General features: G+C 72.4%; 53 protein-coding genes and 3 tRNA genes (1 of these 56 only partly in view). 24 read left to right on the top strand and 32 right to left on the bottom strand.

Going from position 1 to position 56466, the window contains the following annotated elements:
* Positions 1-13: 13 nt before the first annotated feature.
* From IE109_RS06680 to IE109_RS06655, 6 genes are all read left to right on the top strand, one after another.
* Complete coding sequence (locus tag IE109_RS06680) at positions 14-1639, top strand: protein kinase domain-containing protein (RefSeq protein ID WP_189549809.1); 1626 nt, start codon at positions 14-16, stop codon at positions 1637-1639.
* Between the two features lie 408 nt (positions 1640-2047).
* The gene (locus IE109_RS33020; protein WP_229890642.1) at positions 2048-2668 is read left to right on the top strand and encodes a hypothetical protein; all 621 of its coding nucleotides are present in this window, start codon (positions 2048-2050) and stop codon (positions 2666-2668) included.
* Positions 2669-2753: 85 nt separating this feature from the next.
* Positions 2754-3461, top strand: coding sequence for a PadR family transcriptional regulator (locus tag IE109_RS06670; protein WP_229890640.1), 708 nt, complete (start codon positions 2754-2756; stop codon positions 3459-3461).
* A gap of 250 nt (positions 3462-3711) precedes the next feature.
* Entirely contained in the window at positions 3712-4461 is a 750-nt protein-coding gene (locus IE109_RS06665) for an ABC transporter ATP-binding protein (RefSeq protein ID WP_189549808.1), read from the top strand.
* A complete protein-coding gene (locus IE109_RS06660; protein ID WP_189549807.1) occupies positions 4458-7322 on the top strand; it encodes an FtsX-like permease family protein in 2865 nt (954 codons plus the stop codon). Before IE109_RS06665 ends, IE109_RS06660 begins: the two co-directional genes overlap by 4 nt.
* A 99-nt stretch (positions 7323-7421) precedes the next feature.
* A complete protein-coding gene (locus IE109_RS06655) occupies positions 7422-7964 on the top strand; it encodes a bacterial proteasome activator family protein (protein ID WP_189549806.1) in 543 nt (180 codons plus the stop codon).
* 158 nt (positions 7965-8122) lie between these two features.
* Here IE109_RS06655 and IE109_RS06650 read toward each other — a convergent pair whose 3' ends face one another.
* The 7 genes from IE109_RS06650 to pdhA all read right to left on the bottom strand — a co-directional run bounded on the left by IE109_RS06650 (position 8123) and on the right by pdhA (position 16295).
* Positions 8123-9109, bottom strand: a complete 987-nt coding sequence (locus IE109_RS06650; protein WP_189549805.1) for an NAD(P)H-quinone oxidoreductase — start codon at positions 9107-9109, stop codon at positions 8123-8125.
* A 10-nt stretch (positions 9110-9119) separates the two neighbouring features.
* Positions 9120-10229 (bottom strand): potassium channel family protein, encoded by a 1110-nt coding sequence (locus IE109_RS06645; RefSeq protein ID WP_189549804.1) that lies wholly within the window; start codon positions 10227-10229, stop codon positions 9120-9122.
* Positions 10199-11512: a molybdopterin molybdotransferase MoeA gene (locus IE109_RS06640; RefSeq protein ID WP_189549803.1), complete on the bottom strand. Its 1314-nt coding sequence runs from the start codon at positions 11510-11512 to the stop codon at positions 10199-10201. Before IE109_RS06640 ends, IE109_RS06645 begins: the two co-directional genes overlap by 31 nt.
* The gene (locus IE109_RS06635; RefSeq protein WP_189549802.1) at positions 11509-12498 is read right to left on the bottom strand and encodes an NTP transferase domain-containing protein; all 990 of its coding nucleotides are present in this window, start codon (positions 12496-12498) and stop codon (positions 11509-11511) included. Before IE109_RS06635 ends, IE109_RS06640 begins: the two co-directional genes overlap by 4 nt.
* Positions 12499-12709: 211 nt before the next feature.
* Positions 12710-14137, bottom strand: a complete 1428-nt coding sequence (locus IE109_RS06630; RefSeq protein WP_189550105.1) for a dihydrolipoamide acetyltransferase family protein — start codon at positions 14135-14137, stop codon at positions 12710-12712.
* On the bottom strand, positions 14137-15162 hold the full coding sequence (locus IE109_RS06625) for an alpha-ketoacid dehydrogenase subunit beta (protein WP_189549801.1): 1026 nt from the start codon (positions 15160-15162) through the stop codon (positions 14137-14139). Before IE109_RS06625 ends, IE109_RS06630 begins: the two co-directional genes overlap by 1 nt.
* Positions 15162-16295: a pyruvate dehydrogenase (acetyl-transferring) E1 component subunit alpha gene (gene pdhA, locus IE109_RS06620; protein WP_189549800.1), complete on the bottom strand. Its 1134-nt coding sequence runs from the start codon at positions 16293-16295 to the stop codon at positions 15162-15164. Before pdhA ends, IE109_RS06625 begins: the two co-directional genes overlap by 1 nt.
* Positions 16296-16478: 183 nt before the next feature.
* Between pdhA and IE109_RS06615 the strand changes: the two genes are divergently transcribed.
* Complete coding sequence (locus IE109_RS06615) at positions 16479-17006, top strand: Lrp/AsnC family transcriptional regulator (protein ID WP_373297645.1); 528 nt, start codon at positions 16479-16481, stop codon at positions 17004-17006.
* A 163-nt stretch (positions 17007-17169) separates the two neighbouring features.
* On the opposite strand, the gene IE109_RS06610 is transcribed toward IE109_RS06615, so the two are convergent.
* Positions 17170-17763 (bottom strand): TetR/AcrR family transcriptional regulator, encoded by a 594-nt coding sequence (locus tag IE109_RS06610; protein WP_189549799.1) that lies wholly within the window; start codon positions 17761-17763, stop codon positions 17170-17172.
* Between the two features lie 16 nt (positions 17764-17779).
* On the bottom strand, positions 17780-19291 hold the full coding sequence (locus tag IE109_RS06605; RefSeq protein WP_229890638.1) for a 3-hydroxyacyl-CoA dehydrogenase: 1512 nt from the start codon (positions 19289-19291) through the stop codon (positions 17780-17782).
* Positions 19292-19414: 123 nt separating this feature from the next.
* On the opposite strand from IE109_RS06605, the gene paaN reads away from it, so the two are divergent.
* A complete protein-coding gene (gene paaN / locus IE109_RS06600; protein WP_189549798.1) occupies positions 19415-21109 on the top strand; it encodes a phenylacetic acid degradation protein PaaN in 1695 nt (564 codons plus the stop codon).
* A gap of 43 nt (positions 21110-21152) precedes the next feature.
* On the opposite strand, the gene IE109_RS06595 is transcribed toward paaN, so the two are convergent.
* From IE109_RS06595 to IE109_RS06585, 3 genes are read right to left on the bottom strand one after another with little or no spacing between them, the layout of a single operon-like run.
* Positions 21153-21809 carry a TrmH family RNA methyltransferase gene (locus IE109_RS06595; RefSeq protein ID WP_189549797.1) on the bottom strand — a complete coding sequence of 219 codons (657 nt, stop codon included), beginning with the start codon at positions 21807-21809 and terminating at the stop codon, positions 21153-21155.
* Positions 21806-23074, bottom strand: a complete 1269-nt coding sequence (locus tag IE109_RS06590) for an HTTM domain-containing protein (protein ID WP_229890636.1) — start codon at positions 23072-23074, stop codon at positions 21806-21808. Before IE109_RS06590 ends, IE109_RS06595 begins: the two co-directional genes overlap by 4 nt.
* Positions 23071-23742 carry a DUF5819 family protein gene (locus tag IE109_RS06585; protein ID WP_373297644.1) on the bottom strand — a complete coding sequence of 224 codons (672 nt, stop codon included), beginning with the start codon at positions 23740-23742 and terminating at the stop codon, positions 23071-23073. The genes IE109_RS06590 and IE109_RS06585 overlap by 4 nt, the downstream gene beginning before the upstream one ends.
* Before the next feature lie 622 nt (positions 23743-24364).
* Here IE109_RS06585 and paaA point away from each other — a divergent pair.
* The 5 genes from paaA to IE109_RS06560 are packed head-to-tail and all read left to right on the top strand — an operon-like array spanning position 24365 to position 27907.
* Positions 24365-25318 carry a 1,2-phenylacetyl-CoA epoxidase subunit PaaA gene (paaA, locus tag IE109_RS06580; RefSeq protein WP_189549796.1) on the top strand — a complete coding sequence of 318 codons (954 nt, stop codon included), beginning with the start codon at positions 24365-24367 and terminating at the stop codon, positions 25316-25318.
* A complete protein-coding gene (gene paaB / locus IE109_RS06575) occupies positions 25315-25602 on the top strand; it encodes a 1,2-phenylacetyl-CoA epoxidase subunit PaaB (protein WP_189549795.1) in 288 nt (95 codons plus the stop codon). Before paaA ends, paaB begins: the two co-directional genes overlap by 4 nt.
* Positions 25599-26333, top strand: a complete 735-nt coding sequence (gene paaC / locus IE109_RS06570; RefSeq protein WP_189549794.1) for a 1,2-phenylacetyl-CoA epoxidase subunit PaaC — start codon at positions 25599-25601, stop codon at positions 26331-26333. Before paaB ends, paaC begins: the two co-directional genes overlap by 4 nt.
* Before the next feature lie 14 nt (positions 26334-26347).
* Complete coding sequence (gene paaD, locus IE109_RS06565) at positions 26348-26845, top strand: 1,2-phenylacetyl-CoA epoxidase subunit PaaD (RefSeq protein ID WP_189550100.1); 498 nt, start codon at positions 26348-26350, stop codon at positions 26843-26845.
* On the top strand, positions 26846-27907 hold the full coding sequence (locus IE109_RS06560; protein ID WP_189549793.1) for a 2Fe-2S iron-sulfur cluster-binding protein: 1062 nt from the start codon (positions 26846-26848) through the stop codon (positions 27905-27907).
* Positions 27908-28076: 169 nt separating this feature from the next.
* On the opposite strand, the gene IE109_RS06555 is transcribed toward IE109_RS06560, so the two are convergent.
* The 3 genes from IE109_RS06555 to IE109_RS06545 all read right to left on the bottom strand — a co-directional run bounded on the left by IE109_RS06555 (position 28077) and on the right by IE109_RS06545 (position 30845).
* Positions 28077-28421, bottom strand: a complete 345-nt coding sequence (locus tag IE109_RS06555) for a rhodanese-like domain-containing protein (RefSeq protein WP_189549792.1) — start codon at positions 28419-28421, stop codon at positions 28077-28079.
* A gap of 105 nt (positions 28422-28526) precedes the next feature.
* Positions 28527-29339 (bottom strand): hypothetical protein, encoded by an 813-nt coding sequence (locus IE109_RS06550; protein WP_189550099.1) that lies wholly within the window; start codon positions 29337-29339, stop codon positions 28527-28529.
* 54 nt (positions 29340-29393) lie between these two features.
* Positions 29394-30845: a DUF2252 domain-containing protein gene (locus IE109_RS06545; protein ID WP_189549791.1), complete on the bottom strand. Its 1452-nt coding sequence runs from the start codon at positions 30843-30845 to the stop codon at positions 29394-29396.
* Between the two features lie 271 nt (positions 30846-31116).
* Between IE109_RS06545 and IE109_RS06540 the strand changes: the two genes are divergently transcribed.
* Positions 31117-31542: a MarR family winged helix-turn-helix transcriptional regulator gene (locus tag IE109_RS06540; protein WP_189549790.1), complete on the top strand. Its 426-nt coding sequence runs from the start codon at positions 31117-31119 to the stop codon at positions 31540-31542.
* A 98-nt stretch (positions 31543-31640) separates the two neighbouring features.
* Here the strand turns inward: IE109_RS06540 and IE109_RS06535 are convergent.
* Positions 31641-31727, bottom strand: a tRNA-Leu gene (locus IE109_RS06535).
* A gap of 1148 nt (positions 31728-32875) precedes the next feature.
* Between IE109_RS06535 and IE109_RS06530 the strand changes: the two genes are divergently transcribed.
* From IE109_RS06530 to pknB, 6 genes are all read left to right on the top strand, one after another.
* Positions 32876-33742 carry an FHA domain-containing protein gene (locus IE109_RS06530; protein WP_189549789.1) on the top strand — a complete coding sequence of 289 codons (867 nt, stop codon included), beginning with the start codon at positions 32876-32878 and terminating at the stop codon, positions 33740-33742.
* A gap of 10 nt (positions 33743-33752) precedes the next feature.
* Positions 33753-34265, top strand: coding sequence for an FHA domain-containing protein FhaB/FipA (locus tag IE109_RS06525; protein ID WP_084900752.1), 513 nt, complete (start codon positions 33753-33755; stop codon positions 34263-34265).
* A gap of 138 nt (positions 34266-34403) precedes the next feature.
* Positions 34404-35903 (top strand): Stp1/IreP family PP2C-type Ser/Thr phosphatase, encoded by a 1500-nt coding sequence (locus IE109_RS06520; protein ID WP_189549788.1) that lies wholly within the window; start codon positions 34404-34406, stop codon positions 35901-35903.
* Positions 35904-35930: 27 nt separating this feature from the next.
* Positions 35931-37328: an FtsW/RodA/SpoVE family cell cycle protein gene (locus tag IE109_RS06515; protein ID WP_189549787.1), complete on the top strand. Its 1398-nt coding sequence runs from the start codon at positions 35931-35933 to the stop codon at positions 37326-37328.
* Positions 37325-38791: a peptidoglycan D,D-transpeptidase FtsI family protein gene (locus IE109_RS06510; RefSeq protein WP_189549786.1), complete on the top strand. Its 1467-nt coding sequence runs from the start codon at positions 37325-37327 to the stop codon at positions 38789-38791. Before IE109_RS06515 ends, IE109_RS06510 begins: the two co-directional genes overlap by 4 nt.
* Positions 38792-38955: 164 nt before the next feature.
* Positions 38956-41013 carry a Stk1 family PASTA domain-containing Ser/Thr kinase gene (gene pknB / locus IE109_RS06505; protein ID WP_189549785.1) on the top strand — a complete coding sequence of 686 codons (2058 nt, stop codon included), beginning with the start codon at positions 38956-38958 and terminating at the stop codon, positions 41011-41013.
* A 110-nt stretch (positions 41014-41123) separates the two neighbouring features.
* Here the strand turns inward: pknB and IE109_RS06500 are convergent, their stop codons facing one another.
* The 5 genes from IE109_RS06500 to IE109_RS06480 form a co-directional block, all read right to left on the bottom strand.
* Positions 41124-41801, bottom strand: coding sequence for a class E sortase (locus IE109_RS06500; RefSeq protein WP_189549784.1), 678 nt, complete (start codon positions 41799-41801; stop codon positions 41124-41126).
* Between the two features lie 37 nt (positions 41802-41838).
* Complete coding sequence (locus IE109_RS06495) at positions 41839-42954, bottom strand: class E sortase (RefSeq protein ID WP_373297642.1); 1116 nt, start codon at positions 42952-42954, stop codon at positions 41839-41841.
* A 5-nt stretch (positions 42955-42959) separates the two neighbouring features.
* Entirely contained in the window at positions 42960-43601 is a 642-nt protein-coding gene (locus IE109_RS06490) for an aminodeoxychorismate/anthranilate synthase component II (protein WP_189549782.1), read from the bottom strand.
* On the bottom strand, positions 43598-43759 hold the full coding sequence (locus tag IE109_RS06485) for a hypothetical protein (RefSeq protein WP_189549781.1): 162 nt from the start codon (positions 43757-43759) through the stop codon (positions 43598-43600). The genes IE109_RS06490 and IE109_RS06485 overlap by 4 nt, the downstream gene beginning before the upstream one ends.
* A gap of 100 nt (positions 43760-43859) precedes the next feature.
* Entirely contained in the window at positions 43860-44627 is a 768-nt protein-coding gene (locus tag IE109_RS06480) for a DUF881 domain-containing protein (RefSeq protein ID WP_189549780.1), read from the bottom strand.
* A gap of 147 nt (positions 44628-44774) precedes the next feature.
* Between IE109_RS06480 and crgA the strand changes: the two genes are divergently transcribed.
* Positions 44775-45032 (top strand): cell division protein CrgA, encoded by a 258-nt coding sequence (gene crgA, locus IE109_RS06475; protein WP_189549779.1) that lies wholly within the window; start codon positions 44775-44777, stop codon positions 45030-45032.
* Between the two features lie 255 nt (positions 45033-45287).
* Here crgA and IE109_RS06470 read toward each other — a convergent pair whose 3' ends face one another.
* Complete coding sequence (locus tag IE109_RS06470) at positions 45288-46151, bottom strand: rhomboid family intramembrane serine protease (protein WP_189549778.1); 864 nt, start codon at positions 46149-46151, stop codon at positions 45288-45290.
* A 218-nt stretch (positions 46152-46369) separates the two neighbouring features.
* Entirely contained in the window at positions 46370-46903 is a 534-nt protein-coding gene (locus IE109_RS06465) for a peptidylprolyl isomerase (protein WP_189549777.1), read from the bottom strand.
* A 267-nt stretch (positions 46904-47170) separates the two neighbouring features.
* Between IE109_RS06465 and IE109_RS06460 the strand changes: the two genes are divergently transcribed.
* Complete coding sequence (locus IE109_RS06460) at positions 47171-47887, top strand: DUF5324 family protein (RefSeq protein WP_189549776.1); 717 nt, start codon at positions 47171-47173, stop codon at positions 47885-47887.
* Here IE109_RS06460 and IE109_RS06455 read toward each other — a convergent pair.
* The 4 genes from IE109_RS06455 to IE109_RS06440 form a co-directional block, all read right to left on the bottom strand.
* Positions 47884-48345 carry a DUF6344 domain-containing protein gene (locus tag IE109_RS06455; RefSeq protein WP_189549775.1) on the bottom strand — a complete coding sequence of 154 codons (462 nt, stop codon included), beginning with the start codon at positions 48343-48345 and terminating at the stop codon, positions 47884-47886. The genes IE109_RS06460 and IE109_RS06455 overlap by 4 nt on opposite strands.
* 120 nt (positions 48346-48465) lie before the next feature.
* A complete protein-coding gene (locus tag IE109_RS06450) occupies positions 48466-49230 on the bottom strand; it encodes a bestrophin-like domain (protein WP_189549774.1) in 765 nt (254 codons plus the stop codon).
* 28 nt (positions 49231-49258) lie between these two features.
* Complete coding sequence (locus IE109_RS06445; RefSeq protein WP_189549773.1) at positions 49259-50920, bottom strand: hypothetical protein; 1662 nt, start codon at positions 50918-50920, stop codon at positions 49259-49261.
* Between the two features lie 263 nt (positions 50921-51183).
* Positions 51184-51256, bottom strand: a tRNA-Ala gene (locus tag IE109_RS06440).
* Between the two features lie 151 nt (positions 51257-51407).
* Here IE109_RS06440 and IE109_RS06435 point away from each other — a divergent pair.
* Both IE109_RS06435 and IE109_RS06430 read left to right on the top strand, forming a co-directional pair.
* On the top strand, positions 51408-51956 hold the full coding sequence (locus IE109_RS06435; RefSeq protein ID WP_189549772.1) for a helix-turn-helix domain-containing protein: 549 nt from the start codon (positions 51408-51410) through the stop codon (positions 51954-51956).
* Between the two features lie 44 nt (positions 51957-52000).
* A complete protein-coding gene (locus IE109_RS06430) occupies positions 52001-53347 on the top strand; it encodes a serine/threonine-protein kinase (protein ID WP_189549771.1) in 1347 nt (448 codons plus the stop codon).
* Positions 53348-53388: 41 nt separating this feature from the next.
* Here the strand turns inward: IE109_RS06430 and IE109_RS06425 are convergent, their stop codons facing one another.
* The 5 genes from IE109_RS06425 to gyrA all read right to left on the bottom strand — a co-directional run.
* On the bottom strand, positions 53389-54816 hold the full coding sequence (locus tag IE109_RS06425; RefSeq protein WP_229890632.1) for a hypothetical protein: 1428 nt from the start codon (positions 54814-54816) through the stop codon (positions 53389-53391).
* Positions 54817-55159: 343 nt separating this feature from the next.
* Positions 55160-55294 carry a DLW-39 family protein gene (locus IE109_RS06420; protein WP_003958712.1) on the bottom strand — a complete coding sequence of 45 codons (135 nt, stop codon included), beginning with the start codon at positions 55292-55294 and terminating at the stop codon, positions 55160-55162.
* A 208-nt stretch (positions 55295-55502) separates the two neighbouring features.
* A tRNA-Ile gene (locus IE109_RS06415) sits at positions 55503-55576 on the bottom strand.
* Positions 55577-55647: 71 nt separating this feature from the next.
* The gene (locus tag IE109_RS06410; RefSeq protein WP_189549770.1) at positions 55648-56262 is read right to left on the bottom strand and encodes a DUF3566 domain-containing protein; all 615 of its coding nucleotides are present in this window, start codon (positions 56260-56262) and stop codon (positions 55648-55650) included.
* 3 nt (positions 56263-56265) lie between these two features.
* Positions 56266-56466: the 3' end of a DNA gyrase subunit A gene (gyrA, locus tag IE109_RS06405; protein WP_189549769.1), read on the bottom strand. The gene runs 2511 nt beyond the window's last position; the window shows 201 of its 2712 coding nt (coding positions 2512-2712); its start codon lies off the right edge, out of view; it ends in the stop codon at positions 56266-56268.

Here is a 56466-nt window from a genome sequence, read left to right as displayed (position 1 = left end):
GGGGGAGCAAGACATGAGCCAGGACGGCGCACAGGGCCGCTATGCGGGCGGCTCGGTGGCGGGTGGCCGGTACCAGCTTCGCGACCTGCTCGGCGAAGGCGGCATGGCGTCCGTGTACCTGGCGTACGACAGTGCGCTGGACCGGCAGGTCGCCATCAAGACGCTCCACACGGAGCTGGGGCGGGAGCAGTCGTTCCGCGAGCGCTTCCGCCGCGAGGCGCAGGCCGTCGCCAAGCTGCAGCACACCAACATCGTGTCGGTCTTCGACACCGGCGAGGACGACCTCGGCGGCTCGCTGATGCCGTACATCGTCATGGAGTACGTGGAGGGCCAGCCCCTCGGGTCGGTGCTCCAGGCCGACATCCAGGCCCATGGCGCGATGCCGGCCGACAAGGCGCTCAAGGTCACCGCCGACGTGCTGGCGGCGCTGGAGACCAGTCACGAGATGGGCCTGGTCCACCGCGACATCAAGCCGGGCAACGTGATGATGACCAAGCGCGGCGTGGTCAAGGTCATGGACTTCGGCATCGCGCGCGCCATGCAGTCGGGCGTCACCTCGATGACGCAGACCGGCATGGTCGTCGGCACACCGCAGTACCTGTCGCCGGAGCAGGCGCTGGGGCGGGGGGTGGACGCGCGTTCCGACCTGTACTCGGTCGGCATCATGCTGTTCCAGCTGCTGACCGGGCGCATCCCGTTCGACGCGGACTCGCCGCTGGCCATCGCGTACGCCCATGTGCAGGAGGAGCCGGCCGCGCCGTCCTCCATCAACCGGTCGATCACCCCGGCGATGGACGCGCTGGTGGCGCGCGCGCTGAAGAAGAACCCGAACGAGCGCTTCCCGAGCGCCGCCGCCATGCGCGACGAGTGCCTGCGGCTGCTGTCGGCGGGCCAGGGCCAGACCGGCGCGCCGGTCATCGTGCAGGGCGCGCCGCACGCGAACAGCGGCTCGGGGGTCGGCTCGGCGGTCTTCCCGCCGGTCGACAACACCACCCCGGCGCCCGGTCCGCAGAGCGTCCAGACGCCGTACCAGCCCTACGGGACGCCGGCGCCCACGCCGTCGTACGGCTACCCGCAGCAGCCCCAGCCGCAGTCGGCGGCGCTGTACCAGACGCCCGCCCCGCCGGCGTACGCGTCTCCCGCGCACACCACGCACACCGCGTCCGGCTCCCCGGTGCCGTCCGGCGGCGGCCGGAGCAACATGCCGGTCATCGTGGGCGCGATCGCGGTCGCCCTGCTCGCGATCGGCGGCCTGATCGCGGCCCTGTCCATGCGGGAAGACGAGAAGGACCCGGGTACGCAGGCGGGCGGCGGCGCCAGCCAGTCCGCCGAGGAACCGCAGGCGGGCCACAAGCCCCCCGAGCGGCACCGGACGATGGAAACCACCAAGTGCACGGACGCCCCGGAGGACACCGACGACCCGGCGAAGGTCCGCGCGCCGAGCTTCACCTACAAGGACGTCATCTCGGTGAAGAGCTGCATCCAGGCGGCCGGCTGGAAGTACACGATCAAGGAGACGGACGACCCCCAGTTCGCCGAGGACCAGGTGATCTCGCAGTTCCCGACCGAGGGCACCGCCGTGGTCCCCGGCAACCAGACCTTCGAGCTGACGGTGGCCACGGGCGACCCGGGCCAGTGACCTCACCGCCCCGCGTCCGGTGAGCACGTCCGGCGCGGGACACGGTGAGCGGGGGCGGGACGGTGAGCGGGGTGCTCGGTGCGTGGTGTTCCGTGTCCGGTGCTCGGTGCCTGGTGTTCCGTGTCCGGTGCTCGGTCCGTGGTGTTCCGTGTCCGGTGCTCGGTCCGTGGTGTTCCGTGTCCGGTGCTCGGTCCGTGGTGTTCCGTGTCCGGTGCTCGGTGCGTTGCTCGCCTCGTGATGCTCGGTCCGCGGTGTAACTCCTGTGGGTGGCTGTGGGGTCGCCCGGGATGCCGGGGTGCTTGCTCCATGTGACGCTGAGTGCGTTGTGGGGCCCGTGGCGGCTCCTGGCGGCTCGGCACGGGAGGGGGTCACCCGGTGGCTCCAAGACTCGACTCACGGTGTGCGACGGTGGTCGCGGCTCTGCTGCTGGCCGCGTCCCCGGTATGGGGCGCGCCGTCCGCGTACGCGGAGCAGACCGAGCCCGCCGTGGAGCCCGACGTGGGGATCGTCCTGCCGGGTGACGCGCCGTCGGGCACGCCCTCGCCCGTCGCCGCCCCGTCCGTGTCGCCTTCGGCCACCGGGGCGGGCGACGGCATCGTGGCCGGCACCGCTCCCGGTTCCGTCGCCGGCCCGACGCGGAACGCCCCCGCCTCTCCCTCGTTTGCCGGGCGGCCCGTTGGGGAGGGCCGGCAGCGTCCGGGACGGCCGGCCTCGCCGTCCATGAGCCCCTCCGACGACGACGTGTCGCCGGGTCCGGCGTCCGGTTCGGCCGAGCCCGCGCGTACCAGGACGGCAACAGCGCCGGACCTGCCCATGGGGGAGGAACCGGAGGCCGAAGCGGTACCCGAGACGGAGTCCTCCGCGCCGGCCGACCCGCCGCACTCGCCACCCGCCGCCGCCTACGAGCCGGCCGCCCAGACCGCGGACACCCTCGCTGACCGGCAGATTCCGGTGCTGACGCTGGGCATCGGGCTCGCCATGATGGGCCTCGGGCTCGGCTTCCTCGGGCTGCGCATCAGACGCCGCTGACCCGGGGCGTCCTCCTCAGGACGGACCCCGCACCTCCCTCTCAGGTCCCTTGTCGGCATCGGCATACCCGGTATACATACTGAGTATGTCCATCAGGCACGGGCTCCTCGCCCTTCTCGAACGCGGTCCGCGTTACGGTTCGCAGCTCCGTACGGAGTTCGAATCCCGCACGGGCTCGACCTGGCCCCTCAACGTTGGGCAGGTCTACACGACGCTCAGCCGCCTCGAGCGTGACGGCCTGGTCGAACAGGACGGCGAGGACGAGGCGGGGCACGCGCTCTACACGATCACTCACGCGGGCCGGACGGAACTCAGGGTCTGGTTCGAGAGGCCGGTCGACCGCACCAGCCCGGCCCGTGACGAGCTGGCCATCAAGCTGGCCATGGCGGTCGGCGCGCCGGGGGTGGACATCCGGGACGTCATCCAGTCGCAGCGCCGCCACACCGTCAAGGCGATGCAGGACTACACCCGGCTCAAGGCGCAGGCCCTCACCGCCCTGGAGAGCGGGGCGGAGCGGGAGCGGGACGACGTGGCGTGGCTGCTCGTCCTGGAACAGCTGATCTTCCAGACGGAGGCGGAGGCGCGGTGGCTCGACCACTGCGAGGCCCGCCTGATCAGACTGTCCGCCACCGCCCAGCAGCCCGGTGCCGTCGTCGCCTCGCCGGCCGCGCCCCGGCGCGTTCCCGAGCCGGGCGGGGCGGCGTCACTGCCGGGGGGCGTCCGTCCCGGGGGCCTCCCGCCCGGGGGCGTGACCGGCCCCCGGAGGCCGGCGCCGCCGCACCGGCGGCGCTGACCGGCACCGCCCGGCGGGACCGCCCCGCCCGGGCATCCTCACCGCCGCCGCGTGCGGCACCACGGCGGGGCGGCCACCCGGCCGGACCCCGCGTGGCGTGCCGCTCCTCCCGTCGGTTCCGCACCTCTCGTACATCCGCACACGCCGTACATCCGCACACCCCGTGCATCCCGCACGCCGTACATCCCGTACGCATCCGCTCCGTACGCCGCGCCGCCGCGCGTTCGTACGCCAAGGGGGAACCCTCTCCATGTCATCGTCATCACGCTCGCCCCAGCAGCCCGTGCTGCAACTCCAGCAACTGACCCGTGTCCACGGTTCCGGCGCCACCGAGGTCCACGCCCTGCGGGGAATCGACCTCGACGTCTTCCCCGGTGAACTCGTCGCCGTCATGGGCCCGTCCGGCTCCGGGAAGTCGACGCTGCTCACCATCGCCGGCGGCCTGGACGTCCCCAGCTCCGGGCGGGTGATCGTGGAGAACACGGACATCACCACCGCCGACCGCAAGACGCTCGCCGCCCTGCGCCGCCGCAGCATCGGGTACGTCTTCCAGGACTACAACCTCATCCCGGCGCTCACCGCCGCCGAGAACATCGCCCTGCCGCGCGAACTCGACGGCACCTCCGCCCGCAAGGCGCGCCGCGAGGCGATCACCGCGCTGGAGGAGATGAGCCTCGGCCATCTGGCCGACCGGTTCCCCGACGAGATGTCCGGCGGCCAGCAGCAGCGCGTCGCGATAGCCCGGGCGCTGGTCGGCGACCGGCGGCTCGTCCTCGCCGACGAGCCGACCGGCGCCCTGGACTCCGAGACCGGTGAGTCGGTGCTCGCCCTGCTGCGGGCCCGCTGCGACGGCGGCGCCGCGGGCGTCCTGGTCACCCATGAGCCCCGGTTCGCCGCCTGGGCCGACCGGGTGGTCTTCCTGCGGGACGGCGCGGTCGTCGACCAGACCGTCCGCAGCGACGCCGACTCCCTGCTCACGGGCCGGACGGCCGAGCGGTGAACAACTGGTTCTCTTCCTGGCGCGCCGCGGTGCGCATCGCCCGCCGTGACGCCTGGCGCTACAAGGGCCGCAGCTTCCTCGTCCTGGCGATGATCGCCCTGCCGATCCTCGGGGTCAGCGCCGCCGACCTGACGCTGCGCACATCGGAGCTGTCCACCGGGGAGCAGCTGACCCGGTCGCTCGGGGCCGCCGACGCCCGGATCGTCGACCCCGACTACGGCGGGGTACCGATCCTCCAGCACCCGGTGGAGGAGAACTCCATGCCGGTGGGCGACTACGAGAACAAGCCGTGGCCCAAGGGCCGGACGGACGTCTCCGCGTCCTTCCCCCCGGGCTCCACGGCCCTGACCGACTCCAGCGGCGCGGGGAAGGTCCGCACCGCCCACGGGATCCTCCAGACGGAGATCCGCGAGCTCAAGGCCGCCGACCCGATGGCCCGGGGCATCATGGCCCTCCAGGACGGCCGGTTCCCGGAGAAGGCCGACGAGGTCGCCGCGACCACGCACTTCCTGGCGTCCAGCGGGCTCGGTATCGGTTCGACGGTGGCCGCGCGGGGACTCGACCGCGAGTACCGGATCGTCGGCTCCTACGAGCTGCCCGACGACCTCAAGGCCGACCAGCTCAACGCGCTGCCCGGCGCGTTCCTGGACCCGCTCGGCAAGGCCCTGGAGGCGGCCGGGATGCCCGGCGCGGGCCGGAGCACCACGCACCTGCTGGCGCTGCCCCGCTCGGCGGACGCCGAAGGTTTCACGTGGAACATGGTGAAGGCGGCCAACGCCAAGGGCGTCATGGTCATCTCGCGGGCGGTCGTCCTCGACCCGCCGGCCGACTCCGACGTACCGCTGTTCCAGCAGGAGGGCTGGGGCGCCTACGAGGACAGCGCGGCCGCCCAGGCCGCCGCGCTCGCCGCCGCCGGAACCGTCGTCGGCCTCGCCATGCTGGAGATCTGCCTGCTCGCCGGCCCCGCCTTCGCCGTCGGCGCCCGCCGCTCGCGGCGCCAGCTGGGACTGGTCGGTGCCAACGGCGGCGACCGCCGGCACATCAGGGCGATCGTCCTGGCCGGTGGCCTGGTCATCGGTGTCGCCGCGGCCGTCGTGGGCACGGTGCTCGGGCTGCTCCTGGCCTTCGCGCTCCAGCCGGTGCTGGAGGACTACATGGGCAAGCGCTTCGGCGCCTTCGACGTCCGGCCGCTGGAACTGATCGGCATCGGCCTGCTCGCCGTGCTGACCGGCCTCCTGGCCGCCGTGGTCCCGGCCGTCACCGCGTCCCGCCAGACGGTGCTGGCCTCGCTCACGGGTCGTCGTGGGGTACGCCGCAGCAGCCGCGTCCTGCCCGTCGTCGGTCTGGTCGCCGTACTGCTGGGCGCCGTGATCGCCCTGTACGGGTCGGTCTACTCGGACCGGTTCATCATCGTGGCGGGCGGCAGCGCCCTCGCCGAGCTGGGTGTCGTCGCGATGACGCCCGCCCTGGTGGGCCTGTTCGGGCGCACCGGCCGCTGGCTGCCGCTCTCGCCGCGCCTGGCGCTCCGGGACGCCGTGCGCAACCGGGGGCGTACGGCTCCCGCGGTCGCCGCGGTGCTGGCCGCCGTCGCGGGCACGGTCGCCGTGGCCACGTACCAGGCGAGCGACGACGCCCAGCAGCGGGCGGCGTACGAGGCGCGGCTGCCGCACGGCGCGGTCTCCGTCATGGTCGGGGAAGGCGGTGGCCGGGACGTCCCCGCCGTGCGCGACGCGGTGCAGAGGAACCTGCCCGTCGACGTGCGGGCCGATGTGGACCGGATCGTGGTCGGCAAGGCCAGCTGCGGGATGTACGACGACAACAAGGGCTGCGGCCGTCACGAGGTCGTCATCCCGGTGGCCAACCGGTGCCCGCTGTGGGTGTACACGCCCGACGGCTCGGATCCGGCCGACAAGTACACCAAGGCCGAGCGCCGCAAGCTGGCCCAGGACTGGCGCTGCTCGGAGACGCCGAGCATGCCGTCCACCGAGAGCGGCCTGGTCGTCGCCGACGCCGGGCTGCTGAAGGTGCTGGCGATCCAGGACCCGGCGGCCGAGAAGGCACTGGCCGAGGGCAAGGTCGTGTCGTTCTCCCGTCCGATGGTCGACGCCGGGGGCAAGCTGGGCATCAGGCTGATCACCGATCCGGCCAAGGCCGACGAGGCCGTGGCCAAGGGCCAGGAGGCACCGGGCAGGGTCACGTCGTTCGACGCGTACCAGGTCGCCCCGGGCACCGAGTCGTACGGCGTGGCGGGCATCGTGCCGCCTGCCACCGCCAAGGCGGCGGGCATCACGACCGTCCCGTTCGGGGCGTACTTCTCGACCGACCGGATGCCGAGCACGGAGCAGCGCCAGAAGCTCGACGACGAACTCTCCAAGACGGGCGCCGGGGCCGAGCTGCACGTGGAAGAGGGGTTCGTCAGTGAGACCAGCATCGTGCTGCTGTCGCTGACCGTCTTCGCCGGGCTGATCACCATCGGCGCGGCCGGTATCGCCACCGGTCTGGCCCAGGCCGACGCGGAGGCCGACCTGAAGACGCTGGCGGCCGTCGGTGCTCCGCCGCGCGTGCGGCGGACGCTCAGCGGCTTCCAGTGCGGGGTGGTCGCCGTGATGGGCGTGCTGCTCGGGTCGGCGGCCGGCGTCCTGCCGGCGATCGGGCTGCGGCTGACCGAACGGCGCCAGCAGATGAACTGGTACGAACAGGCGTTGGACCTCGGCGGCATGATGGACATGCCGCACGTGCCGATCATCATTCCGTGGGGGACGCTGGCCGCCCTGCTGGTCGCCGTCCCGCTGGGTGCCGCGCTCCTCGCCGCCCTGGTCACGCGCTCGCGCGGGGCCGTGGCCCGCCGCGCGGCGACGTGACGGACGCCGTCCGGGCGGTTGTGCCCCCGTACGAGGGTGGATCACCCTCGTACGGGGGCACACCGTGTGATGACGCACCCGTGCGAGAGAATGGCTGGCATGGAGATGCCGAGGAATGAACGGTCGCACGAGAACCCGCAGATCCTGGTCGTAGGACAGGACGGATTGGCGCTCGGCGGCGGTGACGGTGACGACGAGTCGCGCGAGGTCCCGGTGACGGAAATGGTCGAACAGCCCGCGAAGGTCATGCGCATCGGCAGCATGATCAAGCAGCTTCTGGAAGAAGTCCGAGCGGCACCTCTCGACGAGGCCAGCCGGGTCCGCCTGAAGGAGATCCACGCCAGTTCGGTGAAGGAGCTGGAGGACGGTCTGGCCCCCGAGCTGGTGGCGGAACTCGAGCGTCTCTCGCTGCCGTTCACGGACGAGGCGATCCCCTCCGAGGCGGAACTGCGCATCGCTCAGGCCCAGTTGGTGGGCTGGCTGGAGGGCCTGTTCCACGGCATCCAGACGGCGCTGTTCGCCCAGCAGATGGCGGCCCGCGCCCAGCTGGAGCAGATGCGCCGGGCGCTGCCGCCGGGCGCCCCGACCGATGACGACGACAACGGCGGCCACGGCGCCATTCGTTCCGGCCCGTACCTGTAACCGTCCGTAGCGGTCGGCCGGACGGTGACCGCCGGTCGTACGCACCTGTAGCCGCCGGCCGTACCTCAGGCCGACCTCCCGGGGCCCGGCGCACCGCGTGTGCGCCGGGCCCCGGGCGTCGTCGGGCCGCCGCCGGCGACGGAGCGACCGGGCCGTCGTCAGGCGGACGGCGTGACCAGCAGCACCTTGCCCACGTGGCTGCTCGCCTCCACCGTGCGGTGGGCCTCCGGCGCTTCCGCCATGGGGCAGATGCGGTCGACCACCGGGCGGACGGTCCCCGCTCCGACCAGCGGCCACACGTGCTCGCGGACCGCCGCGATGATGGCGGCCTTCTCCTCCAGAGGCCGCTTGCGCAGCGAGGTCGCCGTCACCGCCGCACGCTTGTCCAGCAGGGCGCCGAGGTCGAGTTCGGCCTTCCGGCCGCCCTGGAGGCCGATCACCGCGAGACGCCCGTTCACGGCGAGCGCCTTCACGTTCCGCTCCAGGTACTTGGCGCCCATGATGTCCAGGATGACGTCCGCGCCGGCCCCGTCCGTCGCCTTGTGGATCTCCTCGACGAAGTCCTGCTCGCGGTAGTCGATCAGGATGTCGGCGCCCAGCTCGGCGCAGCGCGCCAGCTTCTCCGGGCCGCCCGCGGTCACCGCGACCCGTGCGCCCACCGCCTTGGCGAGCTGAATGGCCATCGTGCCGATGCCGCTCGCGCCTCCGTGCACCAGCAGCGTCTCACCGGGCCGCAGGTGCGCCACCATGAAGACGTTCGACCAGACGGTGGCCGTGACCTCGGGCAGCGCCGCCGCCGTCACCAGATCCACGCCCTCCGGTACGGGCAGCACCTGCCCCGCCGGGACGGCGACCTTCTCGGCGTAGCCGCCGCCAGCCAGGAGGGCGCACACCTCGTCGCCGACGGACCATCCGGCCACTCCGGGGCCGATGGCCGCGATACGGCCGGAGCATTCGAGGCCCGGGTACGGAGAGGCGCCGGGCGGAGGGTTGTAGAAGCCCTGCCGTTGCAGGAGGTCGGCACGGTTGACCGCGCCGGCCACCACCTCGACGAGGACTTCGCCCTCACCGGGCACGGGATCGGGCACCTCGGCCCACACGAGAGCCTCGGGACCACCGGGTTCGGGAATCGTGATCGCATGCATGGGCGCGAGGCTACTCCTGAGGCGTCCTCGACGGCGGACCGCTCCGGGCCCGTACGATCGTGATCAGCCGGTCCGTCAGCTGTAGCGGACTCGCCGCCGGGTCGTCGTAACCGAGCAGCCGGTGGCCCCGCAGGACACTGATCACCAGGTCGTCCGTCTCCCGCACGCTCTTGCCCACCTCGGCCTTTATGACCGGCCGTTCGACCAGGTCGAGGCCGCTGCCCTGCTGGATGAGGTCCTCCATGACCGTGCCCGCGCTGGGGCTCAGCACGGACAGGCCCAGCAGCCGGCCGGCCGCGCTGGCGCTGGTGATCACGGCGTCCGCGCCGGACTGGCGCAGCAGCGGCGCGTTCTCCTCCTCCCGGACCGCCGCGACGATCTTGGCGCCGCGGTTGAGCTGGCGGGCGGTGAGGGTGACCAGCACGGCGGTGTCGTCGCGCTGGGTCGCGATGACGATCTGCCGGGCGCGCTGCACCTCGGCGCGCAGCAGCACATCGCTGCGGGTGGCGTCGCCGATCACGCCGGTGAATCCGTCCGCGTTGGCCGTCTCGACGACCTTGCTGCTCGGGTCGACGATGACGATCTGTTCCTTCTTCAGGCCGGTGGCGCACAGCGTCTGGATCGCCGACCGGCCCTTGGTGCCGAAGCCGATGATGACGGTGTGGTCGCGCAAGGTGGACCTCCAGCGGTTGAGCCGCCACTCCTCACGGGTCCGTTGGGTGAGGACCTCGAGAGTGGTACCGACCAGGATGATCAGGAACAGCACACGCAGCGGCGTCACCAGCAGCACGTTCACCAGGCGGGCGCTGTCGCTGTGCGGGACGATGTCGCCGTAACCCGTGGTCGACAGGGTCACGGTGGCGTAGTAGACGGCGTCGAGCATGTCGACGGTCTCGTCGGCGTTGTCGTGGTAACCGCCACGATCGATGTAGACGATCAGGACGGTCATGAGGAGGACGCACAGAGCCATCAGCAGGCGTGCGCCGACCTGCCGCAGGGGCCGCTGGAGGATGGGGTTCGGCAGCCTGATCTGACCGCCGACGAGGTGTTCCTCCGCGCCGCGGGCCATCGCGTCCTGGCCGGGAAGTTTCACGTGAAACACCTCTCGGTGGCCGCCCATGGCAGGGCGAGGATCTCCAGTACGTCACCGGCGCCGGCCCCGCCCGGCGGGACGACCGCGAGCCCGTCCGCCGCCGCGATCCCGCGCAGCATCGCCGGCCCGTTGTAGTGCAGCGGCACGACGAGCGCGGGCTCCGGCGCCGTCGCCCGTCCCTGGGCGCCGCGTCCGGTGGCGCGGCCGACCGGCACGAGCCGGGTGTCGTGGGGGTGGCCCTGCACCTCGTCACGGAGGGCCGCCCGGTTCGCCTCGGGGGCCCGGCGGCCCGCGAGGCCGCGGAGCAGCGGCTCGGCGAGTGTGAGCAGGCCCGAGACGGCCGCGAGCGGGTTGCCGGGCAGCCCCACCAGGTACTGGGACGGGGCGAGCCGGGCGAGCAGCATCGGATGGCCCGGGCGGACCTTCACCCCGTCGACCAGCAGCTCGGCGCCCGCCTCGCGGAGGACGGGGTGCACATGGTCGACGGGCCCCGCGGCGGTGCCTCCCGTGGTGATCACCACGTCCGCGCCGGACCCGCTCACCGCCGCGTACAGCGCTTCGGCATCGTCCCCGATCCGCCGGGTCACGGTCACGTCCGCGCCGAGCGCGCGCAGCCAGGGGGCGAGCATGGGGCCGAGGGCGTCGCGGATAAGCCCTTCGTGCGGGAGGCCGGCCGTGAGCAGTTCGTCGCCGAGTACGAGGACGGCGACGCGTGGGCGTTCGACGACGGGCAGCTCGTCGTACCCGGCGGCGGCGGCCAGGCCGAGGACGGCCGGGGTGACGGGCGTCGAGGCGGGCAGCAGCTGGTCGCCGGAGCGGCACTCCTGACCGCGTGGCCGGATGTCCTGCCCGTGTGTCACGGCACGCTGGGCATGCAGGTGGCCGACGGCGTCCGCACGGGAGTGCTCGCTGCGGATGACGGCGGTGGCGCCGGGCGGCACGCGGGCGCCGGTGGCGATCCGTACCGCCTCGCCGTCGGGCAGCGGCGGCGTCCGCCCGTGCCCGGCCAGGACGGAGTCGCCTTCACGGACGCGCCAGGGCCCCGGGCCGGCGACGGCCCACCCGTCCATGGCCGAGGTGTCGAACGACGGCAGGTCGGTGAGCGCGGTCAGCGGCTGGGCGAGGACGCCGCCCAGTGCCCGGTCGAGTGCGACCTGTCGTGTCCGGTGGGGGCCGGCGGCGCCGAGGCGGGCGGCGACGGAACGGGCCTCGGCCCAGGGCGTCGCGCGGTGCCGCTCCGGTTTCCGGGCCTGCCGCGGCCCGAGCAGGGCGAGCGCCTCGTCGACACCGTCGACTTCCGGGTCGTTCATCTCCGGCCGGTCCCGCCGCCGGTGTCGCCGTCGCCGGGGCCGTCACCGGGGCCATTGCCGGGGCCGGGGCCGGTGCCGTTGCCGGGGCCGGTGTCGCCGTCGCCGGGGACGTCGCTGCCGGCTGCCCGGCCGGTGGCGCCGTCGGCCTCGGCCGCCCAGCGGCCGGCGAGCGCCGACGCCCTGCGCGCGGCGTCGGCCACCGCCTGCGAGACGGCTTCGGGGCCGTTCCCGGCCGCCGTGGCGGCCGCGTAACCGACCAGGAAGGTGGTGAGCGGCGCGGCGGGCCGGGCGACGCCGTGCGCGGCGTCCCGGGCGAGGTCGAGCAGGACGCCGGTGTCGACGTCCAGGTCGATGCCGAGCTCGTCCTTGACTGCGGTGATCCATTCGTCCAGCACGTTCCCATGCTCCCTGATCGCGGCCCGTGCCGTGGCGATGTCCTCCCAGGTGTCGCAGTCGAAGGAGGCGAGGGGCGCGGAGGGGATCCGCAGGAGCCGCAGCTCCCGCACCAGCAGCCGCAGCGGCAGTCCGGTCAGATTCCCGTGTTCCGTGGCGAGGAGGGCGAGTTCGCGGCGCAGCGGCTCGGTGCGGTACGCGGCGACGAGCGGCTGGTCCCGCCCGTCGGGGTCCACGGACAGGACGCCCTCCGCGTCCCCGTCCGCCAGCGCGCCGGCCAACTGCCGTACGCCACCGTCCTGGAGGAAGGGCAGGTCGCCGCTCAGGACGACGACGGTGTCGGCCTCGACGTGCCGCACACCCGCCGCCAGCGCGGCGAGCGGCCCGCTGCCCGGCGGCTCTTCCCGCGCCCACACCACGGGGCGCACGGTGGCGCGACGCCCGCCCACGACAACGGTGCGCCCGGCCCCGCGGCAGGCCCCCAGCACACGGTCGAGCAGGGTCCTCCCGCCGACACTCACGCCCGGCTTGTCCACGCCGCCGAGCCGCCTGGCGGCACCCCCGGCGAGCACGACGACGTCAAATGGGGTCACGGCACCAGTATCCCCAGTGCCGCTCCTCCACCGGCCGCCGGGGCCGCCGGGCCCGCCGGACCGGGGACGGGCGGCCCCCGGGTCGGGAACGGACGGCCCCCGCGCCCTCAGGCGGTCACCGTGTCACCAGGTCACGAGGCGACGAGGTCAGGACGTCACGCGGTCGGGACGTCACCGGACCGCGCGGCCACGGGTGGCGAGGTCGCGGGTGTCACAGCGTGCGCAGCAGCACCGCCGGCTGCTCCACGCAGTCCGCCACGTAGCGCAGGAAGCCGCCCGCCGTACCCCCGTCGCACACCCGGTGGTCGAAGGTGAGGGACAGCTGGACGACCTGCCGGACCGCGAGCCGGTCCTCGTGCACCCAGGGCTTGGGGACGATCCGGCCGACACCCAGCATCGCCGCCTCCGGGTGGTTGATGATCGGCGTCGAGCCGTCGACCCCGAACACGCCGTAGTTGTTCAGCGTGAACGTGCCACCCGTGAGGTCGGCGGGCGTGAGCGTCCCGGCCCTGCCGGCCTCCGTGAGGCGGGTGAACTCCGCCGTCAGGGACTCCGCCGTGCGGTGATGCGCGTCCCTGACGACGGGCACCACCAGCCCCCGGTCGGTCTGCGCCGCGAAACCCAGGTGCACCTCGGGCAGGCGCACGATCTCCCGCGCGGCCATGTCGACCCTGGAGTTCAGCTCGGGATACCGGGCGAGCGCGGCGACGCAGATCCGCGCGAGGAGCGCCAGCAAGGAGATCTTCGGCCCCCCGGCGGCGTTCATCGCGGTACGCGCGGCCATCAGCTCGGTGGCGTCGGCGTCGACCCAGCACGTGGCGTCCGGGATCTCGGTCCGGCTGCGGGACAGCTTGTCGGCGACCGCGCCGCGAACACCGCGCAGCGGCACCCGCTCGCCGGATCCCGCAGGCACCGCGTCGGCGGGCGCGGTCGCGGTCACGGGAACGTCCTGGGCCGCCGGAGCGGCCACGGCACGCTCCACGTCCGCCCGCAGGATCAGGCCGTCGGGCCCGGAGCCGCGCAGCAGACGCAGGTCGACGCCCTTCTCCCGGGCCAGTCTCCGCACGAGCGGGGAGATCACCGGAACCGGCCCGTCGTACGGCGCGGGGGGCTCCGGCGCCACCGCCGGTGCCGCGGCGACCGTCTCCGGGGCCGCCGGCGCGGGAGCCGGCGCCGGCGGTCCCGCCGGGCCGGTCGTGTCCCGCCGGACGCGGCGCCTCCGTGCCGCCGGGGCGGCGGTGCCGTACCCGACGAGCACATTGCCCGAGCCCTCCGCGGCCGAGCCCTCCGCGTGGGAGGAGCCGGACCCGCCCGACGACGCCGACCCGTTGAGCGACCCGGCCCCGCCGGTCCCGGCCCCGTCGAGCGACGCCGTCGCGGTGGCGGACGAGGTCGCGCCCACCGCCACCGTCAGCAGGGGCGAGCCCACGGGCAGTTCCGTGCCCTCCTCGCCGAACCGCGCGGTGACCACGCCCCCGTAGGGGCACGGCACCTCGACCATCGCCTTGGCCGTCTCGACCTCGACGACCGGCTGGTCGATGGCGACGACGTCCCCGACGTCCACCAGCCAGCGCACGATCTCCGCCTCGGTGAGGCCCTCACCGAGGTCCGGCAGCTTGAACTCCAGCACCTGGGCCATCAGCTCTGTGCCTCCCACTGCAGTCGCGCCACGGCGTCCAGGATCCGGTCCACGCCCGGCAGGTGGTGCCGCTCCAGCATCGGCGGCGGGTACGGGATGTCGAAGCCGGCCACCCGCAGCACCGGCGCCTCCAGGTGGTGGAAGCACCGCTCCGTGACCCGGGCGGCGATCTCCCCGCCCGGCCCGCCGAAACCGGTCGACTCGTGGACGACGACCGCCCGCCCGGTGCGCCGCACCGACGCGCAGACCGTCTCGTCGTCGAACGGCACCAGCGACCGCAGGTCCACGACCTCCAGGTCCCAGCCCTCCGCCCGCGCGGCCTCGGCGGCCTCCATGCACACCGGCAGGGACGGCCCGTACGTGACGAGGGTGGCGCTGCGGCCCGTCCGCCGGACCACCGCGCGTCCTATCGGCTCGACCGGGTCGGGCGCGTCCGGCGACCACTGGGCCTTCGACCAGTACAGCCGTTTCGGCTCCAGGAAGACCACGGGGTCGTCGGAGGCGATCGCCGCGCGGAGCAGACCGTAGGCGTCGGCGACCGTCGCGGGCGTGACGACATGGAGCCCCGGAGTCGCCATGTAGTACGCCTCGGACGAGTCGCTGTGGTGCTCGACGCCGCCGATCCCGCCCCCGTACGGAACGCGTACGACGATCGGCAGCGGCATGGCGCCGCGGGTCCGGTTCCGCATCTTCGCCACGTGGCTGAGCAACTGCTCGAACGCCGGGTAGGCGAAGGCGTCGAACTGCATCTCGACGACCGGGCGCAGCCCGTACATCGCCATGCCGACGGCCGTGCCGAGGATGCCCGCCTCGGCGAGCGGGGTGTCCGTGCAGCGGTCCTCGCCGAACTCCTTGGCGAGCCCGTCGGTGACCCGGAAGACGCCGCCGAGCGTGCCGACGTCCTCTCCCATGACGTGGACGGACGGGTCCTCGGCCATCGCGTCGCGCATGGCGCGCTGGAGCGCCTGGGCCATGGTGGCGGGCTTGGTGGCGGGCTTCGCCGCCGCGTTGGCCACGGTCGTCATCACGCATCACCCTCGGCGTCGAGCTCGGCGCGCAGCTGGGCCGCCTGCTCCCGCAGTTGTGCTGTCTGCTCGGCGTACACGTGCGCGAACAGGTCCATCGGGTCCAGCTCGGCGTCGGCGTTCATCCGCTCCCGCAGCCGAGCCGCCATCGTCTCGGCGTCCTCGGCGGCCTGCCGTACGCCGTCCTCGTCGAGCAGACCGCGCTCGGTCAGCTCGTGCTCCAGCAGCCGGATCGGGTCGTGGGCCCGCCAGGTCTCGACCTCGCCGTCGCCCCGGTACCGGGTGGCGTCGTCGGCGTTGGTGTGGGCGTCGATGCGGTACGTCACCGCCTCCACGAGGGTCGGCCCGCCACCGCGCCGGGCCCGGGCGACCGCCTCGGAGAGCACCTGGTGCACGGCGGGGGCGTCGTTGCCGTCGACGAGCCGACCCGGCATCCCGTACCCCACGGCCTTGTGGGCGAGGGACGGGGCCGCGGTCTGCTTGGCCAGCGGGACGGAGATCGCGAAGCCGTTGTTCTGCACGAGGAAGACGACCGGGGCCTGCCAGACCGCCGCGAAGTTCAGCGCCTCGTGGAAGTCGCCCTCACTGGTGCCGCCGTCGCCGACCATGGCGAGCGCGACCACGTCGTCGCCCTTCAGGCGCGCCGCGTGCGCCAGGCCCACGGCGTGCGGCAGCTGGGTGGCGAGCGGTGTGCACAGCGGCGCGACGCGGTGCTCGTGCGGGTCGTACCCGGTGTGCCAGTCGCCCCGCAGCAGGGTAAGGGCCTGCACGGGGTCGAGGCCGCGCGCGACGGCGGCGAGGGTGTCGCGGTACGACGGGAAGAGCCAGTCCCGGTCCTCCAGCACCAGGGCGGCGGCGACCTCGCACGCCTCCTGGCCGGTGCTCGACGGGTAGACCGCGAGCCTGCCCTGCTTGGTGAGGGCCGTCGCCTGCGTGTTGTACCGGCGGCCGCGCACCAGCTCGGCGTAGAGCCGGCGCAGCAGCTCGGGCGCGAAGCCGGCCGCGGCGTCCGTGCCCAGCACCCGGTACGGCTCGGGGTCCGGGAGCAGCGGTGCGGGGTCGGTGCGCGGCTTCCACGCCGGGGGCGGGGTGGGCCGGTAAGGGGCGGCACCAGGCAGCTCTTGGACCGTCATGACAGCACCTCCTCGTGCGGGAGCGGGCATAAGACCCGGAGACGGCGTCGACTGTGACGCGCCTCACCTACCGATTGTTCGGTCGTGGCGGCATTTTGGCTACAGGCGCCTTCGGTCTGTGGACAAACGGTTCTCCACAGCCTGGGATAGAGGCAGGTCGTCCATGCGGGAGAGGCGGGGGACATGGCAGCTGAACAAATGGCCGACGGCAGGGACCAGGGGCCGCCGGGCGACGAGTACCAGGCGCCGCCACGGCCGCTCGACGCGATCGACCGCGACATCCTCCGCATCCTCCAGGCGGACGGCCGCGCCTCGATACGGTCCGTGGCCGACCGCGTCCACGTGTCCCGCGCCAACGCCTACGCGCGGATCAACCGGCTGATCGAGGACGGGGTGATCCGGGGCTTCAGCGCCCGGGTGAACCACGAGCGGGCGGGCCAGGGCGCCTCCGCGTACATCACGCTCAAGATCGTGCAGAACTCCTGGCGCACGGTTCGCGAGCAGCTCAAGGCGCTGCCGGGCGCGGCGCACATCGCCCTGGTGAGCGGCGACTTCGACGTGCTGCTGCTGGTCCACACGCCGGACAACCGCACGCTGCGCGAACTGGTCCTGACCAGGCTCCAGGCGATCCCGGAGGTGCTCTCCACCCGTACGCTGCTGGTCTTCGAGGAGACGGACCTCGGCCGGCGGCCCCTGACGGACGACCTCTGACGGGCGGACGCCGGCGGACGCCGACGGACGCACTCCGGCCGGCGAACGACCGGCCCGGACGAACGACCGGCGGACAGCGACCGGCGCGGAAGGAACGACCGGCGGACGGGACCTCGCGGGCACCCGCCCGCCGGACGGGGACGACGGAGCCCCGCAGCGGCGCTCAGTGGCTCGTGCGCAGCCCGTCGAAGGCCAGGTGGACGACGGTCTCGACGACCTGCCGGCGCTCGGCGTCGCCGCCCGGCTGCGGCCGGTACCACTCGACCAGCGAGTTGATCATGCCGAAGAGCAGCCGGGTGGCCAGCCGTATGTCCACGTCGGCGCGCAGGTCGCCGTCCGCGGCGGCGGCCTTGAGCAGGTCGGCGACCCGGTGGTCGAACTCGCGGCGGCGTTCCAGGGCCCACCGCTCGGTCGTGGTGTTCCCGCGTACGCGCAGCAGGAGGGTGACGTACGGCAGTTCGTCCATCAGCACCTCGACGGTGCGCCGGGTCACGTACTCGACCCGTTCGATGGCCCTCCCGCGCGTGGCGCCCGGTTCGTCGAGGACCGCGAAGAGGCCGTCGAGGGCACGGCTGACGGCCCGCCGCAGCAGCTCCTCCTTGCCCGCCACGTGGTGGTAGATCGACGACTTGGAGATACCGGCCGCTTTGGACAGGTGCTCCATGGACGTGCCGTCGTAGCCGCGTTCGTTGAAGACGCGGACGGCGACGGAGAGCAGCGTCTCGGGGGTGTACGTGTCGCGCTTGACGGTGCTCATCGGCTCTCCTCGCACTTCATCGCGCCCTCTCCTCGTACTCGCGGCGGACGACGCCGAGACAGGGGGCGTAGCGGCCGGTGGGGTAGCGCGTGTGGAGGGCGCCGAGCAGCTGGGACACCTTCTCGTAGCCGAGCAGGGCGGCCCACTCGAAGGGACCGGCCGGGTAGTTCACGCCGAGGCGCATGGCGGTGTCGATGTCCTCGGCGGATGCCACGCCGCGCTCCACGGCGTCCACGGCCAGGTCGACCAGCATCGCGACGGTCCGGGCGACGATCATGCCCGGGACGTCGCCGATCACCGTGACCTCCTTGCCGAGGGCCTGGAAGAGGCCGACGGCTTCCTGAAGGGTCTCCGGCGAGGTGGTCGGGGCGGTGGCGAGGGCGATCCGGGCGGCGGAGACGTAGTCGTGGGCGAGGTCGAAGTAGATGATCTCCTCGCCCTCGTACTCGAAGACCGCCTCGCCGTCCGCGAGGAGCAGATGGCCGCCGCCCGGCAGGGCGATGTGGCCGCCGCGCCGCTGGCGCCGGACCTTGATGCCGGCGCCCTCGATCATCCCGACGAGCGGCTCGGCGTGGCCGAGGTGGCCGTGGACGGTGACCTTGGCGGGCGCGGGTGCGGGCGCCTCGGTGGACGGTACGGGGTGCTCGGCGCCCTCGGTGTACGCGAACCAGCCCTGGCCCGTCTTGCGGCCCAGGCGCCCCGATTCGACCAGGCGCCGTTGCGCGAGCGACGGGGTGAACTTGGGGTCCTGGTGGAAGGCGTCCCAGACCGAGCGGGTGACGGCTTCGTTGACGTCCTGGCCGATCAGGTCGGTCAGCTCGAAGGGCCCCATCCTGAAGCCGCCCGACTCGCGCAGGACGGCGTCGATGGTGGCCGGGTCGGCGGCGCGCTCCTCGTACAGGCGCAGGGCCTCGGCGTAGAAGGGGCGGGCGATGCGGTTGACGATGAAGCCCGGGGTGTCGGCGCAGCGCACCGGCGTCTTGCCCCACTCCTCGACGGTGGCGTACGCGCGCGTGGCGGCGGTCTCATCGGTCGCGAAGCCGCTGACGACCTCGACGAGCGGCAGGAGGGGCGCCGGGTTGAAGAAGTGGAGTCCGACGAACCGCCCGGGCAGGCGCAGGTTCCCCGCGATGGCGGTGACGGACAGGGAGGAGGTGTTGGTGGCGAGCAGGCAGTCGTCGGCAACGATCTTCTCCAGCCGTGCGAACAGCTCCTGCTTGACCGCGAGCCGCTCGACGACGGCCTCGATCACGAGGGCGGCGTCGGCGAGGTCCTCGGGGGTCTCCGCCACGCCCAGCCGGCCGGCCGCCGCGTCCCGCTCGTCCGGCGACATCCGGCCCTTCTCGACGAGCCGGTCGAGGCGCCCGAAGATGGCTTCCGCCGCCTGGCGCGCGCGGCCGGGCGCGGTGTCGTGGAGGCGTACCGGGTGGCCGGCGACCAGGGCGACCTGGGCGATCCCCTGACCCATGGTGCCGGTGCCCACGACCGCGACGCCGCGGCTCCGCTCGATGGCCATGTTGTCGGTCATGACAGTGATCCTCCCCGATGAGCTGTCCACAGGTTCGGGAGACCCCCTTGTCCCGACCGATCGTTCGGTTACTCTAGCTCTGTCCGCCTGTCCCTGCCCAGCTCGACGAGGAGTTGGTCCGTCATGGCCGCCGCTCAGCTCACCTCCGACCACCTGTCCGAGAGGCACCGCCCCACGCTGGAACAGGCCCTCGAAGCCATCCGCACGCGGGCCTACTGGTCCCCGCACCCCGAGCACCCCAAGGCGTACGGGGAGAACGGCTCGCTGAGCGCCGCGGACGGCCTCGCCGCACACCAGGCGACCCTCGGGACCCGTTTCGAGCTGGACCAGCCGGGGACGGACGGCTGGACGGGCGGCGAGGTGTCGCCGTACGGCCCGGAGCTGGGCGTCGAGTACCCGCACGCCGACGTGGACGTCCTCATCCCCGCGATGCGCGCCGGCATGGGGGCCTGGCGGGACGCCGGCCCCGAGACCCGCGCCCTGGTGTGCCTGGAGATCCTGGCCCGGATCAGCGCCCGCACGCACGAGTTCGCGCACGCGGTGATGCACACCAGCGGGCAGGCCTTCATGATGGCGTTCCAGGCGGGCGGGCCGCACGCGCAGGACCGCGGCCTGGAGGCGATGGCCTACGCGTACGCCGAGCAGGTCCGCACCCCGGTGGACGCCGACTGGTCCAAGCCGCAGGGCAAGCGGGATCCGCTGGAGCTGCGCAAGACGTTCACCCCGGTGCCGCGCGGCATCTCCCTGATGATCGGCTGCAACACCTTCCCGACGTGGAACGGCTACCCCGGCCTGTTCGCCTCGCTGGCCACCGGCAACCCGGTCCTGGTCAAGCCGCACCCCCGGGCGGTGCTCCCCCTGGCGCTGACGGTCAGGGTGGCGCGCGAGGTGCTCGCCGAGGCCGGCTTCGACCCGAACCTGGTCGCGCTGGCGGTCGAGCGGCCGGGCGAGGGCATCGCCAAGGAGCTGGCGGTCCGCCCGGAGATCCGGATCATCGACTACACCGGCTCGACCTCCTTCGGCGACTGGCTGGAGGCCAACGCCCGGCAGGCCCAGGTCTACACGGAGAAGGCCGGCGTCAACACGGTCGTCGTCGACTCGACCGACGACTACAAGGGGATGCTGTCCAACCTGGCGTTCTCGCTGTCCCTGTACAGCGGCCAGATGTGCACCACCCCGCAGAACCTGCTGATCCCCCGCGACGGCATCACCACGGACGCCGGCCCCAAGTCGTACGACGAGGTGGTCGCCGACCTCGCGGCCGCCGTCGGCGGGCTGCTGGGCGACGACGCCCGGGCGAACGCCCTGCTGGGCGCCATCGTCAACCCGGACGTGAAGGCGCGCCTGGAGGCGGCCGCCGAGCTCGGCGAGGTCGCCCTCGCCTCGCGCGAGGTGGCCAACCCCGACTTCCCCGGCGCCGTCGTCCGCACCCCCGTCCTGCTCAAGCTCGACGGCTCCAAGCCGGACGCGGAAGCGGCGTACATGTCCGAGTGCTTCGGGCCGGTCGCCTTCGCCGTCTCGGTCGAGTCCACCGCCGACGCGCTGGAGCTGCTGCGGCGGACGGTGCGGGAGAAGGGCGCGATGACGGTCGGCGCGTACACGACCTCCCCGGACGTCGAGCGCGCCGTGGAGGAGGTCTGCCTGGAGGAGTCGGCCCAGCTGTCGCTGAACCTGACGGGCGGGGTGTACGTCAACCAGACCGCTGCGTTCTCCGACTTCCACGGCTCGGGCGGCAACCCGGCGGCGAACGCCGCCCTGTGCGACGGCGCGTTCGTGGCCAGCCGTTTCCGGGTCGTCGAGGTGCGCCGCCAGGCGTGACGAGGGCCGGGCCCCGGGGCCCGGTCGGGCCTCCGGGGCTCGATCAGGCCCCGGGGCCGGAGATCTCCGCGTACCGCTGCACCCACGCGTGCATGGCGATCGCGGCGGCCGCTCCGGCGTTGATCGACCGCGTGGAGCCGAACTGCGCGATGGAGCAGACCATCGCCGCGTGCTCGCGGGCCTCGTCCGTCAGGCCGGGGCCCTCCTGTCCGAAGAGCAGCACGCAGCGGCGCGGCAGCTCGGTCCGCTCCAGCGGCACGGCGCCCGGGAGGTTGTCGATCCCGATGATCGGCAGCCCCTCGGCGGCCGCCCAGGCGGTCAGCGACGCGGTGTCCGGGTGGTGCCGCACGTGCTGGTACCGGTCGGTGACCATCGCCCCGCGCCGGTTCCAGCGCCGCCGCCCCACGATGTGGATCTGGTTCGCCAGGAACGCGTTCGCGGTCCGCACGACGGAACCGATGTTGAAGTCGTGGCCCCAGTTCTCCACGGCGACGTGGAAGTCGTGCCGCCGGGTGTCCAGGTCGGCGACGATCGCCTCACGCCGCCAGTACCGGTAGCGGTCGACCACGTTGCGCCGGTCGCCGTCGGCGAGCAGCTCCGGGTCGTACCGCTCGTCCTCCGGCCACGGCCGGGGATGCGGGCCGACGCCGACCTCGGGGCCGTAACCGTCGTCGTACTGGAGTGGGGTCTCGCTGCTCACCCCACGAGGGTACGGGGGGCGGGCTCCTCGCCGGCGTGCCCCTGTCGCGGCGCAGGACGCCGGACGCCCGGCACCAGCCGGTCCCGGCCGTGCCGGACGCGGGCGCCGAGCCACAGCAGGAACGCGGTCGGCAGGAAGACCGCGTCGGCGGCGATCATGGCGAGCGAGAAGAACGGCAGCCCGAGCAGCAGCGCGATCCCGGCGTGCTCGAGCATCATCGCCACCAGCAGGACGTTCTTGACCCGCCGGTTGAACAGGGTGAAGGGGAACGCGACCTGCACGATCACCGTGCCGTAGGTCAGGATCATCACCATCAGCCCACTGGCGGCGAGCACGTCCGACAGGAACGGCCAAGGGGTGAAGTAGTCGAGTTTGAGCGGGTAGTACAGCGCCGTGCCGTCCTGCCAGCGGGACCCCTGGATCTTGTACCAGCCGGCCGTGGCGTAGATCAGGCACACCTCGGCCATGATCACGGCGAGGGTCGCGTTGTGGACGAGGTTGGCGAGGACGTCGGCCAGGACGCGCGGCTCTCCGGGCGCGTAACGGCACACCAGCCACCACAGCCCCTGTGCGGCCCACACCAGCCACAGCAGCACCAGGAGCCAGGGCTCGCCGGTCCGGTCGGCGAACAGCGTCGCGGCGACCAGACCGAAGGCGCCGGCCCCCCACATCACCGGCCCCAGCACGTCGCGCGCGGGCCCGGGACGTGCCGCGCGGCGGGCGTCGAGGGACCAGACCCCGCCGCAGCGGGTCAGGACGAGGTAGATGGCCATCAGGTGCACGACGTTGTCGCCGCCGTCGCCCATGAAGATGGAGCGGTTCTGCAACGACAGCACGCCGACCATGAACAGCACCGACATGGTGCGGGTGCGCCAGCCGATCAGCAGCAGGACGCTGGACAGTACGGCGAGGGCGTAGACGGTCTCGAACCACAGGGCGCTGTCCGTCCACATCAGCACCGTGAACGCGTGGTTGTTCGCGATGAGCTGCTGGCCCATGTCCCACGACCAGGGCCCGTCCGGCCCGTACAGCTCGTGGCGGTGGGGGAACTCCCGCAACAGGAACAGCAGCCACGCGCCGGCGAACCCGATGCGCACGACGGCGGCCTGGTACGGACCGAGGGCGCTGCCGGTGACGCGCTGGACGGCGCGGGCGAGCCGCCGGTCGAGCGGTTCCGTACGGGAGCCGGGGACACCGGTGGCGGCGGTACGGGTGCCGGCGGCAGGGGTGCCGGCCGTACGGGCGCGGGGGCCGGTCGGGTTCACTTGTCCGCCTCCGTACGGCCGCCGCCGACGCCACCGGGCAGGTCCGCGGCGGTGACCGACCACCACGGGAGCAGCCGGTAGGAGAACCGGGTGTCGGTCTTCTCGTCGCTCCAGACCGGGGCCTCCACCGCCTGGGAGGCCGACCGGAGCTGTATGCGCTCGATCCTGCCGCCGAGGTGGTGGCCGTCGAGCCGCAGCATGGCGATGCGCCGCATGTAGCGCTCGGAGAGCTGTCCGCGCATGCCGTTGGGGCGGTTGTCGTCGGTGTGCGAGTTCACGAAGAAGTCCCAGCCCCGGCGGAGTTCGTTCTGGTTCACATGGCTGGGCAGCAGGTTGCCCCGGATCGCCGCCCCGTCGTCGGCGGAGAGGTCGATCCAGCCGGTGGTCCTGCGCGCGCCGTCGTTCCCCACCACCTCGGCGCGGGCGTGGACGGCGATGTTCTGCTGGAGCGGGTTGGGCGCGAACAGCTTCCAGTTCTGCTCGAACTCGGGGAACACCCAGTCGTCGACGGCCTCGCCGTGCTGCTTGGTGAGCGTGTTCGAGGGGGCGACGTGGAGGAACGCCATGGCCAGGTGCACGCAGGCGAACACCCCGACGACGGCAAGCGCCACGGCGGCCACCACCTGGTACGGCAGGGACAGCGCGGTGATGCCCACGGCTCCCGGCACGCCCCTGATGCCAGGCCGCTCGTCCCCGGCCGCCCCGGTCCCCGCCCGCGGGCCGTCGGGGAGGTCCCCGGGCCCGGAGACCGGCTCGTCGGCGGTGCCGGGCACGGACCAGGACGGCCCGGCGGCACGGCCCCGGACGGCCGCCCCGCCGGCGCCCGGCACGCGGCCGGCGCCCGACGCGCGGTCAGTGCCGGGCTCCGGGTCAGCGCCCGACGCGCGGTCGGCGGCGGCGGGGGTCCTCGGTGCGGCGGGGGTCCTCGGTGCGGGGGCAGAGCCGTGGGCCGTCACCCGGTCGGCGCAGTCGGCCGCCGTGGACGCGGGGGAGCCCTCCGGGGCCGGTGCGGACGCGGCCCCGGGCGCGGTTCGCGGGCCGTTTTCCGGGCCGGGCGCCGGGCGGGACGCCCGCGGGGCGGGAGCGGCGGAGGGAGGCGTCACGGAGCCGGAACCCTCCGCTTCGGTGGCGCTCCGGGCCCGGCCACCCGCCTCCTTGTCGTACGAGTCCATCCCGCCCCGTTCCCGTTCCCCATCGATGAGTCGGAGTTATCCACAGGGTTGACACCATACGGGCCACCGACTCACCATTGAAGTCATTCAACCGAACGATCGGTCGGTAGGGGGCCCGATGACGGCAGTGACTGCGGACACGCAGGAGGCGTACCAGGCGGCGTTCGACGCCGCCGTCGCCGCGGACGAGCGGATCGAGCCGCGCGACTGGATGCCGGAGGCGTATCGCGCCACCCTCGTGCGCCAGATCGCCCAGCACGCCCACTCCGAGATCATCGGCATGCAGCCGGAGGCGAACTGGATCACGCGCGCGCCGTCGCTGCGGCGCAAGGCGATCCTGATGGCCAAGGTGCAGGACGAGGCGGGGCACGGCCTGTATCTGTACAGCGCCGCCGAGACCCTCGGCACCGGCCGGGACGAGCTGCTCGACAAGCTCCACACCGGTCGCCAGAAGTACTCCTCCATCTTCAACTACCCCACGCTGACCTGGGCCGACGTCGGCGCCATCGGCTGGCTCGTGGACGGCGCGGCGATCACCAACCAGGTCCCGCTGTGCCGCTGCTCCTACGGTCCGTACGCCCGCGCGATGGTGCGGATCTGCAAGGAGGAGTCGTTCCACCAGCGCCAGGGGTACGAATCGCTCCTCGCCCTCTCGCGCGGGACGCCCGAGCAGCACGCGATGGCCCAGGACGCGGTGAACCGCTGGTGGTGGCCGTCGCTGATGATGTTCGGCCCGCCGGACGACGAGTCCTCGCACTCGGAGCAGTCCATGGCGTGGAAGATCAAGCGGCACTCGAACGACGAGCTGCGCCAGCGGTTCGTCGACATCTGCGTCCCGCAGGCGGAGGCCCTGGGCCTCAGCCTCCCCGACCCGGATCTCCGGTGGAACGAGGAGCGCGGGCACTACGACTTCGGCCCGATCGACTGGACCGAGTTCTGGGACGTCCTCAAGGGCAACGGGCCCTGCAACGAACAGCGCATCACCCAGCGCCGCCGCGCCCATGAGGACGGCGCCTGGGTCAGGGAGGCCGCGGCGGCGTACGCGGCGAAGCACGGGGAGGCGACGGCATGACGACCAGCGACTGGCCGCTGTGGGAGGTGTTCGTGCGCTCGCGCCGCGGGCTGTCCCACACGCACGCGGGAAGCCTCCACGCGCCGGACGCGCAGATGGCCCTGCGCAACGCACGGGACCTGTACACGCGCCGCAGCGAGGGCGTCTCCATCTGGGTGGTGCCGTCCACGGAGATCACCGCCTCCTCGCCCGACGAGAAGGACCCGTTCTTCGAGCCGTCCGCCGACAAGCCCTACCGGCACCCCACGTTCTACGAGGTCCCGGAAGGGGTGAAGAACCTGTGACCGCCACCGTGCCGACCGCCGCCGCGCTCGCCCTCGGCGACGACGCGCTGGTGCTGTCGCACCGGCTGGGGGAGTGGGCCGGGCACGCCCCCGTCCTGGAGGAGGAGGTCGCGCTGGCCAACATCGCGCTGGACCTGCTCGGCCAGGCCCGGGTGCTGCTCTCCCTCGTCGGTGACGAGGACGAGCTGGCGTACCTGCGCGAGGAGCGGGCGTTCCGCAACGTCCAGTTGGTCGAGCAGCCCAACGGCGACTTCGCCCACACCATCGCGCGGCAGCTCTACTTCTCCACCTACCAGCGGCTGCTGTACGGCCGGCTGGCGGCGGCCGGCGGCGACGGGGAGGGCGGCACGCTGACCGGCCTGGCGGGCAAGGCGGTCAAGGAGGTCGCCTACCACCAGGACCACGCCGAGCAGTGGACGCTGCGGCTGGGCGACGGCACCGCCGAGAGCCACGAGCGGATGAGCCGGGCCTGCACGGCCCTGTGGCGGTTCACGGGCGAGCTGTTCCAGCCGGTGGAGGGCCTGGACGTCGACTGGCGCGAGCTCGAGTCCGACTGGCTGGCCTCGGTCTCGGCGGTCCTGGAGCGGGCCACCCTCACCGTGCCGGACGGTCCCCGCACGGGAGCGTGGAGCGCCGGGGCGGGCCGCCAGGGTCTGCACACCGAGAGCTTCGGGCGGATGCTGGCGGAGATGCAGCACCTGCACCGCAGCCACCCGGGAGCGTCGTGGTGACCGGCACGGCGGACATGACGGTGCTGGAGGAGGAGCTGAGCCGGCTGGCCGGCTCCGTCCCCGACCCCGAGCTGCCCGTCCTGACGCTGGAGGAGCTCGGCGTTCTGCGCGGGGTGCGGGTCCTCGCCCCCGGCCGGGTGACGGTCGAACTGACCCCCACGTACACCGGCTGCCCCGCCGTGGAGGCGATGTCCTCGGACATCGAGCGCGTACTGCGCGACCACGGCGTGGCGGACGTCTCCGTCGTCACGGTCCTCTCCCCCGCCTGGTCGACCGACGACATCAGCGCGGAGGGCCGCCGCAAGCTCGCGGAGTTCGGCATAGCGCCGCCCCGCCACCAGGGCACGAGCGCCACCGGCTCCGGCCCCGTGCCGGTCACCCTGGCCATCCGCTGCCCGCACTGCGGCTCGACCGAGACGGAACTGCTGAGCCGCTTCTCCTCCACCGCGTGCAAGGCCCTGCGCCGCTGCACCGCCTGCCGTGAACCGTTCGACCACTTCAAGGAGTTGTAGATGTTCTACCCGCTCCGGGTGAGTGAGGTCGAGCAGCTCACGGACGACTCGGTCGCCGTCACCTTCGCGGTGCCGCCCGAGCTGCGCGAGACCTTCCGCCACACCCCCGGTCAGCACCTCGCCCTGCGCCGCCGGAGCGCGGAAGGCGAAGAGGTCCGCCGTACGTACTCGATCTGCTCCCCCGCCGCACCCGAGGGCGAGGACCCGTTGCTGCGGGTCGGCATCCGGCTGGTCGAGGGCGGCGAGTTCTCCACGTACGCGCTCAAGGAACTCCAGGTCGGCGACATGGTCGAGGTCATGGAGCCGATGGGCCGGTTCCTCCTGCCTCCGCGCCCCGGCCACTTCGCGGCCGTCGTGGGCGGCAGCGGGATCACCCCCGTGCTGTCGATGGCCTCGACCCTGCTGGCCCGCGAACCGGAAGCCCGGTTCTGCCTGGTGCGCAGTGACCGTACGGCGGCCTCGACGATGTTCCTCGAGGAGGTGGCCGATCTGAAGGACCGCTACCCCGGCCGGTTCCAGCTGGTGACCGTGCTGTCGCGGGAGGAGCAGCAGTCCGGGCTGCCCTCCGGGCGGCTGGACCAGGAGCGGCTGACCGCGCTGCTCCCGGCGCTGCTGCCGGTGGACGAGGTGGACGGCTGGTATCTGTGCGGGCCCTTCGGCCTGGTCGTCGGCGCCGAACGGGCGCTGCGGAGCCTGGGCGTGGACCGCGGACGCATCCACCAGGAGATCTTCCATGTGGACGACGGCTCGGCGCCCACCGCCGTACGGACGGCTTCGGCACCCGCGCACGCCACGCTCACCGCGACCTTGGACGGCCGGTCCGGCTCGTGGCCGGTGCGGGAGGGGGAGTCGCTGCTGGAGACGGTGCTGCGCGGCCGGTCCGACGCCCCGTACGCCTGCAAGGGCGGTGTCTGCGGCACCTGCCGCGCCTTCCTGGTCACCGGTGAGGTCCGGATGGACCGCAACTACGCCCTGGAGAGCGAGGAGACCGACGCGGGGTACGTCCTGGCGTGCCAGTCGCACCCGGTAACCCCGGAAGTGGAGCTCGACTTCGACCGCTGAGTCACGATGACGGGCCGTCAGGTACCGGGCGGGGCACGGAACCTTCTCGGCACCGAGCCCCGGCCACATCCCGCACGGCGGCGTTCCCGCCCCGGCCAGGTGCCCGGCGGGCCGCACCCGGCGACCCCGGCGACCCCGGCGCCCGGTGCGGCCCGCACCGGGCGCCGGACTACAGGACGAAGGCGGAGGAGCCGTCGTCGGTGACCATGGGGCGGCCGGCGCCTTCCCAGGCGAGCATGCCGCCGTCGATGTTCACGGCGTCGATGCCCTGCTGGACCAGGTACTGCGTCACCTGGGCCGACCGGCCGCCGACCCGGCACATCACATAGGCGCGGCGACCGTCGGCGACCGCCTCGGTGACCTCACCGAACCGGGCCACGAAGTCGCTCATCGGCACGTGGAGCGCGCCCTCGACGTGCCCGGCCGCCCATTCGTCGTCCTCGCGGACGTCCAGCACCAGTCCGTCGGCCGGCACCGACGCGGCGTCCACGGAGGGCAGCGGTGCGAAGTTCATGGGTCAGGCCTTCTCTCATCGGTGGACTCGTCGGCCGGCGTCGGCGGACCCGCCGCGCGGTCCCGCCCGGCTCAGGGATTACCTCCCGACGCTACTGCACCACGGCTACCGGGCGAGCCCGGCCAGCTCCGCCTCGCGCTCGGCGACCTGCGCCAGCAACTGCTCGGCGATCTCCTCCAGCAGCCGGTCCGGGTCGTCGGGCGCCATGCGGAGCATCGCGCCGATCGCGCTGTCCTCCAGGTCCCGCGCCACCACGGTCAGCAGCTCCTTGCGCCGGGCCAGCCACTCCAGCCTGGCGTACAGCTCCTCGCTCTCGCTGAGCTCGGGGGTCACCGGCGCGGGGCCCGCCGCCCACTCCTCGGAAAGCTCCCGCAGCAGTGCCTCGTCACCGCGCCCGTACGCGGCGTTGACCCGCGTGATGAACTCCTCGCGGCGCTGCCGGTCGCCCTCCTCGCGTGCCAGGTCCGGATGCGCCTTGCGGGCCAGCTCGCGGTACAGCTTGCGCGCCTCGTCGCTCGGCCGCACCCGCTTGGGCGGCTGCACCGGCCGGTCGGTGAGCATCGCGGCGGCCTCGGGCGACAGGCCGTCGGCGTCCATCCAGCCGCCGAACAGCTCGTCGACCCCCGGCATCGGCATCACCAGCGCCCGCGCCGACTGCGCCCGCGCCACGTCCTCCGGATCGCCGGTACGGGCCGCCCTGGCCTCCGCGATCAGCGCGTCGAGCTCGTCGAGGCGCGCGTACATCGGGCCGAGCTTCTGGTGGTGCAGCCGGGAGAAGTTCTCCACCTCCACCCGGAACGTCTCCACCGCGATCTCGAACTCGATCAGCGCCTGCTCCGCCGCGCGCACCGCCCGCTCCAGCCGCGCCTCGGGGCGTTCGGCCGCGTCGGTCGCGTCGGCGGTCGGGGCACCGGTCACGTCATCGTTCGGGGTCGTCACCCGACCAGCGTACGGGCGACGGGCCCCGACCCGTCACACCCCCAGCTCGGCGGCTATGCGGCCGCTCCTGACCGCCGCCAGGAGATCGGCGTGGTCCGCCTCCGTACGGTCCGCGTACGCCACGGCGAAGCGGGCCATGGCCTCGTCCAGCTCCTCGTTCTTGCCGCAGTAGCCGGCGACGAGCCGCGGGTCCGCGCTGTGCGCGTGCGCCCGGGCCAGCAGGGCGCCGGTCATCCGCCCGTAATCGTCGACCTGGCCGGCCGAGAGGGCGGCGGGGTCCACGCTCCCCTTGCGGTTGCGGAACTGCCGCACCTGGTAGGGCCTTCCCCCGACCGTCGTCCAGCCCAGCAGGTTGTCGCTGACCACCTGCATGCGCTTCTGCCCGAGGACCACGCGACGCCCCTCGTGCGCCACCTCCGGCACGGCGAAACCCACCTCCGGCAGGTACGGCACCAGGGCCGAGGGCCGCGCCTCCTTCACCTGGAGCACCAGCGGCTCGCCCCGGTGGTCCAGCAGCAGCACCACGTACGAACGCGTCCCCACGCTCCCGGTGCCCACCACCCGGAACGCCACGTCGTGGATGGCGTACCGCGCGAGCAGCGGCAGCCGGTCCTCCGGCAGCGTCTCCACGTACTCGCCCAGCGAGGCGGCGACCGCGGCGGCCTCCGCGTCCGGCACGCGGCGCAGCACGGGCGGCGCGTCCACGAAGCGCCGCCCGCCGTCCGGGCACTCCTCCGTCGCCTTGGCGGCGAACCGGGCGCTGGTGTTGCCCCGCGCCTTCTCCGCCACCCGCTCCAGGGTGCCCAGCAAATCCCGCGCGTCGGTGTAGGACACCAGTTCCTCGTCCGCGATCGCGTTCCAGGCGTCGGCCGCCGGCAGCCTGGCGAGCAGCCGCATGGTCCGGCGGTAGGCGCCCACCGTGTCGAACGCCGCCGCGCGGCAGACGTCCTCGTCCGCCCCCGCCTCCCGCCCGGCCAGCACCAGGGACGTCGCCAGCCGCTTCAGGTCCCACTCCCAGGGACCGGTCACGGTCTCGTCGAAGTCGTTCAGGTCGATCACGAGACGGCCGCGCGCATCGCCGTACAGCCCGAAGTTCGCCGCGTGCGCGTCCCCGCATATCTGGGCGCCGACGCCGGTGACCGGCGTCCGCGCCAGGTCGTGCGCCATCAGCCCGGCGGAACCGCGCAGGAACGCGAACGGCGTGGCCGCCATCCGCCCCACCCGTATCGGCGTCAGCCCGGCCACCCGGCCCCGGCTGGACTCCTCCACCGCGCGCACCGCGTCGGGCCGCCCGTCGGCCGCCGGGCCCAGCGCGTCGTGCGACGACCGGGGCACCCGCTCCCTGAGCGCCTTGCCCCGCGTCTTGGGCGACTCCCCGGTACCCCGGACGCGGTCCACGGTGCCGAATCCCGGCACCTCCGGTATGCGCGCGCCGCCACCACCGGTCCCGCGCCGCGCCGGCGTCTCCGTCCGGATGTCGCCCATACGACCCACCCCTGTTCAGCATCGCCCGTTGCCCCAGACGGTACCTCCGCCTCGCACCGGCCGTCCCTGGCCTGTGGACAACCCCTCCGGGACCCACCACGCCCACGCCGGCGGACACCACCGCGGCCACGACCGCGGCGGCCACCGCACCGGCCCCGTCCCGCACATGACGCGGCGCGCCCGCGGTACCCGTCCGTGCCCGTGCACGTCGGGCCGCACGGGGCAGGGCCGGGCAGCACGGAGCCCGCACGTACAGCACGGAGGTGTCCGCATGTCAACCGGACGCGACGAGGCGGTCGACACCATCCAGCGCGAGCTGACGGCGTTCGCCCGCCGCGCCCGCGCCACGGCCGCGCGGCTCCACCCGGAGCTGTCGCTCATCTCGTACACGCTGCTGACGCACATCGCCGCCCAGCGCGGCTGCCGCGCCACGGACCTGGCCGCCCGCTACCTGCTGGACAAATCGACCGTCAGCCGGCAGATGGCCGCCCTGGAGAAGATGGGCCTCGTCGAGCGCCGCCCCGATCCGGCCGACCACCGGGTCCAGGTGCTCCACCCCACGTCGGCCGGCAGCCGGGTCCTGTCCGCCACCCACGCCGGCCGCCGCGCGGCCTACCGGGAACGCCTCGCCGACTGGTCCACCGAGGACCTCGCCCGGTTCGCCGCGTACCTGCTCCGCTACAACGACGGCGTCTGACGGCTCGACGGCCGTGAGAGCTTCCTCACACACGCCGGCGGAACGGGCCCGGGAAACGCGAGAACGGGTGGCATCGTGATCGATGCCACCCGTCTCGGTGGTGCGCGAGGGGGGAGTTGAACCCCCACGCCCTTTCGGGCACTGGAACCTGAATCCAGCGCGTCTGCCTATTCCGCCACCCGCGCATTGGGTGTTGCCGCTTGGTTTCCCACCGTTTTTCCGGTGCGTCCCCCTGGCGACATCTGAAGATTAGCACGCCACCGGAGGTGGATTCACATCCGTTTGTTTCGGGCACCCCGCGGGCGAACAGAGAGGGGAGGGAGGGGGAAAGAAGGGAGGGGAGGGGAGGAACGGCGACCCGTCCGACCGGCATCCGCACAGCCCGCGGCGACCGGCCACGCGCACCGCCGGCCCGGGTCGACGTCAACCGGCGGCCCATCCGGAGACCCCCGCGTCACCGAACACGACAGGCCCCGGAGGAGAGCGCTCCGCGTCCTCACGTCCGCATCCGCGCCCCGCCACACCGGCGCCTCCGCACCCGACACCCGCACAAGCCCCACACACACCAGGCGCACCAGGGACACCAGGCGCACGCCCGGTCAACGAACAGGAGACCGCACACAGACACCCGAACACAGACACGGCAACATCACGAACCACGGCCGACACGAGCGGGCGGCATCACCTGGGCCCGCCGCCCCGTCACCCCGGCACGCCACCCCGGCACGCGGCCGGCGGACAGCGGCGGGGCGGCGGCCGACGCCGGAACACCCGTCACAGGCCCCCGCTCCCACGGCGCGGGCCCCGCCCCACCCGGCACGCCGAAGCCCCACCGGAGCCCCACGACCCCGCCCCGCCCCCACCGCCGCCCGAGACCCACGCGGGACACAGGACGCACCACACAGGACGCACCACACAGGAAGCACCACACAGGAAGCACGCCACACGAAGCCCCGCCCAGTAAGCCGACACGGGGAGGCACGCCACGCACGACGGAGAAGCCCCCAGGCGACGAGACACGCGACACGGAAGGCACGACACACACGACACACAGAACACACAGGACACAGAGGACAGGACGCCACAGAGGGGACGAGCGCACGAGGGCACGACACGGCCCGGGACGCGCGGGCGGAACAGGGAACTTCTTCCCGCCCCACCCACTCCTCCAGGGTGCGCGCCAGGTGCGGGACACTGTCTGGAGGGCGCCTCTACGATCCCTGTGAGAGGTGACACTCGTCCACAGGGCAGAGAAGGGGAACCAGCCGATTTCCCGACGCGTGGATACGATCAGTAAGCAGTACCAGGACGGCAACGACGGAGGAGGTGCCCCATGGGAGTCCTGAAGCGTTTCGAGCAGCGTCTCGAAGGCCTGGTCAACGGCACCTTCGCCAAGGTCTTCAAGTCCGAGGTCCAGCCCGTCGAGATCGCGGGCGCCCTCCAGCGCGAGTGCGACAACAACGCCTCGATCTGGAACCGCGACCGCACGGTCGTCCCCAACGACTTCATCGTGGAGCTGAGCGCGCCGGACTACGAGCGCCTCAGCCCGTACTCGGGACAGCTCGGCGACGAGCTCTCGGGGCTGGTCCGCGACTACGCCAAGCAGCAGCGCTACACCTTCATGGGCCCGATCAAGGTCCATCTGGAGAAGGCGGACGACCTCGACACGGGCCTGTACCGGGTACGCAGCCGGACGCTCGCGTCGAGTACGTCACAGTCGCAGGCACCGTCCGGCCCGGGAGGTCCCGGCGGTCCCGCCGGCCACGCCGGTCCGGGCGCGCCGCCGGCCGGCAGCCGTCCCGGCGGCTACGGGTACCCTCCCACCACCGCTCCCCCCATGCCGGCGGCCCCGCCGCCCGGCATGAACCGTCCGCCCGCCGGCCGCCCACCGGGCCCGGCGGCCCCCGTGCCCGGCGCCCAGGTGCGCCGCTGGATCGAGATCAACGGCACCCGCCACCAGATCTCCCGCCCGACGCTCGTGCTGGGCCGCAGCACCGAAGCCGACGTGCGGATCGACGACCCCGGCGTATCGCGCCGACACTGCGAGATCCGGACCGGAACGCCCTCGACGATCCAGGATCTCGGGTCCACCAACGGCATCGTGGTGGACGGACAGCACACCACCCGCGCTACGCTCCGCGACGGCTCGCGGATCGTCGTGGGCAGTACCACCATCGTTTACCGGCAAGCCGAAGGGTGAAGCGGGGGCAATGTCAGAGCTGACCCTCACGGTCATGCGGTTGGGTTTCCTCGCCGTACTGTGGCTGTTCGTCATCGTGGCCGTTCAGGTCATCCGTAGCGACCTGTTCGGGACGCGTGTCACGCAGCGCGGTTCGCGCCGCGAGAACGCGCGACCCCAGCAGGCCGCCCGCCAGCAGGCCGCGGCACCGCCGCAGCAGCGCCAGCAGTCCGGCCGTCAGCGCCGCGGGGCCCCGACCAAGCTGGTCGTCTCCGAGGGGACCCTCACGGGCACCACGGTCGCCCTCCAGGGGCAGACGATCACCCTGGGACGCGCGCACGACTCCACGATCGTCCTGGACGACGACTACGCGTCCAGCAGGCATGCCAGGATCTACCCGGACCGTGACGGCCAGTGGATCGTCGAGGATCTCGGGTCCACCAACGGCACGTATCTCGACCGGACCCGACTCACCACCCCGACACCGATTCCGCTGGGCGCGCCGATCCGCATCGGCAAGACCGTCATCGAGCTGCGGAAGTAGTACGACAATGAGCGAGCGGAGCGAGCGAGCCGCAGCGGTGCCCACAGGTGACCGGCACAGGCTCCCGACCGGAGGGTGGGCAGTGTGGCTCGAGACCGGCTGTACCCGGAGGCGTCGGAGTCGACAGGGCAGGTGCGCATGAGTCTGTCACTGCGTTTCGCCGCCGGATCGCACAAGGGCATGATCCGCGAGGGCAACGAGGACTCCGGGTACGCCGGTCCCCGCCTGCTCGCGATCGCCGACGGCATGGGCGGCCAGGCCGCCGGTGAGGTCGCCTCGTCCGAGGTGATCTCGACGCTGGTCACGCTCGACGACGACGTACCCGGCTCCGACCTCCTCACCTCCCTCGGTACGGCGGTGCAGCGCGCCAACGACCAGCTGCGGCTGATGGTCGAGGAGGACCCGCAGCTGGAGGGCATGGGGACGACCCTGACCGCCCTGCTGTGGACGGGTCAGCGCCTCGGCCTGGTCCACGTGGGCGACTCCCGCGCGTACCTCCTGCGCGACGGCGTCCTGACGCAGATCACCCAGGACCACACGTGGGTGCAGCGCCTCGTCGACGAGGGCCGCATCACCGAGGAGGAGGCCACCACCCACCCGCAGCGCTCGCTGCTGATGCGCGCGCTGGGCAGTGGTGACCACGTCGAGCCGGACCTCTCCATCCGTGAGGTGCGCGCCGGCGACCGCTACCTGATCTGCTCCGACGGCCTGTCCGGCGTGGTCTCCCACCAGACGATGGAGGAGACCCTCGCCAGCTACCAGGGGCCCCAGGAGACCGTTCAGGACCTGATCCAGCTCGCCCTGCGCGGCGGCGGCCCGGACAACATCACCGTGATCGTCGCGGACGTCCTCGACGTCGACGGCGGCGACACCCTGGCAGGGCAGCTCAGCGACACCCCCGTCGTGGTGGGCGCGGTCGCCGAGAACCAGACGCAGGCGAACGACGGCGGCGCCATGGAGACCCCCGCGGGCCGCGCGGCCGGCCTCGGCCGCCAGGCACCGCAGCCGCCCGGCGGTGGCTTCGGCCCGCCCGGCAGCGGCGACGACCTCGGGTACGGCGGCATGCCGCCGGAGGGCGGCTTCGGCGCCTACGGCGACCAGGACTTCACCAAGCCGCGCAGCGGCCGGAAGTGGCTGAAGAGATCGTTCCTCATCCTGCTCGCCCTGGTCGTGGTCGGCGGCGCGACGTACGGCGGCTACCGCTGGACCCAGACGCAGTACTACGTCGGGACCAAGGACGACCACGTCGCCCTCTACCGGGGCATCAGCCAGGACCTGGCGTGGGTGTCGCTCTCCGAGGTCGAGAAGGACCACCCGGAGATCGAACTCAAGTACCTCCCCGACTACCAGCGCAAGCAGGTCGAGGAGACCATCGCCGGCGGCAACCTCGCCAAGGCGAAGAACAAGATCCAGGAGCTCGCCACCCAGGCGTCGGCCTGCAAGAAGCAGGAGCAGCGCCGGCAGGCCGCCGACCGGGTGCCCGCCGCGCCCCCCGGTGAGGGTCAGGCCGGCGGTACGACCGGCCTCCCGACCGAGCCCACGCCCAAGCCGTCCACCAGCACCGCAGCCACTCCGACTCCGGGCCCCACCCTCTCGGAGGAGGAGCAGAAGCTGGCCTCGAACTGCGGAAAGCAGTAAGCACCCGTAGGGGGGCCTTTCACCACCATGAGCGTTGTCACCAACACGACCACCATCGGCGCGATCGACCTGCCGAGCCGCCGCAACACCGAGCTGGCGCTGCTCGGCTTCGCGGTCGCCATCGCCGTGTTCGCCTATGCCAATGTCGGTCTAGCCATCAACGGCGAACTCCCTTCCGGCATGCTCGGCTACGGGCTCGGCCTTTCCCTGCTGGCAGGCGTGGGCCACATGGCAGTACGCCGATACGCCAAGTACGCGGATCCTCTTCTTCTGCCGCTGGCAACTCTGCTGAACGGTGTCGGCCTGGCGTTCATCTGGCGGCTCGACCAGTCGGAGCGTTTCCAGGCGCTCAAGACCTTCGCTCCGGCGGCGAGCAAGCAGCTGATGTACTCGGCGGTCGGTGTGGCCCTGTTCGTGGCCGTGCTGCTACTGCTGAAGGACCATCGGATCCTCCAGCGCTACACGTACATCTCGATGGTGTTGGCGCTGTTCCTCCTTGTCCTCCCCATGTTCTTCCCGGCGGTGAACGGCGCCAAGATCTGGATCAGTCTCGGTCCATTCTCCATCCAGCCCGGCGAGTTCGCGAAGATCATCATTGCGATTTTCTTCTCGGGGTACCTCATGGTGAAGCGAGACGCTCTGGCACTTGCCAGCCGCCGCTTCATGGGGCTGTACCTCCCCCGAGGGCGTGATCTGGGGCCGATTCTGGTCGTCTGGGCCATCTCGATCCTGATCCTCGTCTTCGAGACCGACCTCGGTACGTCGCTGCTGTTCTTCGGCATGTTCGTTGTCATGCTGTACGTGGCCACTGAGCGAACCAGCTGGATCGTCTTCGGCCTGATGATGTCGGCCGCAGGAGCCGTCGGCGTCGCTTCCTTCGAACCGCACGTGCAGCAGCGCGTCACCGCATGGCTCGACCCGTTCGCGGGATGGGGGAAGGAAGCGGCCAGCGAGCAGATCGCGAAGTCGCTCATGGCGTTCGGTTCCGGCGGCACCCTCGGAACGGGCTTGGGCCAGGGCCACTCGGACCTCATCGGCTTCGCCGCCAACTCCGACTTCATCCTTGCCACTGTCGGCGAGGAGCTTGGACTGGCCGGAATGATGGCCTTCCTGCTCATCTATGGACTCATCGTCGAACGAGGCGTGCGAACTGCGCTTGCCGCTCGCGATCCCTTCGGCAAGTTGCTCGCCATCGGGCTTTCGGGCGCCTTCGCCATCCAAGTGTTCGTCGTCGCCGGTGGTGTCATGGGACTCATCCCTCTGACCGGTATGACCATGCCGTTCATCGCACAAGGTGGCTCTTCGGTGATCGCGAACTGGGCACTGGTCGGCATCCTCATCCGCATCAGTGACACCGCCCGCCGCCCCGCGCCGGCGCCCGCCCCGTCCCCCGACGCCGAGATGACCCAGGTGGTCCGACCGTGAACAAGCCCCTGCGCCGAATCGCGATCTTCTGCGGCCTGCTGGTGTTCGCCCTGCTCATCCGGGACAACTGGCTCCAGTACGTCCGGGCGGATGAGCTCAATTCCCACAAGTACAACCGCCGGGTGACCATCGAGCGGTACGCCAGTCCGCGCGGCAACATCATCGTGGACGGCAAGCCGATCACCGGCACCACTGCCACGGACGACACGGACTACAAGTACAGGCGCACCTACGTCAACGGCCCCATGTGGGCGCCGGTGACCGGATACGCCTCGCAGGCGTTCGACGCCAACCAGCTGGAGAAGCTGAACGACGGCATCCTCACCGGCAACGACGACCGGCTGTTCTTCGACCGCACCCTGTCGATGTTCACGGGCGACAAGAAGAAGGGCGGCGACGTCGTCACCACCCTGAGCGGCGCCGCCCAGAAGGCCGCCTTCGAGGGGCTCGGGGACAAGAAGGGCGCCGTCGCGGCCATCGAGCCGTCGACCGGCAGGATCCTCGCGCTGGCCTCGACGCCCTCGTACGACCCCTCCTCCTTCGCCGGGTACCACGACAAGGACGCCAAGGCGTGGCAGGCCCTGGAGAAGGACAAGGACAAGCCGAAGCTGAACCGCGCGCTGCGGGAGATCTACCCCCCCGGCTCCACCTTCAAGGTACTGACGGCCGCCGCGGCGCTGGAGTACGGCAAGGTCACGGACATCAACGCGGCGACGAAGACGCCTGAGCCGTACATCCTGCCGGACACGAACCGCGAGATGGTCAACCACGCCCGGAACTGCGAGAACGCCACGCTGAAGTACGCGATGGAGGTCTCCTGCAACTCGGTCTTCGCCAAGCTCGGCCATGAGGTCGGCCGCGACAACATGGTGAAGATGGCGGAGAAGTTCGGCTTCAACAACGGCGAGATCGACACGCCCGTCCGCGCCGCCAAGTCGGTCTACGACCGGAACATGGACCGCCCGCAGAACGCGCTGTCCTCCATCGGCCAGTTCAACACCAACGCCACCCCGCTCCAGATGGCCATGGTCGCCGCGGCGATCGCCAACGACGGCAAGCTGATGAAGCCGTACATGGTGGAGGAGCTGCGCTCGCCGGACCTCGACGTGCTGGAGAAGCACGAGCCGGAGGAGATGAGCCAGCCGATGTCCCCGAGGACCGCCCAGCTCGTCCAGGAGATGATGGAGGCCGTCGTCAACAGCGACAACGGCACCGGCGGCAAGGCGAAGATCAAGGGTGCGACGGTCGGTGGCAAGACCGGTACCGCCCAGCACGGTGAGCTGAACAAGGCCCGCCCCTACGCCTGGTTCATCTCGTACGCCAAGACCGACAGCGGCTCGCCCGTCGCCGTCGCGGTCGTGGTCGAGGACTCCAGCGCGACCCGTGACGACATCAGCGGCGGTGGCCTCGCCGGGCCCATCGCCCGCGATGTGATGAAGGCGGTACTCGACAGCAAGAAGTGACGAGCGAGCCGCGGCCTCGCCCGAGTACCGGTGTGTACCGGTCCCGTATCAGGTAGTGGTCGCGGTCCGATCGACTTCCCGTGGCCGGTAGCGTATGCGCGAACAGCACACCGCCGGACCACACACGGGTGCGGTCGGGACTGACGGAGAGGGCTGGAACAGTTATGGAAGAGCCGCGTCGCCTCGGCGGCCGGTACGAGCTGGGCTCGGTGCTCGGCCGTGGTGGCATGGCGGAGGTCTACCTCGCCCACGACACCCGGCTCGGCCGCACCGTCGCCGTGAAGACGCTGCGGGCCGACCTCGCCCGTGACCCGTCCTTCCAGGCCCGGTTCCGCCGTGAGGCCCAGTCGGCCGCCTCGCTCAACCACCCGGCGATCGTCGCGGTCTACGACACCGGCGAGGACTACGTCGACAACATCTCCATCCCGTACATCGTCATGGAGTACGTCGACGGCTCCACCCTCCGCGAGCTCCTCCACTCTGGCCGCAAGCTGCTGCCCGAGCGCACGCTGGAGATGACGGTCGGCATCCTCCAGGCCCTGGAGTACTCGCACCGCGCCGGCATCGTCCACCGCGACATCAAGCCGGCGAACGTGATGCTGACCCGCACGGGCCAGGTCAAGGTCATGGACTTCGGCATCGCCCGCGCCATGGGCGACTCCGGGATGACCATGACCCAGACGGCGGCCGTCATCGGCACCGCCCAGTACCTCTCCCCGGAACAGGCCAAGGGCGAGCAGGTCGACGCCCGGTCCGACCTGTACTCCACCGGCTGCCTGCTGTACGAGCTGCTGACCGTCCGCCCGCCTTTCGTGGGCGACTCGCCGGTCGCGGTGGCGTACCAGCACGTACGCGAGGAGCCGCAGCCACCCAGCAACTTCGACCCCGAGATCACGCCCGAGATGGACGCCATCGTCCTGAAGGCGCTGGTCAAGGACCCGGACTACCGCTACCAGTCGGCCGACGAGATGCGCGCCGACATCGAGGCGTGCCTCGACGGGCAGCCGGTGGCCGCGACGGCGGCGATGGGCGGCGCCGGGTTCGGCGGTTACGGCTCCGACGACCAGCCGACCACGGCGATGCGAGCGGCCGACCCGGCCGGCCAGACGTCGATGCTCCCGCCCATGAACGCGGACGACGGCGGCTTCGGCTACGACGACCGTCCGGACCGGCGGCGCCAGAAGAAGTCGAACGTGTCCACGATCCTGCTGATCCTGGCGGGCATCCTGGTCCTGGTCGGCGCCATCCTCATCGGCAAGTCGGTCTTCAGCGACCAGCCGGACAGCGGCTCGGACCCGATCGACGTCCCCAAGGTGGTCGGCAAGCCGTTCGCGGAGGCCGAGCACACGGTGGAGGCGGTCGGTCTGAAGATCGCCCGTTCGGGTACGGACGCCTGCGACCGGCCGAAGGGCTCCATCTGCAGCCAGTCGCCCGAGACCGGGACGATGGCGAAGGGCGAGACCATCTCGGTCGTCGTCTCCGAGGGCGCCGCCAAGGTCGAGGTCCCGGACGTCACGGAGAAGTCCGAGGAGACCGCGAAGAAGGCGCTCGAGGACAAGGGCTTCGAGGTCAAGGTCGACTACAAGGAGTCCGACAAGGACCCGGGCGAGGTCCTGGAGCAGGACCCGGCGGGCGGCACGCAGGCCGAGAAGGGCTCCAAGGTCACCCTCACGGTGTCCAGGCAGGCCGAGCAGAACGTCCCGCCGGTCACCGGCCAGCCCTTCGACAACGCGAAGTCCCAGCTGGAGACGCTGGGCTTCACGGTCAAGCGGGAGGACGTGGACTCCGACCAGCCCGCGAACACCGTCGTCGAGCAGAGCCCCCAGGGCGACTCCAAGGCGCCCAAGGGCAGCGAGATCACTCTCAAGGTCTCCAAGGGCCCGCAGCAGCCGCAGCAGGTTCCGGTGCCCGAGGTGCGGACGCAGAGGCTGGGTCAGGCCAAGCAGACGCTGGGGGCCGTGGGCCTCACCAACGTCCAGGTCGCCCAGGGCTGCCCGGCCGACGACAACGCCATCGTGACCGGCAGCGACCCGCAGGGCGGCACCCAGGTGGACCCGGCGGCCACCACCGTCACGCTCACCACCCTGGGCTGCCAGGGCGGCGGCAACGGCGGCGGCAACGGCGGCAATGGTGGCAACGGGAACAACGGCGACAACGAGGGTGACAACGACGGGGGCTTCTTCGGCGGCCCGTCGGGGATCGTCTTCCGCGAGCAGGGCTGACGCCGGCCACCCGCGCCGGAGACGGACGGACACCGGGCACGGGCAGGACGGCTACGACGGAGCCCCGGCACCCTTCACAGGGTGCCGGGGCTCCGTCGTACGTGTTCGGTTCAGCGCAGCTCCGCCGGGGGCGTGCGGGCGTTGTCGACCTTCTCCGTCCGCTCCAGCTCGCCCCAGACGACGTAGCGGTAGTCGGAGGTGTACACGGGCGTGCACGTGGTCAGCGTGACGTAGCGGCCCGGCTTGGTCTTCCCCGACTCCTTGGGCACCGGCTGGAGGACGTCCACGTTGTACTTCGACGTCTCGGGGAGCGTCTTGTAGACCTTGTAGACGTACCAGGTGTCCTTCGTCTCGAAGACGATCGAGTCACCGTTCTTCAGCTTGTGGATGTTGTGGAACTTCGCCCCGTGCCCGTCGCGGTGCGCGGCCAGGGAGAAGTTGCCCTGCCGGGCGGAGGGGAGGGCGGACTTCACGGGAGCGGTGTAGTAGCCGGCCACGCCGTTGTTGAGCGTCTTGGGGTCGGTGCCCTTCTTGACCAGCACCTCGCCGTTCTTCATGGCCGGTACGTGGAGGAAGCCGATGCCGTCCCTGGTGTCGAGGGCGCCGGGGGCGGCCGAGGCCCAGTGGTCGCGCACCTCGTCGCCCTGCTTGTCGGCCTCGCGGTCGGCCAGGACGTTCGTCCACCACAGCGAGTAGACGACGAAGAGGCCCATGATCACCCCGGCTGTGATCAGCAGCTCGCCGAAGACACTGATGACGCCGGCGATCCGGTTGCGCGCACGTGCCACTACATCTGTCCCGTCTGAAGGTCGAAGCCAGGCCGCCCTAGCCTACGAGCGCGTCCGGTTTCCCCTTGCTGCGCGGGCGTTCGTCGACCATCTTGCCCCACACGATCATCCGGTACGTACTGGTGAACTCGGGCGTGCAGGTGGTGAGCGTGATGTACCGTCCGGGCCCCGTGAACCCCGAACCCTGTGGCACCGGCTGGATCACCGTGACGTTCGAAGGCGGGGTCTGCGGCAGGATGCTCGTCATCTCGTACGTGTAGTACGCGTCCTGCGTCTCCACCACGATCGGGTCGCCCGGGGTGAGCTTGTTGATGTACCGGAACGGCTCGCCGTGCGTGTTGCGGTGGCCGGCGACCGCGAAGTTGCCCCGCTCGTCGGAGGGCATGGCCGTCTTGAGCTGCCCCTCGGCGTAGTGGCCGACCATGCCCCGGTCGAGGACCCGCTTCTTGTCGATGCCCTCGGCGATCGGCACGACGACGTCCAGCTTGGGGATGTACATGATGGCGAAGCCCTGGCCGGGCTCGAAGGCGTCCGGCTTGCGGCCCTCCGCCCAGGCGTTCTCGATGCCCTGCTTCGCCTCGTCCGCCTGGAAGCCGGCGCGGACGTTCGTCCACCAGAGCTGGTACGTGACGAACAGCAGCATGACCACGCCGAACGTGATGAAGAGCTCGCCGACGATCCGGCTGGCGACGACGCCGACGCTGTCCTTGCGCGCCCGGGCTGCACGGCGGGCCTCGACGCGGGTGAGCGGCCTGCCGGTGCCGGGGGACGACGGGACCGACGGGGCCGGTGCGGGGGCCGGTGAGGAGCCCTTGCGGCGCCGCCCGCGCCCCTTGGCGGCCCGGCGGCGCTCGGCGCGGCCACCGGTGGGGCGCTCGGGCGGTACGGGGCCGGGCGGGCGGGCCGCCGGATCGGCCAGTATTCGCCGCGCGTCCCCGGTGCGGAGCGCCATCGTCTCGTCGTCCGGTACGGCGTCGGCGCCGGGCGCCCATGTACCGGCGTAGGGGTCCTGCTGCGGCACGGGATCGGGGAGGGGGTCGGGCTCCGGGGCGGGTCCGGGGTGCGGGGCGGCGGACCCGGGATGCGGATGCTGGGATTCCGGCAAGTTCGTCGCCCGGAACCACGGCGAACCGTGCTCGTGCTCCGGACGCACCGAGGTCACGCTACGGCCTTGCCCACCACTGGCGCGAGCCCTGCCGACCGGCCGACCGCGCCGGTGTCGCCGCACTGCTCCAGCCAGTTGGCGAGCATCAGGTGCCCGTACTCGGTGAGCACCGACTCCGGGTGGAACTGCACCCCTTCGACGGCCAGTTCGCGGTGCCGCAGCCCCATGATGATGCCGTCCTCGGTCCGCGCCGTGACCTCCAGGACGTCCGGCAGGCGGGCGGGCTCGGCGGCCAGCGAGTGGTACCGGGTCGCGGTGAACGGCGACGGCAGTCCGGCGAAGACGCCCCGCCCCTCGTGCACGACCGGCGAGGTCTTGCCGTGCAGCAGCTCGGGCGCGCGGTCGACGACACCGCCGTACGCCACCGCCATCGACTGCATGCCGAGGCACACGCCGAAGACCGGGACACCGGTGCCGGCGCAGTGCCGGACCATGTCGACGCAGACGCCGGCCTCCTCCGGGGTACCGGGCCCCGGCGACAGCAGGACGCCGTCGAAGCCTCCCGCCGGGACGTCGTCCGGTCCGACCTCGTCGTTGCGCCGGACCTCGCACTCGGCACCGAGCTGGTACAGGTACTGGACCAGGTTGAAGACGAAACTGTCGTAGTTGTCGACGACGAGAATGCGTGCGCTCACTGACCGTCCACCGTCACATCATTGAACGGAAGCAGGGGCTCCGCCCAGGGGAACACGTACTGGAAGAGCACGTAGACCACCGCGAGGGCGAGCACGAGCGAGATCAGCGCCCGCACCCACGCGTTGCCCGGCAGATGCCGCCAGATCCAGCCGTACATGACGCCTGCCGGTCCTTCCGTCGAATGCCCTTCGATACCGCACCAGAGTACGGGGCGCGACCGCCCGGGTGGGGCGGCTGTGGAAAGCGGTGGCCGGCCGTCAGCCGGTGGGCTCCGCGTAGTGGAGGTCCACGGTGCCCGAGTAGCCGGGCAGGGTCACCGCCTCGTGCTCGTCGATCTTCCACCCCAGCCCGTACGCCTTCACGTAAAGGAGGTAGTTCTGGATCGCGGTGGAGTCGTCCAGCGCGCGCTGGAGCTTTCCGGTGTCACCCACGGCGGTGATCCGGTAGGGAGGCGAGTAGACCCGCCCCTGAAGGATCAGGGTGTTGCCGACGCAGCGCACCGCGCTGGTGGAGATCAGCCGCTGGTCCATGACGCGGATGCCCTTGGCACCGCCCTTCCACAGGGCGTTGACGACCGCCTGGAGATCCTGCTGGTGGATGACCAGGTCGTTGGCCTGCGGTTCGGGGTAGCCGGGGGCGGCCTGGGCGCCGGGCGGGGCGTCGTCGAGAGTCACGGTCAGGCCGTGGCCGACGACCTCGGTGGTGCCGGCCGCCTTCTCCAGGGCGCCCAGCCGGGCGTCCTCCGCCTTGGTGGAGCCGTCGTCCCGGCGGGCGAGGGTGTCGACCTCCTCCCGTACGGTCGCGGTCGTCTCGTCGAGCTCGGCGTTCTTCTGGCTGCGCTCGCGGATGAGGTCGGAGAGCTTCAGCAGCGAGGCGTCCGTGCGGATGTTGGTGCCCTTGGCGGTGTTGAAGCTGGTGACGAAGATCAGGCCGGCCAGGGCGAAGACGGCAGCGGTGAGCAGCCGGACCGGCCGCCAGTTCCTGCGCCCGGCCCGCTGTTGGGGAGAGTCGGCGGAATTGCTCAACGTACCCTTATCTCCTTCAGCCCCGCGGAACCACTACGCTAACGGACGCCCGGGTGAGGCAGCGGTCCCCCTCGCCCCACCCCGGCGACCAGCCCCGAAGCCACAGTTCCTGCGCGGTCACGCAGCGCATCGACAGGAGAGTCCCTCGTGCCGAAGTCACGTATCCGCAAGAAGGCCGAGTTCACGCCGCCGCCGTCCGCGAAGCAGGCGACCAACATCAAGCTGACCAGCCGCAGCTGGGTGGCTCCCGTGATGCTGGCGCTGTTCGCCATCGGGCTCGCCTGGATCGTGGTCTTCTACGTCACCGACGGGTCCCTGCCCGTCAAGTCGCTCGGGAACCTCAACATCGTCGTCGGCTTCGGCTTCATCGCGGCCGGCTTCGGCGTCTCCACACAGTGGAAGTAGCGGCCCCGAGCCGGCGTCAAGCCCTGCCCTGAGTTATCCACAGCGTTGTGCACAGCGAGTGGAAAAGGTCAGACGATCTGTGGATAACTTGCATCGGGTTGACGCCGATGTGATCGCAGCCGACCGTCCACGCGCCCCGGCGAGCCCCTGACCCTTTTTGTGAAAGCGCAGGTCAGGGGCGAGAGGCACACATGTTCCCCACGCCTTGCTCAAGTTCGAACACATGCTGTGGACAACGATGGGGACAATCGTCGCTCAGGTGAGCGCGGCTGTCCTCAGAATCACGGTCACCAGGGCCAGTAGCAGGACCAGCGCGCATGCCGCAGCCTGCACCAGGGCTCGCCGCTCCCGGGGGCCGGTCACCATGGCGTACGCGATCACCAGCCCGGCGATCAGTCCGCCGACGTGCGCCTCCCAGGCGATCCCGTCCCGCGCGAAGGTGATCACCAGGTTGATCGCCACCAGGGCGATGATCGGCCGCATGTCGCGGTTGAGCCGGCGCATCAGGACCACCGTGGCGCCCAGCAGACCGTAGATGGCGCCCGAGGCTCCGAGCGACCCCTGGTTCTCCGCGGCGATGAGGTAGGTGAAGGCGCTGCCGGCCAGACCGGAGAGCAGGTAGAGCGTCAGGTACCTGGCCCGTCCGAGCTCCGCCTCCAGGGTGCCGCCGAGCAGCCACAGCAGCAGCATGTTGCCGGCGATGTGCCAGATCTCCTGGTGCAGGAACATCGAGGTCACCAGCCGGTACCACTCTCCGTCCGCGACACCGACCACCCGGCCGAGATCCGGGTCGAAGGCGAAGCCGATGAGCACCGTCTCGTCCACGAGCGCCGGATTCACCCTGCCGAGCAGGAACACCAGCAGGTTCAGGCCGATCAGGACATGGGTGACCACGTGCGGATGACCGGCCGTGATCCGGCCCCCGGCGATCGTGCGCGGCTGGTTGGCGGCGCGCGAGTGCCCGGTGCCCGAACCGTCGCGCACGCACTCGGGGCACTGGAAGCCCACTGACGCGTCCACCATGCAGGCGTGACAGATGGGCCGTTCGCAGCGTGTGCAGCGGACCCCCGTCTCCACGCCGGGGTGGCGATAACAACCCGGCAACCGCGCCTGCTCCATGGGATCCCCTCGTCGGCCTCTCGGCCTCTGCCCGTAACGACGACAACGCCTCGTCCATCCTTACGGACGGACGAGGCGGAAAGGTTCCCTCGGCGCCGCCGGGCCCCACCAGGAGCCGGACCCCTTGACGCCGGCGCGGACCGGATCGGGGCGGACCGTGGACCGGACCGGGGCGGACCGTGGACCGGATCGGGGCGGACCGTGGACCGGACCGGGGATCAGGCCTTGCGGTACTCGATCTCGACGGTCTCGATGACCACGTCGTCGACCGGGCGGTCGGTGCGGGGGTTGGTGCGGATGGCCGCGATCGCGTCCACGACCTTCTTGCCGGCCTCGTTGGCGACCTCGCCGAAGATCGTGTGCTTGCCGGTCAGCCATGTGGTGGGGGCCACGGTGATGAAGAACTGCGAACCGTTGGTGCCCGGACCGGCGTTGGCCATGGCCAGCAGGTACGGCTTGGTGAAGGAGAGCTCCGGGTGGAACTCGTCGCGGAACTCGTAGCCCGGGCCGCCGGTGCCGTTGCCCAGCGGGTCGCCGCCCTGGATCATGAAGCCGCTGATGACGCGGTGGAAGACCGTGCCGTCGTAGAGGCGGTCAGTGGACTTCTTCCCGGTCGCCGGGTTCGTCCACTCCCGCTCGCCCTTGGCGAGTTCGACGAAGTTCTTGACCGTCTTCGGCGCGTGGTCCGGGAAGAGCCGGATCTCGATGTCGCCGTGATTGGTCTTCAGGGTGGCGTAAAGCTGCTCGGCCACGATGTGCCTTCCGTAAGTCTGCTCTGACGTCCACCGATCCTCGCACGGACGGGCCGCCCACGAGGAAAGCCGTGCCCGCCGCCGCCGAAGCGCCGCACGGGAGGGCGAACCGTGGCGGCACGGCCACCGGGCCCCCGGCGGGCACCCCGTTCGCGCCCTGGTTGCCCCGGATGCCCGGGAACGCATGCCGACCCGGACACCGGCAGGCATGATTTCAAAAAGGACGGAAAGGCGATAACCGACCCCGCCACCGAGGAGGAGGATCCCGTGACCCGCAAGGACAGCGTGCGCGCCGCGACCAGCTCGGCTAAGGAAAGCGTGCGGCACGCCGCGGAAGTGGTGGCGCCCTATGCCGGAACGGCAAAGGACACGGCCGCGCACTATGCGCAGCACTACGCGAACGAGGCTCGTGTCAGGGTCGCGCCGAAGGTCTCCAAGGCCGCGCGGCAGGCTCGTACCCAGGCACGCGTCCAGTACGACACGCTCGTCGCCCCGCATGTGCCGCCGAGGGTCGACGAGGCCGCGCATCGCGCCGCGGTCCGGACCCGTCAGGCCGCACGTCAGGCGGCTGTCTACACCATGCCTCGGGTGGAGCAGGCGATGGCCGCAGCTCAGCCCGTCAAGGAGCAGGCAGTGGCCCGCTCCGCCGCCGCCGTGGCCGCGGTCCGCGGTCAGGTGACGGTCAAGGACATTCAGAAGATCGTGAGGAAGCACGAGCGTCGGGCCAGGTCCGGCCGCATCGCCAAGAGGCTCGCGGTCTTCGGCGTTCTGGCCGGCGGCGCCTTCGCCGCCTGGAAGTGGTGGGACAAGCAGGCCAACCCGGACTGGCTGGTCGAGCCCCCGGCTCCCACCGAGGTCCCGGAGCGCACTCCGCTGACCTCCGTCGACGGTACGGGCCCGACTGCGCTCGACCCCGAGGTGGAGGCCAAGCAGGCGGAGGCCGAAGCCGACGCCGACGCGGGCACGGACGGCGAGCGCCGCTAGGCGGCGAGAGCGAGATCGCCGAGGCCGACCCGGTCGGCCTCGTCGGCGCGGTCGGCCTTCTCCATGAGGTCGGTCCGGTCGGCGAGGTCGGCCGGGTCGGTCGCGTCCGTGACGTCGGCCGGGTACGGAACCGGGGCGGTGGGCAGGTGCCGTACGGAGGGTGAGGCGCCATGTGCCTCGGCCCGGATGCGCTGCTTGATCGTGGGCGGCAGCGAGCGGAGGTACCCGTCGTGCCCGTCAGCCCGGGCCGGTGCGCAGCAACGGGGCCCGGCGGAGTCGGCGGCCGGGTTGACCGCGGCCGGAGCGTCGGTGGCCGGGGCCGGGTCGGCGGCGTACACCGGAACGGGGGCCTTCGGCTCGCGCTTCAGGCCGAGGGCGGTGAGGATCGCGGACAGGAGAGAGAAGAAGGCGGTCCAGATGTGCGTGACCGGGCGCGTGTCCTTGATGACGGCAGCCATGGCCCCTCGCTTTCGGGTTGAGCGATCTACATACCTTTCTCATGATGTGTACGCATCTCGGGATGCCATGGAGCAACGCCACCGCTGCGCAGATCTTCCGATGAACACCACCCGGACGGCTCAGGCGGCCATCGGGAAGTAGCGCGTGAACGGGTCCGGGCTGACGCCCATCACGTCCCCGAAGGGCGTGGACAGGTAGTGGATCAGCAATCCCAGGAACACGGTGAGCACCACCATGCCCATGGCCATCATCAGCTGACCGGGGCTGCGGCCGATGCCGAAGAAGAACAGCATGCCGATCGAGAGGATCGCCCCGACGAAGAGGCCGGCCCAGAGCACCGGGGACAGGGAGTCCTGGGACACCGCCTCACGGCCGCGCCGGGCGTCGTCGAGCGCGCTGAGCTGCCCGAGCAGTTCCAGGGCCGTCACTTCCTGGGACGAGGTCGCGTGGGGCGGGGCGGCGGACACCGCGCGCAGTTGCCGCACCATGTCCCATCCGGTCCCGGTCGGTGGCGCCCCCTGCCGCATGCGGGGCCACTCGTCCCGGACCACGTGCACCGCGTAGCGCTCGGCCACGGACTCGACCCGCTTCTTCTGGTCGGGGGGCAGCCCCTCCGCGAGGACCGTCATCTGGTGCAGGGCGCCCGCCTCGGTGGAGGTGTGGCCCTCCGCGTCACCCCGCAGCTCCCAGACGGAGACCAGGGCGAGGCCGAGGAGCAGCGCGTACAGCAGGGCGATCATCATCGACATGTACTCGGCCACTTCCCCGCCGCCCTCCTCGTCCTCGGCCTCGACGGGGTGGAAGTGACGCCAGGCCACCACGGCGGCGGCGGCGATGAGCGCGGCGAGGAACCCGAGGGTCAGTGTCGCGATCACATGCTCCATGACTGCGCCTCCTCTCTCTTCAGGGCCGTCACAGGCGGCGGCTCGCCAGCACGACGAGGGCCGCCGCGGGGAGGAAGAGCAGGAGCAGGAACACGGCCGGGCTCATGGAGTCGTCCCGCCGGTACGTTCCCCGCGCCCGTGCGGTCAGGCCCCGGTCCCGTCGGTTCTCCGCGGTGGGGGACGGTTCGCGCGCCCGGTCGGCGGGCGAGCGCGGGCCGACGCCGGCGCCGGTGCCGGGCGGGAGGCCGGTGCCGGGTCCGATGCCGCCGGGCGGTACGCCCACGCCGGGCGGGAGCGGGAGGCCGGGAACGGTGGCGCCGGGGGCGGTGAGCCCGGGAACGGTGGCACCGGGGGCGGTGAGCCCGGGAACGGTGGCACCGGGGGCGGTGAGCCCGGGCACGGCGGCTCCAGGGGCGGTGAGCCCCGGGACGGCGGCTCCAGGGGCGGTGAGCCCCGGGACGGCGGCTCCAGGGGCGGTGAGCCCCGGGACGGCGGCTCCGGCGGCCGGTCCGGCGCCTGCCGCGCCGGGGACGGTACCGGCGCCGGCGGCCGCCGCCCCGAGGGCCCCGGGTGCCCCGGGCGCCCCTACGGCCCCGGCGACCCCGCCGGGAACACCCGTACCGGCACCCCCACCAGCACCCGCGATGCCCGCTGCTCCGCCACCGCCGACGCCGCCGGCACCCCCGATCGCGGCACCACCACCGCCGCCCGCCCCACCGGCTCCACCAGGCGGCACCACCCCGCCACCACCAGCACCACCGCCGCCGCCACCCGGCGGAGGCACCGCCCGAACGGGCGGGGGCGGCGGGGGCGGCGGCGCCACCGGGCGGGGGCGTACCACGAACGGCGCGGTCGCCCTGGCCACCAGGACCGGCGGCCGGACGAGCCGCGTGCACGTCGGGCCCAGGGTGAACAGCCGGTCGCTGCCCCGCACTTCGGGCGTGCTCCGGTACGTACCGGGCCGCAGGCCGGTCAGCCGTGCGACGCACACCGCGACGGCGCCCGGCCCGAGGGCCTGCGGCGGCCCCGGCCGGCCGGCGCAGTCGACGGGGGTCCGGCCGAGGACGGGGTCGACGAGCCGGGCGCCGTGGACCGTGCGGTTGCCCGGGTTGCTGATCGTGTACCGGACGAGCGCCTGGGGCGCCACCGCCCGCGTGACCGTGACGGCGAGCGCCAGGGCTCCGGTGACGCCCTGGTAACCGGCCGCCATGGAGGCGGTGGGGCGCATGCCGAGCGACGGGATCTCGCCGCGGGCCCGCACGGTGGCACTGTGCCGCCCCGGTGCGGCGCTGAAGCGCGCCGTACAGGTGACCGAGCTCATCCCGCGCATCCAGAAGCCCTGTCCGCGCGGACAGCGCAGCGCCTTGCCCGGTACGGACGGGTCGGTGAGCGTGACGCGGTGGAGGTCGGCGCCCGAGCGGTTGGTCAGGCGGTACCGCTTGACGACGGGATGGCCGACCCGGATGCCGATGCGCTCGGCCTGCCGCGGCGTCTTCTTGTTGACGGTGACGGACAGGACGAGCGCCGAGCGCCCCACGCCGTCGGCGGTGGCCTGCGGAGGGCGGGAGGCCAGGGGCCAGCCGCCCACGTGGGCGACCAGGAGCAGCGCCCCGGTGGAGACGAGGAGCGTTCCGGTGCGGCTACGGGTGCGGGTACGAGTACGACTGCGGGTGGTGTGCCTGACCGCCATCCAGGGGTTCCCTTCCGGTCTTCGGGTGTGCCCGGACTGCGGCCAGCGTCCGTCACCGCCGGGAGGCCGGAAAGCCGGGAGCCCGGCGATTGCGCTGTCCGTGCGCGAGTGCACCGCGATGGCGGAGAGCGGCCGGAGGCGCGAGCCGCCCCGCGAAGGACCGGACCGGACCGGACGGCACCGGATCCGAGCGGACCGGACCGGGGACACGACGAAAAGACCCCTCCGCCCGGTTGCCCGGGATCGGAGGGGTCTGGTGCGCGTGGAGCCTAGGGGAGTCGAACCCCTGACATCTGCCATGCAAAGACAGCGCTCTACCAACTGAGCTAAGGCCCCGGGACGGCCGGTTCACGGCACGTGCCGCTGACCAGAGTACCGGGTGCCGGGGGGTGCCCCGCAAAAGGTTTGGGACTCCCGGTCCACAACCACTCTCCGTAAGATGCTGGACGAGGTTCGCAGCAGCGAACCGAAGCGATGGGGAGACGCAATGGATGCAGCACAGCAGGAAGCGACCGCGAGAGCCAGAGAGCTTCAGCGCAGTTGGTACGGGGAGCCGTTGGGGGCGCTCTTCCGCAGGCTCATCGACGACCTGGGCCTGAACCAGGCCCGCCTCGCCGCGGTCCTCGGGCTGTCTGCTCCGATGCTGTCCCAGCTGATGAGCGGCCAGCGCGCCAAGATCGGCAACCCGGCGGTCGTCCAGCGCGTGCAGGCGCTCCAGGAGCTGGCCGGTCAGGTCGCCGACGGCAGCGTCAGCGCGGTGGAGGCCACCGACCGGATGGACGAGATCAAGAAGTCCCAGGGCGGCTCGGTCCTCACGGCCACCAGCCAGACGACGAACAGCTCCGGGGCGCCGACCGTGCGCCGCGTGGTGCGGGAGATCCAGTCGCTGCTCCGCTCGGTCGCGGCCGCCGGCGACATCATCGACGCGGCCGACTCCCTCGCCCCGACCCACCCCGAACTGGCAGAGTTCCTCCGGGTGTACGGCGCCGGGCGCACCGCGGACGCGGTCGCGCACTACGAGTCGCACCAGAGCTGATCGAGCAGGACACCGGACGGGCGACTGGGAGCGGGCGCAGCGCGATGGGTGAGGTCTTCGCCGGGCGGTACGAGCTGATCGACCCGGTCGGGCGGGGTGGTGTGGGCGCCGTCTGGCGGGCCTGGGACCACCGCCGGCGCCGTTACGTGGCGGCCAAGGTCCTCCAGCGGAGCGACGCGCACACCCTGCTGCGCTTCGTGCGCGAACAGGCGCTGAGGATCGACCACCCGCACGTCCTCGCGCCCGCCAGCTGGGCGGCCGACGACGACAAGGTCCTGTTCACCATGGACCTGGTGACCGGCGGGTCGCTGGCGCACGTCATCGGCGACTACGGCCCGCTGCCGCCGCGGTTCGTCTGCACCCTGCTCGACCAGCTGCTGTCCGGACTGGCCGCGGTGCACGCGGAGGGGGTCGTGCACCGCGACATCAAACCGGCCAACATCCTGCTGGAGGCGACCGGGACGGGGCGGCCGCACCTGCGGCTCTCCGACTTCGGCATCTCCGTGCGCAAGGGCGAACCCCGGCTGACCGAGACCAACTACGTTCTCGGTACGCCCGGTTACTTCGCGCCCGAGCAAATGATGGGCGCGGAACCCGACTTCCCGGCCGACCTGTTCGCGGTCGGCCTGGTGGCGCTGTACCTGTCGCAGGGGCGCAAGCCCGATGCGCGGGCCCTGGTCGAGCACTTCGCGGCGTACGGCACGCCCAGCGCCCCGCAGGGCATCCCGGAGCCGCTGTGGCAGGTCCTCGCCGGGTTGCTCCAGCCCGATCCGGAGGCCCGGTTCCGTACGGCCACGGGTGCGCGCAAGGCGCTGACGGCCGCGGTCGAGATGCTGCCCGCCCCGGCGGCCGACGAGGAACCGGTCGAGGTCTTCGACCAGATCGGTCCGCTCCCGGACGGATTCGGACCCGAGGGCCCACTCAGCCCGCTCACATCGTCGCCAGGACCGGCCGCCTCGGAGACGGGCAGCTTCCACCTGGCGCCGCCGGACCAGCCGTCCGCCCAGGCCCCGGCGCCGCATCCCGCACCCGCACACCCGGCACCCGCGTCCGCGCCGCCGGCCGCCGCGCCCCTGCCCTCCGGCACCGCCCACGCCTCACCCGCGGGCCCGCCCGGCGCACCGCCCGGCCCGGCGCCCGCCCCTGCGGCCTTCTCCCCGCACCCCGCGGCACCGGAGTACCCGCACGCCCCGGCCACCCCCACGGTCCCCGTCACCCCGTTCAACCCGGCCGCCCCGTACGCCCCACACCTCGCAGCGCCGCACCCGGTCGCGTCCGTCCCGCTCACCGCGCCCCCGCGGCCGGGACCGCCCGCGAAGGTGGCGGTCCCGGTGCTGCTCGTGGCCCTGGTCTGCTTCGCCGTCGGCATCTGGGCGCTCACCCGGGCCTGACTCCGCCGCGCCGGGACGCTCCCCGCCCCGGCCCGCCCTGCTCACCAGGCGGCGGGCGGCCCGTACCGCGTCGGCCCCGTCTCCCCGGGCGCCCCCGCCCGGGCCGCTCGCCGCCTCGCCAGCACCGTCCAGGCGCCCAGCCCCAGGACGAGGACCGTCCCGGTACCGATACCGGCCGCCGCGACCAGCTTCATCGTGCCGTCCGCCGCCTCCGCACCGCTCCGGCCGTCCGCCGCCGCGTCCCGGTCCGTCTCCGTGACGTCGAAGACGCCGGGCGGCCCGGCGTACCCCGGGTCGGCGCCGGGCGCGCCCTCCACGTCGATCCGCACTGTCAGGCCGTACGGTTTCCTGCCGAACTCCTCCGCCACCTTCGGGCTCAGGCTGACGCGCAGGTAGTACCAGCCCGCGAAGCGCGTGTTGGTGAACCGCGCGTCCGAGTCGAAGCGGTTCTCGTACTTCACCGGCGGCAGCGGTTCGAGGTCGGCGGACTTCTGCTTGCCGTCGTAGGACACCGGGTTGGCGCTGGTGACGACCCCCTGCATCGGGTTGAACAGCGTCACGTCGAGGGCGCTGATCACGAAGCCGCCGCCGGACGAGCTGGCGAGGTCGACGCCGGCGAAGAGCTGCTGCCCCCAGTCCACCGGCACCCGGTAGAAGAGCGACTGGCCGGGCTCGATCCGGTCGGTCCACTCGCCCTCGGTGAGGCCGGTCGCGTCGGCGAAGCCCGCTCCACCGGCCCGCTGCCGCGGCTCGCCGGGCGACGTGGGCGGCGAGGCGCTGGGCCAGTTCTCGGGGGCGGCGGTGGGTCCCTCGGTCCTGAGCCGGGGCTCCAGCTCGTGCCGGATCTCCAGGTCCCACGTGCCCGGAGCGGCGTCCTTGCCACGGCGCTCGACGACGACGTAGTAGCGGCCGGCGTCCTGGCAGGAGGAGCTGTCCCGGTCCATCGTCCGGTGCGCGTAGGCCGCGATGGGCCGGGGGAACTCGGCCGAACCGAACCGCGATTCGTTGGAGCCGCAGTCGTACCCGTTGCGGTCCTGGAGGGACACCTTCAGGCTGTCGAAGGTGCCGACCTCGCTGCCGGGGTCGGGCACGGCGACGGCGGAGACGTACGCGTTCGTTCTCGCGTCCAGATCCAGCCGATAGACCAGCTTGGCGCCGCCCTCGATCCGGTCCTTGTACGTGCGCCCCCGGGTGAGCGTCGGCGCGCCGCCGGTGGTCGCCGTCCCGCGGATCCGCTCGATGCCGTCGGCGAACGCGTAGCCCCCGGCCGCTTCCGCCCCGGCCGCCGCGGCCCCGGCCGCTCCGGTCCGTGGCGCGTCCGCCCGGACCGCCCATGCCTGGCCGGGCAGCGCCACCGCCAGGCACACCGCCACCAGCGCCGCCGACGCGACCGGCACCGGCCGGCCGGCCCGGGCGCCCCACCGCCTCATCACGTACGCCCCCTCGTCCTCTCCCTGCCCGCCCGTCACCACCGCCGCACCAGCGGAGGGGGAGCGGGTCCCGCGACCGGGTCGGCCGCGGCAGTCCACCGCCGTGACGACCACGGACGCCGGTCCATCCTGCCCCGCCCGTCCCACGGCCGTCCGCGCACCCGCCCGATCCGTCCGCTCGGTCACCCGCGAGCGGACCGCGGGTGCCGAGCCGGGGAATCAGCGGCCCGTCACGACCGGTGACCCGCCACGGCCGGTGACCCGGCGCGACCCGGCTGCCCTCACTTCGCGACCGCGATCATATTCTTTGCCCTCGTGAACGCAAGAGGCCCCGGCCGCTTCTCAGCGGCCGGGGCCCATGCACAGACTGCTCGCGTGCGTCTCACACACCGGAACCTGCGGGCACGGAGTCGGTCGCCTCCGTCCACAGATCCTGCTCGGCGCGATCCGCCTGGATCTGGCGGTACACGAGGAGCCCGCCGATGGCGGCCAGTGCGACCAGGAGGAGCTTCTTCACCGCGCGACCTCGTCTTTCCTTGGCGTAGGGGACCTTCTGGCGCCCGACTATACACACGACCGATACCGATCGGTGACCTACGTCCCCGCCCAGCGCACTCCCCCGGCGAAGCGGCACGATCACGGCGTACCGGCCCGGGCACCCCGTACCGGACGGGGCAAAGCGAACGGCCCGGACGGAGTGCTTCCGTCCGGGCCGTTCGTGACTGTGGGGCTAACAGGATTTGAACCTGTGGCCTCATCCTTATCAGGGATGCGCTCTAACCAACTGAGCTATAGCCCCGCCGCGCTGGGCTCGCCGCCCCGCGCTGACCTCTGAAGATTAGCGCACGGAGCGGCGTCTTCCCAAATCCGCTACTCGTCCTCGGCCAGCGTGAGCTCGACGCCTCCCACGAACCCGGCGGACAGGTTGTAGATGAAGGCACCCAGCGTCGCGAGGGCCGTGGCGAGCACCACGTCGATGACGGCGATCACCGACGTGAAGACCAGCACGCGCGGCAGCGACAGGAACGACTGGAGGTCGAAACCGTTGCTCTCGTTGGAGCCCGTGGCCTCGCTGATCGTGCCGCCGACGGTCGAGAACACGCCCATGGCGTCCATGACCATCCACAGCACGGCTGCCGCCACCACCGTGCAGATGCCCAGCGCGATGGAGAGCAGGAAGCTGACCTTCATCACCGACCACGGGTCGGCCTTGGCCACCCGCAGCCGCGCCTTGCGCGTCCGGGGCGTGGTCTTCGCGCCCGTACGCGGCCGGCGCAGCGCACCGCCCGCGGTGCCGCCGCCCTGCGTGGCGTACGCCTGCGGCGGGTGGTACGGCTGCGCCGCCTGCTGCCCCGAACCGGGCCGCTCGGCAGGCAGCGGACCGTCGTCGTACGTGGTCACCGTAACCCCCTGGGAGTCCGTGGCAGGGCCACGGGCACCGCTCGTCTTGGAAGCGGCCGATCCGGCGCCCGTGGCCTTACTCACGCTTTACTCCTCGTGCTCCCCGGCCGAGGGCTCCGTGCCCTCGGCTGCGTCGGCCGCGGCTCCGCTTGCTGCGGCAGCCTCGGTGTCTACGACTTCTCCGGCCGCGTCGGTCACGTCGATGTCGTCGGCGCCGTCGATCACGTCGGCTCCTTCGACCTCTTCGGCCTCACGACCGGCCTCGGCGTTGCGGGCGATACCGACGAC

The sequence above is a fragment of the Streptomyces lavendofoliae genome, from assembly GCF_014649735.1.
In the GTDB taxonomy this organism is placed as follows: domain Bacteria; phylum Actinomycetota; class Actinomycetes; order Streptomycetales; family Streptomycetaceae; genus Streptomyces; species Streptomyces lavendofoliae.
This window is presented reverse-complemented; position numbering and strand designations above follow the sequence as displayed.

Excerpts from the sequence above, each read along its gene's own strand:
- IE109_RS06680 (WP_189549809.1), top strand. The coding sequence starts at position 14 with ATGAGCCAGGACGGCGCACAGGGCCGCTATGCGGGCGGCTCGGTGGCG.
- IE109_RS06670 (WP_229890640.1), top strand. The coding sequence starts at position 2,754 with ATGTCCATCAGGCACGGGCTCCTCGCCCTTCTCGAACGCGGTCCGCGT.
- IE109_RS06665 (WP_189549808.1), top strand. The coding sequence starts at position 3,712 with ATGTCATCGTCATCACGCTCGCCCCAGCAGCCCGTGCTGCAACTCCAG.
- IE109_RS06655 (WP_189549806.1), top strand. The coding sequence starts at position 7,422 with ATGGAGATGCCGAGGAATGAACGGTCGCACGAGAACCCGCAGATCCTG.
- IE109_RS06650 (WP_189549805.1), bottom strand. The coding sequence starts at position 9,109 with ATGCATGCGATCACGATTCCCGAACCCGGTGGTCCCGAGGCTCTCGTG.
- IE109_RS06645 (WP_189549804.1), bottom strand. The coding sequence starts at position 10,229 with ATGGGCGGCCACCGAGAGGTGTTTCACGTGAAACTTCCCGGCCAGGAC.
- IE109_RS06640 (WP_189549803.1), bottom strand. The coding sequence starts at position 11,512 with ATGAACGACCCGGAAGTCGACGGTGTCGACGAGGCGCTCGCCCTGCTC.
- IE109_RS06630 (WP_189550105.1), bottom strand. The coding sequence starts at position 14,137 with ATGGCCCAGGTGCTGGAGTTCAAGCTGCCGGACCTCGGTGAGGGCCTC.
- IE109_RS06625 (WP_189549801.1), bottom strand. The coding sequence starts at position 15,162 with ATGACGACCGTGGCCAACGCGGCGGCGAAGCCCGCCACCAAGCCCGCC.
- pdhA (WP_189549800.1), bottom strand. The coding sequence starts at position 16,295 with ATGACGGTCCAAGAGCTGCCTGGTGCCGCCCCTTACCGGCCCACCCCG.
- IE109_RS06615 (WP_373297645.1), top strand. The coding sequence starts at position 16,479 with ATGGCAGCTGAACAAATGGCCGACGGCAGGGACCAGGGGCCGCCGGGC.
- IE109_RS06610 (WP_189549799.1), bottom strand. The coding sequence starts at position 17,763 with ATGAGCACCGTCAAGCGCGACACGTACACCCCCGAGACGCTGCTCTCC.
- IE109_RS06605 (WP_229890638.1), bottom strand. The coding sequence starts at position 19,291 with ATGACCGACAACATGGCCATCGAGCGGAGCCGCGGCGTCGCGGTCGTG.
- paaN (WP_189549798.1), top strand. The coding sequence starts at position 19,415 with ATGGCCGCCGCTCAGCTCACCTCCGACCACCTGTCCGAGAGGCACCGC.
- paaA (WP_189549796.1), top strand. The coding sequence starts at position 24,365 with ATGACGGCAGTGACTGCGGACACGCAGGAGGCGTACCAGGCGGCGTTC.
- paaB (WP_189549795.1), top strand. The coding sequence starts at position 25,315 with ATGACGACCAGCGACTGGCCGCTGTGGGAGGTGTTCGTGCGCTCGCGC.
- paaD (WP_189550100.1), top strand. The coding sequence starts at position 26,348 with ATGACGGTGCTGGAGGAGGAGCTGAGCCGGCTGGCCGGCTCCGTCCCC.
- IE109_RS06560 (WP_189549793.1), top strand. The coding sequence starts at position 26,846 with ATGTTCTACCCGCTCCGGGTGAGTGAGGTCGAGCAGCTCACGGACGAC.
- IE109_RS06555 (WP_189549792.1), bottom strand. The coding sequence starts at position 28,421 with ATGAACTTCGCACCGCTGCCCTCCGTGGACGCCGCGTCGGTGCCGGCC.
- IE109_RS06545 (WP_189549791.1), bottom strand. The coding sequence starts at position 30,845 with ATGGGCGACATCCGGACGGAGACGCCGGCGCGGCGCGGGACCGGTGGT.
- IE109_RS06540 (WP_189549790.1), top strand. The coding sequence starts at position 31,117 with ATGTCAACCGGACGCGACGAGGCGGTCGACACCATCCAGCGCGAGCTG.
- IE109_RS06530 (WP_189549789.1), top strand. The coding sequence starts at position 32,876 with ATGGGAGTCCTGAAGCGTTTCGAGCAGCGTCTCGAAGGCCTGGTCAAC.
- IE109_RS06525 (WP_084900752.1), top strand. The coding sequence starts at position 33,753 with ATGTCAGAGCTGACCCTCACGGTCATGCGGTTGGGTTTCCTCGCCGTA.
- IE109_RS06520 (WP_189549788.1), top strand. The coding sequence starts at position 34,404 with ATGAGTCTGTCACTGCGTTTCGCCGCCGGATCGCACAAGGGCATGATC.
- IE109_RS06515 (WP_189549787.1), top strand. The coding sequence starts at position 35,931 with ATGAGCGTTGTCACCAACACGACCACCATCGGCGCGATCGACCTGCCG.
- pknB (WP_189549785.1), top strand. The coding sequence starts at position 38,956 with ATGGAAGAGCCGCGTCGCCTCGGCGGCCGGTACGAGCTGGGCTCGGTG.
- IE109_RS06485 (WP_189549781.1), bottom strand. The coding sequence starts at position 43,759 with ATGTACGGCTGGATCTGGCGGCATCTGCCGGGCAACGCGTGGGTGCGG.
- IE109_RS06470 (WP_189549778.1), bottom strand. The coding sequence starts at position 46,151 with ATGGAGCAGGCGCGGTTGCCGGGTTGTTATCGCCACCCCGGCGTGGAG.
- IE109_RS06455 (WP_189549775.1), bottom strand. The coding sequence starts at position 48,345 with ATGGCTGCCGTCATCAAGGACACGCGCCCGGTCACGCACATCTGGACC.
- IE109_RS06450 (WP_189549774.1), bottom strand. The coding sequence starts at position 49,230 with ATGGAGCATGTGATCGCGACACTGACCCTCGGGTTCCTCGCCGCGCTC.
- IE109_RS06445 (WP_189549773.1), bottom strand. The coding sequence starts at position 50,920 with ATGGCGGTCAGGCACACCACCCGCAGTCGTACTCGTACCCGCACCCGT.
- IE109_RS06435 (WP_189549772.1), top strand. The coding sequence starts at position 51,408 with ATGGATGCAGCACAGCAGGAAGCGACCGCGAGAGCCAGAGAGCTTCAG.
- IE109_RS06430 (WP_189549771.1), top strand. The coding sequence starts at position 52,001 with ATGGGTGAGGTCTTCGCCGGGCGGTACGAGCTGATCGACCCGGTCGGG.